This is a genomic window from Kamptonema sp. PCC 6506 (assembly GCF_000180455.1).
Taxonomy (GTDB): Bacteria; Cyanobacteriota; Cyanobacteriia; order Cyanobacteriales; family Microcoleaceae; genus Kamptonema; species Kamptonema formosum.
Genome location: NZ_CACA01000351.1, coordinates 1 through 55,000 on the forward strand (window position 1 = coordinate 1; position 55,000 = coordinate 55,000).

The window sequence follows — 55,000 nt, forward strand, 5'->3', positions numbered from 1 at the left end:
TAACAATACACTTTTAACAAACTCACTCAATCGGTCTATCGGCAATAGCCAGTCATATTCATTATTCCATTGTTTCAAATTAACACGGCTTGATAATTCTTCATTGAGTTTAAGTAAAATGCCATTATACCACTTATCGGGAGTACCTGACTGACTCCCACTGGGAGAAACATCAATGAAAATACAGTGAATTTGCTCTGCTTTTAACCGATTCATTACTTGCACTCGCAAACTCGATTTTCCAGTTTTACGAGAGTTAAAAACATGACAATATTTTCCCTCTTTCAAAGCAGCATAGATTTGGGAGTCTGCATCTCGCGTGACATAGGTTTCTGTATCTGGTAGTAAAGTTGCTTCGTAGATGTATTTGTAACTCATAGGAATTACCTTAATTACTTTCATTCATTAGATTTCAGCCAAACTGAGAAGTATTGACGGTACAAGCCACACCTCGGTAAACAATCATTCCCTTGTACTTGTACTAATCCCATACTTTCCAGTTTAAAGGTATAATTTTTTTCTGATCTCACGGGGTGCGGGTTAATAACAACTTCGTGGTAAGCTGCTGCTAGTTCAGAATTTTTATTAAGAGCAGCTAAGTATTCTCGCAAGTGATTTTTAAAAGGACTATTTTGATCTTCAGTTGGGGCAATTTCTAAAAGTTTTTCTAGGGAAACTTGATTATTTCTTAGATGGATTAGAGCCTTTTGCACTAAATAAGGATGTCCGCCAAACATAGCCATAAATTTCTCAATTTGTGGCTTTTGTAAAGTTAGTTGATAATGCTGTGCTAATTTTAGCACTTGATCGGGGGTAAAATCTGGTAATTTAACAGTTAAGCCTACACCCTCAAGAGGAGAGAAGTCAATATTTGAATTTGAAGAGCCGTAAATATCAGTCGAGTGAACAATGACTAATCGAAATTGCCGCCAAATTTCAGCCGCTTCATTACCTCCTGTATAAAGTTGGCTCCAGTACCGAAGCAACCCACAAAAATCCGTTCTAAAATCATCTATTTCAAAAACTAAATCGACATTTTTTAACGCAATCACTAGAGGTTTAGTGCGTTCTGCCAGCAAATATTTTTCAAAATAAATTGTGATGTTGTCGTGAGCTTCGTATAAATCATCATCCCAAAAATCAGCTAGTTTATTATCTAAGTTTAACTCTCTGCTAACATTGCTACATAGCCATTTTAAAAATCTGGAATATTCAGAAACTACGGCACTGTTCGCTAGTTTAAAATCTAAGATTACAGTTTGACAGTCATTTTCTCTGGCGTGTTCAAGAATGCGATTTAGCAGCCAACTTTTACCCGTGTACTGTGGTGCTGTGATGCGAATAACAGCACCAGTTTCCCGAATTTTATCATAACAATCAGATTCAATGGGGGGACGATCTAAATACAATTGTCCATCACCAAATAAATGAAGTTTATTTCTCTTCTTCCATTCCCTCTCAATAACACCGCGAACTTTTGTCTTACTAATATCTCCTTTATCTACTCCTAAAGCCTCTGACAGTTTTTTCCATAATTGGCTGGCAACTCCTTTGATGTAATCAATACTCCACATTGTGTTGACAATGGTATCATACCTCTCATTTGCGTAAGCTGTATAAAGCACCTTCTCTTCAAGAGGAGTCAGATAATCGCCCGTTTTTGCAAAGAGAACTGTATTAGCTAATTCTTTCGCCTCATTCCAGGTGATGTCTGTACTGGGATTCATAGCATTACCAGATATATAGATTACTCTGTGAGTTTAACTCCTAACCTTTACTCTGACAAGGGTAAGAGCATTTTCGCTACTTTTTCTTACTTTTTTGCTTTTAGCCAAAAAATCATTCTACTTTTTATTACATTTATAGATTTATGTGCCAAATTTCATCAATTAACAAAATACATTTTGACACCTATTAAAAATGGAAATCTTGGATGATGTGAACATACCAGGCTGCCAGTTTCTTCTATTTAGGTGGCTTTCCCGATACCCAAAAAATCGTACTTTCCGACCCCAAACTCTAACTAAATTAACCAGAGAGGTAAGCAATTACATCTCTACTACCCAAGGATAAAAAATCATGCAATCCCTACAACAAATCATAACAGAAATGGCTCAAACCAACTCCACCATCAAAACGGCCCTTCAACAATCACAACCAACACCCATGACTACCCTACTACAAACCCTTCCCCAACCCATTAAAGCAATAGTCGCAAACTACCCCGCCAAAATTAAAGTGGCAGATTACTATATCGCCACCTATTGGCCAGATTCCCACTTCGCCCAAGGCAAATCCTTAATGAGTGAAAAATCTCGCTTATTCGGCGGCGCAACCGCTGCCAATGGATTATTAAGAATGTGGGAAAATCCCGCTAATCAATTAGTAGAAGAAGACATTTTCTTAATTAAATCCTTCACCGACGCGCAAGGACTTAGCCAGAATTTAAGCAAATTTTTAGATCGCGTCCGCTACTGGGGAAATATCTGCAATGAACAAGTAATTGCCGTAGAAATTGGTAACTGGATGGGTAGCTTAATGTTACTAATTCCCACTCGTTCATTCCCTCTTTAAGTATAGGCGGGGCGGGTTTATGAAATCCCGGCGTGGAAATCAAAGATTTTGGCGAACCCGCCCCTACAAATTTGATTATTTAACAGGAAACACAACAATGAAATGCGATGAAACATTCTGTAACTGGGTGAGAAATTCACAAGATGCCGACCACTACATCTGCTTAAAATGCGATAAAGAAAAGTACATCAATCGTTCGGAACCGATGCTAAACTTCATCATCATATTTGTCATCGCACTCACCATTGTCCTAATCCTCAATTAAAAACGGACACAAATCAAAAACCCCCTTAAAAGGGGGTTGATACTCTTTCCTAATTCCTCACTAAATCACCCTGAAATCTTCCGCACCCAAAGTATTAGCCCCAACTCCATTAACAGTAGCCAACACTTGACCCGTGCTAGCAAAACTGATTGTAGTCACACTACTACCCGAAGAAATATTAAGCTGTTCAAAAGTCAAACCTCCCGCTAATCCTATAGTATCTTGACCTTTTTGAAAGTCAGTAATTACATCATTGCCCTGATCCGGTGAGAAAATAAAAACATCATTCCCACTCCCACCAATCAGAGTATCATTGCCCAAATCGCCGCTAAGGGTATCATTACCAGTGCAACCGTAGACGCTATCATTTCCCTTACCGCCATAGACAGTATCATCACCAGCAGAACCATCGACAGCATCATCATTATTGTTGCCAAAAAGTAGATCGCTACCCTCTCCGCCGCAAAGAGTGTCATTGTCTTTGCCTGCATAAACGGTATCGTTGTCACTGCCACCAAAGATTAAATCTGCACCTTCATTAGCAAACACTAAATCATTGCCATTGCCGCCATCTATGGTGTCATCTCCTAAGTTGCCATAGATCAGATCGTCGTCATCTTCTCCCAATAAAATGTCATTATCTTTGCCTCCAAAAATCGTTTGAGTACCTGCACCGCCGAAAACTGTGTCATTGCCTAAATCTCCCCGCAGGAAATCGTTACCTCCACCGCCGATCGCAACGTCATTGTCTTTACCTGCATAAACGGTGTCGTTACCTATCCCAGCGTCTAAGTAGTCAGTACCCTCATTTCCAAATAATACGTCGTTACCGTTACTCCCAGATAAGTTGTCATTGCTACTAAAACCGTAAACAACATCATTGCCACTACCAGCATTGATGGCATCGTTGGCAGTGGTTCCCGTCAAGGTTTCGTCGCCGACAGTACCCTCAATAGTGTTTTGAACTGGGTTGGGAACAAAGCTGCTAGTGCTGAGTGCGGGACTGCTGAAGCGATCGCAAAGGCAAGTCTCTGTGCCTGGATTTGGTGTAGGTGTAGGTGTGGGTGTACCTGTTGGCGTTGGCGTGGGTGTACCCGTTGGCGTTGGCGTGCCCGTTGGTGTGGGTGTGGGTGTCCCCGTTGGTGTAGGCGTAGGGGTTGGTGTAGGTGTTGGTGTAGGTGTTGGTGTAGGCGTTGGTGTAGGCGTTGGTGTAGGCGCTGGCGTTGGCGTTGGTGTAGGCGTTGGTGTTGCAGCAACAACAGTACCCGCGATCGCAAAATTAAACGGATTTTCGTTGCTATCGTTGTTAGTAAACGAAATCTCACCCGTAGGAGTGCCTGCAACGCCAGCATCAAGGCGAATTTGCAAAGTTGCCGAACCCAACGCCGCTACGCTAGTCGGGGGGGTTCCGACTACAGAAAAACCCGCAGGTAATTGGATCGTACCTAAATTGAGAGCAGCATTGCCCAGATTCTTGATAGTAAAAGATTTCGCGATCGGAGTACCCACAGGAGTGCTGCCAAAACTCAGGGGTACGGTTGTGTTGTCAACAATATCCGTTGAACTATCTAGTACCTGAATTTCCGGGATTGCACCAGGAAATTCATAAGCGCCGATATCTGCGATCGCACTCCCATTACTATCACCATCTTGGGGTCGAATGCCGCCAGTTTGGTCAGTCGTGGGTGCTCCGGCATTAATTCCGGCATCAATTGCCGCACTTCCTGTTAGTAATGCCACCGTTAGCAAACCACCACCATTATCTTGCAAAGGGCCAAGTTTGGGGTCAGCTTGTATGACACTAGCTGTAATATTGGCATTATTGAAATTATTGGTAATCGCAGGCCACTGTAAATTACCACCGCCATCAGTAAAGTAAGGTGCTGGATTCGCCACAAATCCTTGTCCATCTGCGGCATTTTGCTTATTGCCAAAGGCATTATTAGCCGTATTATTGGCAACAATCGTATTAGCAAGCGTGACATTAGTGCCACCTACAATCCCGCCGCCTTCACTTCCCGCTTGGTTAGCCGCAATCGTTGTATTTACAATCTTCTGAGCGCTGGTAGTAACGAATATTAATCCGCCGCCTGAACCACTAGCAGTATTGCCTGGATCTACCGCTTTATTGCCCACAAAGGTACTATTAGTAATCGTACCTGGAGATGTTTCGCCCACCCACAAACCGCCACCCTGAGACTCTGCAACATTATTAGCAAAGGTAGTATTGTTGATAGTGTAGGCAGTATTTCCAATTCGGATGCCGCCACCTAAAGCATCTCCAGTGGAGCCTTTTGTCACCTGATTATTTACGATTGTGCTGCCTTCGATCGCTAAATTATCAGGAGGATAGGCAAACAAAAACATTGCCCCGCCTTGTCCTTTTCCTTTATTGCCATCAAACCGGCTATTACGAATAGCAATAGTACCGCCGACAGATCCAGGAGTAAAACCAGGCCCAGAAGCATTAGCTCCATCGGTGTAAATTGCACCGCCATAACCATTTGTATTGCCACCAGTACCAGCGGTTGTATCGTTATTAGTGAAGGTTGAGTTATCTACGGTCAAACTACCCAAAAGAGTGTTGATTGCTCCACCGTTAGTACCTTTATTGTTAGTAAAAGTGGAGCCTTGTACTGTCAAAGAACCTGCACTTTTAGTTGCAATCGCACCACCACCACGCTCAGTATTAGCCGCTAAAGAGCCGTTATTGCCGGTGAAGCGAGAGTTAATTACAGTAGTAGTACCTTGAAAGCCTGCATAGATACCACCACCGAAACCAGCGACGTTATTGTTAACTTGGCAATTATCTAAAATTAAAGTGCTACTATTGCCAGTTAAGATGCCGCCGCCCGCGCTAGTTGCCTCATTGTTAGGGTCAGTGCCAGGAGTTTTACCATTAGCAATTATTAGGTTGCGGAGAGTAAGACTTGTGGTAGCTCCCGTTTGGATTACCCGCGAAGCGTTATTACCACTGATGGTTAAATTGGCAGCAGCAGCACCGTCTATAATCAGGGTTTTGTTGATGGCAAGTTCGCCCGTTGTGAGGGTAATCGTTTGATTAGCTAGAGTGGCAGCAAACTGAATTGTATCTCCCGCAGTAGCCGAGGCGATCGCAGCTCTTAAAGAACCAAGCCCGCTATCATTACTATTGGTAACGGTAATGGTTGCTAAAACATCTTTGTAAGCTGCCATTACTTGCGGTGTAAGGGCTAGAGAGGCTTCAATATCTCCCTTAATAAACTCTAAATTCCAGTCGCCATCTAAAGCTGCACTACCTGTTTTATCAGTAGATGCCGCAATATCAGCCCCAGTTAATTGACTGAATTGCTCAACAAAATTAGCGCCTTCTGCTGCGGCAACATCGCAACCGTAAAGCATGATATCTGCTCGATCGCTCAGTGCATATTTCCACTGTTTTAATTGCTCTTGATACTGTGATAAAGTGTTGGAGTTAAGAACAGCAGAACCTAGTTGCAGACTGCCGGGACTTCCGTGAGAAAAAATGTGAATTTGACCAATAGATTCTCCCGTAGTAGCAAATTTTTCCAATGCGGAAGTAATTTGTTCAATGCCGTTGCGATTCCGATCTAAAAAGATGACTTCTGCACCTGGAATTGCGCCAGCAGCGAGAGTTGAATAGTCATCTATACCAGAGTCAATGAAGACAAGAGATTTCGAGGGATTTTGTTGAAAGGCAGACAGTGAAGTTGCCGGAGTCAAAGTTGCAGTCATTTCGCATACTCCTGAAGGGTTTGTACTGGTAGATACGCCCCCGGAGTCGCTGTATTGTTAACTGTTAACGGTTAACTGTTAAGTAGCTGGACAAAAATAAACATTGCCATTGCGAGTAAACATTGTCATTGCAAGTAAACATTGTCATTGCAAGTAAACATTGTCATTGCAAGTAAATATTGTCATTGCGAGCGAAGCGAAGCAATCTCAACGCCTTGCGATTGCTTCGCTTCGCTTCGCTCGCAATGACATAGCTATGCTTGTTGATTTTCGACTACTTAGCAATTAGCCATTAGCAATTAGCAATTAGCCATTAGCAAACTGAAAACCGCTATATTCCTAATACTATAACAAATCAGGAAAAACTATCGCCTCAGTGAAATCCTCAGATTTGAGTGAACTTGATGATACACGCTGAAGAGTAGCTAATAATTGACCAGTGCTAGCAAGGCTAATTAAAGTTTCGCTGTTGCTAGCGGTGATGCTAAGCTGAGCAAAAGTAAGTCCGCCTGCTAACCCTATCAAATCTTGACCTTTTTCAAAATCAACAATTGTGTCATTTCCCTGACCAGATGCTAACACAAATGTATTCCTGCCAGTGCTGCCAATTAAAGTATCATCTCCCATATCTCCGCTCAGAAAATCATTACCGCCGCCGCCAGTCAAAAGATCGTTTCCTGCGCCGCCGTAGAGAGTATCATTATCCGTGCATCCATCCATAACATCATCGCCATCTCCGCCGTATAAAATGTCACTGCCACCGCCACCGCAGAGAGTGTCATCACCGCTATCGCCAGAGACGAAATCATTGCCATCTTCACCCTTGATAATGTCATTATCGTTGCCCCCAAAAATGGCATCATCCCCAAAACCTGCGTCTATAAAATCTGCGCCGTCATTGCCAGTCGCGCTATCGTTGCCAAACCCACCAATGAGCGTGTCATCTCCGCTATCACCTAATAGTTTGTCGTTGCCATTTTCACCTAAGATAATGTCATTATCTTTGCCTCCAAAAATTAAATCGTCGCCGTTGCCGCCTTCAATAAAATCATCGCCGAAATTTGCAGTTATCCAATCATTGCCGTCGCCGCCAAGGAGGGTATCTGTTCCCAAATCCCCCAAGAGAGTATCATTGCCGTTGCCGCCTAAAACAGCATCATTGTCTTTGCCTGCAAAAATGAGATCGTCGTTGTCGCCGCCGTCGATGAAGTCAGCACCCTCATTACCTAACAAGAAGTCGTTACCATTTTCGCCATAAATGTTGTCGTTATTACTCATGCCAATTAGGGTGTCGCTGCCACCAAATCCTGCGATCGCGTCGCTGTCAGATCCACCAACTAGAAAGTCATCAAAGTCAGTGCCGCTGAGGGTTTTGTCGGCGATTTTGGGGATAATATCGCCACTACTAAAATCAGGAGTGGGGAAGCGATCGCACAGGCAAGCGGTGTCTTCTTTTGGACTCGGCGCAGGCGCAGGTGCAAATACAGGTGTAGGTGCAGGTGTAGGCGTTGGCGTTGGTGTTGTTGTTGGTGTGGGTGTAGGCGTGGGTGTAGGCGTTGCTGTGGGTGTAGGTGTAGGTGTAGGCGTTGGCGTTGGCGTTGGCGTGGGTGTAGGCGTAGGAGTAGGCGTGGGGACTGGCGTAAGCGAAAACTCGTAAGCGCCGATATCTGCGATCGCACTCCCATTACTATCACCATCTTGAGGCCGAGTTGCACCACGCTGATCCGTTGCAGGCGCATCTGCATTTTTACCCGCATCAATTGCCACACTTCCTGTTAGCAATGCCACCGTCTGCAAACCGCCACCATTCTCTTGCAACGGGCCCAGTTTTGGGTCAGCTTGCAAGACATTAGCTGTAATATTGGCATTATTGAAATTGTTGGTAATTGCCGGCCACTGTAAATTCCCGCCACCATCAGTAAAATAAGGCGATGGATTCTCGGAGAACCCTTTTCCATCCGAGGCATTTTGCTTATTCTTAAACTCATTATTCGCCGTATTATTGGCAACTATTGTATTAGTCAGCGTGATATTCGTGCTGCCAACAATCCCTCCGCCTTCGCCGCCAGCTTTATTCCCAGCAATCGTTGTATTTACAATCTTCTGATTGCTAGTAGTCGCGAAAAATAATCCGCCACCTAAACCACTGGTATTACTAGATGAAGCTACGGCTTGATTTCCAAAAAAGGTACTATTAGTAATCGTACCTGGAGATTCTTCGCCTACCCATAAACCACCACCCTGAGCCTCAGCTATATTGTTAGCAAATGTAGTATTAGCGATCGTATAAGCACCATTGCCAATCCGTACTCCGCCACCAAAAGCATCGTTTCCAGAACCTTTGATCGCCTCGTTGTTGATAATTATGCTGCCTGCAATCGCCACCTTATCGGGGGGATAGGCAAACAGAAACATCGCCCCCCCTTGTCCTTTTCCTTTATTTCCTTCAAACCGACTGTTGCTAATAGTAATTGTCCCACCCACAGGCCCATGCTGAAAATCTGGCCCAGAAGCATTGGCTCCATCAGTGTAAATTGCACCGCCATAACCATTAGTATTTACACCACTGCCAGCGGTTGTATCGTTATTGATGAAAGTTGAGTTTTCTACTGTTAAAGTGCCTAAAAGACTATTAATTGCACCGCCATTACTACCTTTATTTTTAGTAAAAGTAGAGCCTTGTACTGTCAGAGAACCTGCACTTTTAGTTGCGATCGCACCTCCACCTCGTTCTTGTTTTCCTAGCGATCCATCATTGCCATCAAATTTACTGTTGATGATAGTAGTTGTACTGCGAAAACCAGTATAAATTCCACCACCGCCATACCCAGCAATGTTGTTATTAATTTGAGAATTTTCTACTCTTAAAGTGCTATTGCTTCCAGTTTGAATTCCCCCACCGGAACCAGTAGCTTCGTCATTAGAATTACTGCTGACATTCCCATTAGCAATAATTAGATTTTTGATGGTGACATTTGTGCTGCTTGCTGTTTGTATTACCCGCGAGGCATTATTACCACTGATGGTTAAATTGGCAGCAGCAGCACCATCAAGAATTAAGTTTTTATCAACTATAAGTTGACCTGTACTCAGGGTAATCGTTTGGTTGGCAAGGCTGGGATCGAAAGTAATCGTATCACCTGCGACAGCCGAGGCGATCGCAGCTCTTAAAGAACCAATCCCGCTATCATTGTTATTGCTAACCTCATTAGCTGCCAAAACGCCTTTATAACTGGCTGTTATCTCAGGATTTAAGCTTAAATTAGCTTCAATTTGACCTTGGGAAAACTCTAAGTTCCAGTTGCTCCCTTCCCCGGTTTTATCGGTGGATGCCGCAATATCAGCTCCAGTTAATTTGCTCAATTGCTCAATAAAATTAGCCCCTTCGCCTGCGGCAACATCGCAGCCGTAAAGCATAATATCTGCTTTTTCAGATAGTATGCTTTGCCATTTTTGCAATTGGTTTTTATACTGCTCTAAAGTATCTGAACTAAGAGAAGTATTTCCTAGTTGTAAACTACCGGAACTACCATGAGAAATAATATGAACTGCATCAATACTTCCATGAATAGCAGCATATTTTTGTAGTTCTGTGGTAATTTGTTCAATGCCATCTTTGTTGCTATCGATAATAATGTACTCAATCCCATTAGGAACTGCTGCTGCTAGAGATTCCCAGTTATCTAAGCTGGAATCAATGAAGATAATCGATTGAGATTGGAGATTTTGACTTGGAGATTGCGAATTGATTGATACAGATGAAATGGACATCCTGTTAACCCAGAAAAGTGTTTACTTGTAGATACACATCTGGAATAATATAGAAGAAGAAAAACGAAGAATTAAGAAGAATTTAGGTATCTTGGAGAGAATGTAGATGCAATAAAAGTAATGACTTCAACAATTATGACAACCGCTTTCAGCGGTTAGGGGCTAGGGACTAGGGAAAGAAGGGGAAGAAGGGATAGAGAATCAATTGTTTTATGAATTCAGAACGTCCTAACTGCCAAGAAGGTTGCTATATAGCAACCGCAAGATAATTAGGATAGGACTTACGCACCCAAGCAAAGAAACCGGGTTTTTTACGAAAATACTTCGTTATGACTCACAGATGCTCTCAAAAAACCCGGTTTCTGGGACTCCCTGCGTAAGTTCTAAAAACAATAAATTGTCAAGAGTTACCATAGCAGTTGCTATAATAACCTCCTAAATACTTTGGCGGTTGCTATAAAATCAGGTCGATAGCAGAGCACATTAACCATGACGGAAAATATAGTCTCTGAGTTCCGCATTTTGAGAAATTGTCCTTGAACTTACGATCGTCAGTTCGATTAAATTATGACAGTCTTAAAATCTCCAATGGTCAACGCACCCGCCGCCACTCCGTTGAGAGTAGCTAAAATTTGACCGCTACTGGCAATAGCGATCGAAGTCACATTATTGTTAGAGGCGATCGCGAGTTCTCCAAATGTTAACCCCCCAGATAACCCGATTGAATCTTGACCTTGTTGAAAATCTAAAATTGTGTCGCTTCCCTGACCTACTACTAACAGAAATACATCGTTACCAGAACCACCAATGAGAGTGTCATTACCTAGATCTCCACTGAGAAAGTCGTTGCCACTACCACCAGTCAAGCTGTCATTTTCCTTGCCGCCATAGATCGTATCATCTCCAATACAACCATCAACTAGATCGTCGTTATTATTACCCAATAATAGGTCGTTACCGTCACCGCCGCAGAGGGTATCATTCTCTTTTCCTCCATAGATTGTATCGTTGTCAATGTCGCCAAGGATTAAATCTGCATCTTCATTACCAAAGATTAAATCGTTGCCATCTCCGCCGAGAATGCTATCAGTTCCTAAGTTGCCGTAGATGGTATCGTTTCCATTTTCACCTAATAATAGATCGTTGTCTTTACCGCCGAAAATGCTATCGCTATCGCTGCCACCAAAAATAGTATCGTTGTCACTATCTCCCCGCAGCAAATCATTGCCATTGCCGCCAATGATAGCATCGCCATCTTTGCCTCCATAAATGGTATCCTGCTCTGTACCGCCGTCTATGTAATCATTTCCTGTGTTGCCAAATAGTTCGTCGCTGCCGCTGCTGCCACTGAGGTTGTCATCATTTTCCATGCCGTAAATTGTGTCGTTCCCACCCAGTCCATCGATCGCATCGTTAGCTGTACTACCCATCAGTAAATCATTAGAGTTAGTGGCACTAACGGCGTTATCGGGGGTGTTGGGAGTAACGATGCTGCTGGTACGGGGTAGAGGGAAGCGATCGCAAAGGCAACTGTCACTAACTGGTGTAGGCGTTGGCGTAGGTGTAGGTGTTGTTGTGGGTGTGGGTGTAGGTGTAGGCGTTGGCGTTGCTGTAGGCGTGGGTGTAGGTGTAGGTGTAGGCGTTGGTGTAGGTGTAGGCGTTGGCGTTGGCGTGGGGACTGGGGTGAGGGAAAACTCGTAAGCGCCGATATCTGCGATCGCACTCCCATTACTATCACCATCTTGAGGCCGAGTTGCACCACGCTGATCCGTAGCAGGCGCATCTGCATTTTTACCTGCATCAATTGCCGCACTTCCTGTTAGCAATGCCACCGTCTGCAAACCGCCACCATTTTCTTGCAATGGGCCCAGTTTTGGGTCAGCTTGCAAGACATTAGCTGTAATATTGCCATTATTGAAATTATTGGTAATTGCCGGCCACTGTAAGTTACCACCACCATCAGTAAAGTAAGGTGCTGGATTCTGAGAAAACCCTTTTCCATCCGAGGCATTTTGCTTGTTATTAAACTCATTATTTCCCGTATTGTTGGCAACTATTGTATTAGTTAACGTGACATTAGTGCTGCCAACAATTCCCCCGCCTTCGCTGCCCGCTTTGTTCCCAGCAATCGTTGTATTTATAATCTTCTGATTGCTAGTAGTCGCGAAAAATAACCCGCCGCCTAAACCACTAGCACTATTTCCTGCATCTACTGCTTGATTCCCAAAAAATGTAGTATTAGTAATCGTACCGGGAGATTCTTCTCCTACCCATAAACCACCGCCCTGAGCCTCAGCTACATTGTTAGCAAAAGTAGTTTTGCTGATAGTATAAGCACCGTTACCAATCCGTACTCCCCCACCCAAAGCATCATTTCCAGAGCCTTTTTGTACCTGATTATTTACAATAATACTGCCTTCAATTGCCACCTTATCGGGGGGATAGGCAAACAGAAACATTGCCCCCCCTTGCCCTTTTCCTTTATTCCCTTCAAAGCGACTGTTGCGAATAGTAATCGTGCCGCCCATAGAGTCATCGGTAATTTCACTCGCCCCATCGGTGTAAATTGCACCACCATAACCATTGGTATTTGTACCACTGCCAGCCGTCGTATCGTTATTGAGAAAAGTTGAGTTTTCTACTGTTAGATTACTTAAAAGATTATTGATTGCTCCGCCGTTAATTCCTTTATTGTTACTAAAAGTAGAGCCTTGTACTGTGAGAGAACTGCCGCTTTTAGTTGCGATCGCGCCTGCACCTTGTTCTTTATTAGCCGATGTGCCGTCGTTGCCCTCAAAAATACTGTTGGTCACAGTATTGGTACTTTTGAATCCAGTATAAATTCCTCCAGCAAAGCCCGCAATATTATTTTTAAATTGGCAATTATCTACTGTTAAATTGCTGCTGTTGCCGCCACGAATCCCTGCACCTGCACCTGTAGTTTCGTCACTACCCGTAAGCTTACCATTGGCAATAATTAGATTTTTAACAGTAAAAGTAACGCCGCCTACATCCATAACACGAGAGGCGTTATTGCCACTAATTGTTAAATTCGTAGCAGCAGCACCGTCAATAGTCAAGTTTTTGTCAATAACCAGTTGACCGCTGGTAAGCACAATTGTCTGATTAGCTAAACTGGGGGCAAATACAATCGTATCTCCAGAGGTAGCCGATGCAATTGCCGCCCTCAAGGAACCCGCACCGCTATCATTATTATTGCTAACAGTAAGAGTGGCTAAAGCACCTTTATAACCTGCCAATACCTCTGGTTTCACAGCTAAAGACGATTCAATTTCACCTTTAACAAACTCTAAATTCCAGTCGCCATTGCTACCTGTTGTATTAGTAGATGCGGCAACATCAGCACCAGTTAATTGACTTAATTTCTGTACGAAGTCAATGCCTTCACCTGCGGCAACATCGCAGCCATAAAGCATAACATCTGCTTGAGCGGATAGGGCGCTGTGCCACTTTTGGAATTGGCTAGTATATTGTTCTAAATTGTCACTAGCTAGAACAGTAGAACCTAGCTGCAACTTGCCAGGACTACCGTGAGAAATAATGTGAACTGCGTCAATACTTCCGCCAACAGAAGCATATTTTTGCAATTCTGAAGTGATTTGTTCAATACCATTTTTGTGGGGATCGATGCTGATACACTCTACACCGTCAGGTACGCCTGCGGCTAAAGTTTGCCAGTCATCTAAGCTGGAGTCAATGAAGACAATCGATCCCGATGGAGATTGTGAAATCGAGTATTGCAAATTGGTTGATGCAGAAGTAGACATCCTGTTAATTCCCAAAAAGTGGTTAGCTTTGTAGCTGGTCTAGGGCGTGTTTTTAAACCCCTTGTATCTTAACAATAGGTGAGCGTAAGTAGCGATCGCTAATGAACTCTTGGAGGCAGGAGAGAGGAGGCAGGAGGCAGGAGGCAGGAGGTAGGAGGCAGGAGGCAGGAGGCAGGAGGCATGAGGCAGAAGGCAGAAGGCAGGAGGCAGAAGGCAGATTTAGAACTTACGCATCCAACCAAAGAAACCGGGTTTTTTGACGAAAATACTTCGTTTTGACCCACAGGTCGTCTCAAAAACCCGGTTTCTGGGACGACCTGTGTAAATCCTAATAATATTGCTACCTGAGGGGAAAAGCTTGCAGCAAATTATACAGCCACGATCGCGATCGCCTGCATTCTCTTGATGGTTGTTTGAAAACACGCCCTAGCTTCTCTAAGCGATCGGACATAATTAAACGTAGGGTGGGCGATCGCTGCCAATCGCCTGTAACTCATAGCTAAATCCAATTAAAAATTAAAAGTTAAAAATCAAAAACGAAATTAATTAAATTTTTAATTTTTAATTTTACATTTTTAATTTTTGAGAGAGGCGATCGCCCACCTGACAATTGAACTAAGTTTATTCTTTTTTGGGAGGAGTTTTATGCAGAGAAAAAACTCGATAGCTATCTAGATCTACAACTTCTGGATTAGTTCGATCGTTTGCTGACATCTTAACTAAGTTATACTGAACGTTTTCCGCATAAATAGTTAGGGCGATTTTGCAGATTTCTAAGAACTTAATAAACCCCTGACATTTATCGGGTGCCTTCTTTTGATAATGACCAATTAACAGGGCAATACAAACTTCTAAATGTGTCCTAGAATTAGGGGAGATCAAAACCAGCTTGAGCAGCATAACTGCCAAAGTTAAAGGATTATTTTGAGATACTAACAATGTAAATACTGGGGAAGGGCTACCTACTTTTTCCAGCGTTAAAATCTTGATGACTTTGTTGCAAGTCATCAAAATTAGAGAGTTGTTAATTGTTTCAGCATCATAAGTTTCATAAAGATTATCTACTTTCTTAAGTATCAAAGTTTTCAGCGTTTTAACTAAGGGAGTCTCTTTTTCAGTGGAATGAAACAAATATATTAATAAACTTTTTTTGAACTCCTTATAGTTAATGTTTTTGATTTGGGCGAGAAAAGTTTTGGCTAAGCTGGCATAGCTCAACAAGCCCCGCCTAGCTACAATATTTTTAATTAAAAGTAGAACTTCATCTCCTAAAACTGTAGGATTTTCAAAAGCAGAATCTTTAAAATCACCAGCTTGAGCGTGGGCGGTATAAAGTGCCAGTTCAAACTTAAATTTCTCTTTGAGTTGCTTGGAGAATTTTTGAGCTGCTTGGCGCTGTTCTATGGGGTTTTTTTCATCTACATACTGAGGAGCGAGCAAAAAAGATGTGTAGCGCTCAGTCCAGTTAGTTTGAACGCAATTCTCGTCATATCTAGAAACAAATAGCTTGATTTCTTGGTAGTCTTGACTGTTGACAAAACTTGCCAGCCAAGCTCTCATTTGTTGGAAGTGATTGTCTGAGGGAAGGTGGTGGTTTTGCCAATTTGAAACCAGTTGAATTAAGTCTTGAGTTATTTGGTAATTGCGCCGTCCTACCCAGTTATTGAGGATAATATAGCAACAACGCTTGAATAAATTTTTGAACTCGGCCTCATTTTGCGATTCGATCACGATCTTGAGCGCCCAAATTGCCTCGGTATTAGCTGAGGGGACAGGCTCAATAAATAAATGCTTAAATTCTGCCAGCACCACATCTGGAGAACTGTCTCGAACCAGATCGATAAAAAACTGGTAGATGATTTCCTGCGCTTCTGAAACAGTAGGCTGCAAACTGTTTAATTTTATTCTGAATTCACTTTTAGTAGCCTCCGAAAAATCACTTGTGAACCTGGAAGTTGGCATCACTTTAGATTTTTTAGTTTTGCCTGAAGATAAAAAGCCGCGAGTTACCATAGCGTCTTAGCTCATTTTAATTTGATTGATCTAATAGTAGCTCTGTAGGGGTTAGCTGTGGCAGACTGCAAACAGCTTGCTTGAGGCTTCTCCTGGCAAGGCTCCTATTTTGTTATAACTTACTATTCCCTCATAGCAATAATTTTAAGTGAGTATAGACAGAAAAAGTTCAGTCTTACGAGCGAACATAGTCAAACTCAGCGGTTCAGAGCATTTCCCACAGCACCAGGCTGGATTTTTGCCTGGCGATCGCGTAGGCTGTAGATAGGAAAGCTCTTGTTCTTCAACTAAATTGAAACCATGAACGTAGCGGCGGTGAGCGAATCTTTCACCCATAGGCAGAAGACGTTAGCGCTCAACGATATCCCGATCGCGATCGAGGCGATGCACGAGGACGGTTATGTACCGATCCCCAACGTACTCAACGCTGAGGAAGTAACGGCAGCCCGCGCAGCGATCGATCGCCTCCAACCCTTCGGTTTAGATGGCAGTAGTTGGAGCGAACTTAACGATCGTTTCAAGTGCGTTTTCAATCGCGATCGCCTCTGGCTTTCCTACCTCGATCGACCCGGAATCGTAGACTTAGCAGAGGCATTGATGGGCGATCGATGTCACGCGATCGGCATGACTGCCTGGAAAAGTTTTCCCGGCTATGATGGTTGGCGCGTCCACACAGATCAGCTCTTAGTCCCAGTTCCCGAAACTGTGTTTTTCGATCCCAATTTTCAACTACCAGTGTGGATTTGTACCGCCCATTTCTACCTGAGCGACATCACAGTTAAATCAAGGAGAACTAAGAGGATTTAAAGCCTTTAGCACCTTTCTTTTTATCCCCTGACTTAGACTTGGACTTATTAACTTCAGCCATAGCCTCTTGAAATAAATTATGCAAGTGCAGGGGAACGCTGGCAATTTCTGGCAGTTCCGGCTCTAACGGTTTATTGTATGTTTGTAAAAGTTGCTCTAAATCGCGCTCCAAATTAAAATCTGGCCGCTCTAATACTGTTTGCAAAACTTTTTCTAGTTGAGTTGGGTAAGTTTGGGCTAAACGCTGCCAGATGAAAGCATTAATCGTCGCATCTTCCAAGTAATAGCGAACTAACTTATTAGCATTAGGTAAGCTTTGCCAGTCTTCGGTTTTTAACAGAGCTGTGACTTGAGTGTAGGTAGGTAAAAACATCTGACCCCAACGAGGATGAGAAATAGCCGTTACCTGTTCGGCTTTTTTAAGAGTATCAGGCAAGTCAATTTTGGGCATCACCATTTTCGAGTCTGGCTTGCCTAACATTCGATCGACTGTATCGGCATCAGCACCCATTTCTGTGGCTGCGGCCCTGAGTTCTGTAGCATCAACTCCCGATTCTGTTGCTATTTCGTCCAGAGATTTGGAATTGTCAATGCCAGCTTCAGCTAGGCGTTTTTTGGTAATTACTTCTTGAAATTCAGCAATCTTTTTATTGAGGTGATATCCCGAAAGATTGACTTCATCGCTACCAAAAAAATCCGTAAAATCTTGGTGATACTGTTCGACTGACTGCCACGCCTGTTCTAACAATTCTGGAGCATCGCTATAAAGAGCATTTTTATGATTCTGCTTGAAGTTACCAATAGCGACAGCTAGTTTAGGTTTACCCAATTTTCCCATTAAAATATGAGGGCCAGAAAACATCCAGTAACTATCGCTCACGGGGGCAATCCGAACCAGCAAAATTTCCCCTACTTTTAGTTTTGCCGTATCTTTGAGCGTTTCAGAACTATTGACTTTAACGGTGTAGTGTTTTGCCGTTAGCCAGTTAATTAACTCGAAGCCATCGGGTAAAATTTGGCTAATTTCAAATAAGCCGATAAAGCTGCGCCGCCAGTTGTCTAATAATTGGCGATCGCTCTCTTCTAACTCTGCCTGAGCGATAAATAGATCCAGAGGAGTTTGCTCTCCGACTCTACCTTCGACGAGAAAACTGTCCACTAACTGATTTTGCTGGGCGATGTCATAGCGATCGCGCGCCGAACCCGCCGCTATATAGGCTTCTAAAGCTACCGCTAACTCTCCCTCTGCGTCTAGCACAAAGTCTATTAAATTTTGCTTGAGTTCCCAAGCTCTTTCCAGAATAGCTTCCACAATTTACTCTCTTAATTTGAGCTGGATCTTAATACTAATTAGCTTAATTTTAGATCGATCCAAAGGAAGATATTTAGTCAGGACTTACGCAAGTTTTACCTAAAAAAGGTGAAAAACTTAAAGCCCCTCCCTTTTCTTCCCCTCTCTATGCGGTTGAGGGGTTGGGGGAGAGGTCAAACAATTTTTCGGGGGAGAATGAAACCGCCCTGTTTTTAAGGGGAATTGGGGAACTCAGCGCGATCGCATTTAGCGTCCGTCTCTGTCAATATCGCCTGGAACTTTGCGCTCTACCTTATTCCACGCATCGCGGGCTGCGTATTTCGCCTTTTCCCAGCCCAAATTTGACTTACCGCGATTTTTTTCGTAATCTCTCTGTAAATCCCCCTCCATCTCATCAAAGCTCTTGCCCGTACTCCTGTAGCGGCTGTATCCCTCATATCCCGTGCGATAAGCCGGTCTATAGTATTCATAGTCCGTGTCTACCTCTGCATAAGGCCGGGTGTTGTAATTCTGTTCCCAGTAAGCCTCTTCTTCCGTTGGATTAACCGATTCAGCCGCACCCTTACCGACCAAACCCCCAGCAACTGCGCCCACAGTAGCACCCACTACTGCTCCCACAGGCCCGCCGATCGCGCCACCGATCGCAGCACCAGCCGCTCCTGCACCCGCCGCACCAATACCCGTCCCCACTGGATGAGCTCCTGGCTCTCCAGAAATGGGATCTAAGTTTGCATCAGATTCATTAGTATTCTGTTTGATATCTGCCATGATATTTTTTCCTTTTTTCTCAGTAGAATTACTTTGTCTCTAATCTACTTTTTGAAAGGCGAGCGCATCATCTTCCTCAAGGATGAATTAGCTCTACGCTCTTAGGAATATAAATCAAAAACCAACCTTAAATTTTACTAATTTAAGGTTGGTTTAAGCTAGCGATTTAAACTCGATACTGCGACCGAAAGATATTTAATTTATTGCTTCTCTATCAGTTTATCAAACATTAAATTCTTCGGCTTTTTCTAGTAAGCTCGTGAAATTACCAGAAGCAGCAATCCTTACTAGCGCGGCTCAGCAGTCAGTTTATCAATTGCTTCTTCCGCTTTTTCTAGTATGTTTTCTGGAGGATTTTCTTCTTGGTAAGCGTGTAAATCCTGTTCGTAAACCTTCTCTATCCCTACTTTAGGTTTTTCGGTTGCTTTCACTGCTTCTTCGTAAGCTTGATCTCGATTTACAACCGCCTTATTATCTTTAGAAAAACCCTCGATTGTAGAACCTGTTTTCGTCTGGTTACTACTTATGTCTACTATGGCATAAGCAGGCTGACCCGGCAATATGATTATACCTGTTAAACTGATTAAACTCATCAAGCAAACCGCCAAAATGCTTTTGCCGAATACCTGTCCCAGTGTTGATAAAATTCTCTTCATGTAAATTCCTCCTCCTAGTTTTTTACCATTTGTATTAGTTAACATTTCCCTGTACCCAAGCACAGAAATCTAAGTTAAGAGCGCCCTATTTGAGCTAATACCATCCTCCCATCGGAGGGAAGCACTAGATTTATAGGACTATAAGTAGTCTATATGTAAATCCACCTTCACTGCTTCTATCTTTAGGTAGATTAAAGACTTTGAAAAACCGCACAAAAGAGTATTTCCAATTAGCCATTAGCCATTACCTAATTATGAACACGGATTTTACCGATTACATGGATTACACGGATTAGTTAGAGTCATGATTATTTAGTCTGTGAAATCAGAGGAATCTGTAAAATCTGTGTATCCCAATTACCAATTACCAATTACTCCTATGTAGGATATTGAAAATAAAATGACCTCACAGCAATTCTTGCTCAATTTTAAGACCCCGACTTTCCATAGATTGTTCAAACAAATCAGTCGGAAGGGCCTGTTCTACAGGCCAAACTCCTGGATAAGTCAGTTTGCCATCTAATATCAATTGGGCAATTGTACCCGTACCTATACCAGTAGCATCTGCGGCATTTTCATGTACTACCGTCGAGCAAACTTTAGCTTCCTTACCATTTTTAATGCCAGTTACTTCGGAACGCACTGCTACCCCAATACCGCTAAACTGATTGCTAAAACTGGTCATACCGTAGCTAACGTAGGACAAAAATTCGATGACCTTATGATTCTTCAGCCAGCTATCCGGCCAATAGTTAGCGACAAACCAGGTAAGATAATTGTAAAGATCAGGATTAGTACCAAATTTGGTAATTACAGTTTTAACTGGGAAAGATTCAGGTAAAGTAATAGATTCGGGCATATCAAACCAGTAAACACCTGTTTTGCTGTAGGGTTGGGGAAATTCAACTGTTTCGCGATCGCTATAGGGTTTAACAGTTTGCCACTTGCCATCTAACCACACCTCAAAAGGCGTTTGCAACCCTAAAAATGTAGTTCGCATTACTGTCACCCCAGCCCCGCCCGAACCTCCGACAACATAACTCAAGTGAATGCGTTCTGCCTTATCCAACTGTTCTACATCTCGGCGTACCATGCTATTAGAAACTCCGGGAAAAATCCCCGTATTAATAATAGCTGTAATCCCAGCATTTTTAGCAGCATCGCGGCATTCTAAAGCCCTGCGAGTGAAGCTGCGACTGTCGCTGACATCGAGATAGTTAACGCCTTCATCAATACAAGTTTTGAGTACCGAAGCATCGCGGTGGTGAAAAGGCCCCGCCGTGTGGATGACGAGGTTGGAAGCAGCAACAGCTTTTCGTAAAGCTTGCTTATCCGCTAAATTTAATGGCAAATACTCCGCCTGCTTCGGCGTGGATGTATTAGCAGCTATTCCCCCTGTATCGCGTCCAGTCAGGGTAATTTGCGCCTGAGTATGGGCGACTAAATCTTTAGCCACGCTGGTGCCAATTCGCCCCCGGCCTCCAATAATCAAAACCCGGTCTGTCATTGCTCAAAAATGGGTAACGGCAAGCTTAAGTTTCTCAAATTTTGGTCAGCTTTTTCATCCCTACAAAGACTGAGTATTTTAATATGGTAGAGGTTAAAAGATGAAAATCAAAAAAGGGATCTCCCCTAACCTCTAGACTGCAAGGAGAGGGGAGCAGGATTGTTACTATTAAATCTCTGTGAGTTTAATAGTATTAATTACTCCCCCGAACTATAGCAAATTTATTCCTTTTCCCTCTCCTCTCAGGAGAGGGTTAGGGAGAGGTAGTTCGGGGGCTAGGGGTGAGGTCTTTTACAAATCGGAGGCTCCCCCAAATACAGACTTTGCCGTAGATTTCAGGGAGTTAGCTGCATCTGCCAAAGTCTGCGCGATTGGTTGCTGCGCGTGCATAAAAATACGAGCGCAATTGCGTCCCGGCATCCCCGAAATCGAGCCGCCTGGATGCGTACCAGCACCCGTTAAATACAAACCTTCAATCGGTGTTTTGTAATTCGCTAACTCCGGTAAAGGGCGGAAAAAGATCATTTGATCCAGAGTCATATCTACATGGTAATAATTACCCTTCAATGCCCCCAAACGTTCTCCCAATTCTGCCGGACTTTCCACGCGGCGACCGATAATTGCATTCTTGATATTGGGCGCATATTCTGCTAATTTATCAATGCAGCGATCGGCTACTTTGTGTTTTAATTCATCCGTCCAACCAGTTCCGTGCAAACCAGTGCCTTCAGCATTTTCGATCTGATAAGGAGCAAAAAACTCAATCCAGACAGTATGTTTACCGGGGGGAGCCATCGACGGGTCTAGCATGGTCGGCACTACCACATACATAGAGGGGTCAGAGTCAGGAATTCTGCCAATACTAGGCTCGCTGTGAGCAATTTCGACGTGCTTCACGGAATCAGCAATTAATACTGAACCGATCATATATTCATCTTGATGGTTGTACTTTTCAAACCGGGGCGCTTCGCTGAGAGCTAAATCTATCTTAAGAATAGTCTCATTGTTGTTAACAATTTTGCGCTCTAGGCGTTCCCGCAAGTTGCGATCGGCACTATCAACATCCCTGTCATCTATTAAGTGCAAAAACAAGCGTTTAGCATCTATATTAGAAATAACACCTTTTGTAGCTCGATATTCTACGCCTCCGGCAACTCGAACTCCTACAGCGCGGCCATCATCAACCAAGATTTTTTCAACGTGCTGGTCAGTGAGGATTTTACCTGCATAACTGTGTACTAAATTAACCAATGCTTTTACTAATGAACCCGTGCCTCCTCGCGGTCTGGCCATACCAGGATTGTGCCGCATTGCCATCATAATTGCACCGACAGCAATGGTTTTTTGAGAGGGAGGTGCACCGAGTTCTGAGGCGAGTCTTGCTAGGGGCGCTTTGAGGAATTCCGAATCAAACCACTCGTTGAGAATGTCCTCAGCGCTGTTGAGCATGGTACGGATAAAATCAAAGGTTTTGTCTGGGGAACCGATGACTGAAAACAAGTCTTTAAGTTTTTTAATGTTGTAGTTCCCGGCGATATCAATGATGGATTTGGGTGGTGCATTGAACATCGGAATCATTGCACCGAGGGCCCGCTGCCAAAAGTCGGTATATTCGGCGTATTTCTGAGCATCGCGAGGGCTATAGCGAGCTATTTCTGCACAGGTTCTTTCAACTGATTTATGGGCTAAGAAGTATTTTCCGTCTGGGTTTGGGCAAAAGACAACTGGATCGCAAAATAGATATTCTAATCCATATTTCCCCAGTTCTAATTCTTCGATAACAGGCCCTAAATGGATAAATTCATGGTCGATTGCACAGAGGTTAAATTTAAAATCTGGCAGTTCTGGAATTGCGGCCTCGGTGGTGGCGGCCCCTCCAGGGACAGAGCGTTTTTCGAGTAGGAGGACGCTATATCCTGCTTTGAGGAGGTAAGCTGCACAGGTTAGCCCGTTGTGACCTGCTCCGATGATAATGACATCATACGTTTCCATAGTTGACGCTCTGAGGGTAGGAAATTAAGTTGATTTTACAAAATTTAATAACTTTATAAACTCTACCACGCGACAGAGATCGATTTTGGTGAATATTACCTGAGAAGGAGAAGGACGTTCCCAAAGAGCGATCGCACATTTTCAAGTAAAGTTTAGATCGAGCGCGATCGTCCATTTGTCCGCAATGCCGAATTAAAGAAACTGGGTTTTTCCCCATCTATAAGCCTCGGAGAAGTATATCGTAAAAACCCGGTTTCTAGCCACCCGCCGAATCAAAGAAACCGGGTTTTTCCCATCTTTTGGCCTCTAGGGAAATTATTGCCATTACAATTAGTTGCTGGCTGGAATGCGATCGCCTACTTCGGGCAACTGCGAACATAACTCAGCCTTAAACAAGCGATCGCCTAAAACTCCAGACTAACATCCGGCATCCGCTAAAATTAGACGGACACAAACGAGCGATCGTCCCCGTCAACGCCACAGACGGACTGCAAGTGCGATTTTACTCAAAAAATCCCCTTACCAAACACAAAAACTGAAGCTGTAACAGAGTCCAAAGGCGAAATTTGCCTCAAGCCCGTTACAATCATTCTGGGCTATAGAACAACAACAAAATTCCCAACGGATTTAAAGGATGAGTTATCGGTTTCTTTGCAGCCCTCACCCCCCCATGCCACAAGCCCGATATTGAGTTGTGATAAAGATCGTGAAACCAGTTTACTCAGATAAAAAACTAAAATCCCTGGCAACAGCCAAACAAGAAAAAATGACCCCTATTAGCGATCGCGCTCGATTGCGGCTATTATCTCAACGTTCCCTACTCTTAGGCATCGGTTGTATTGCTAGTCTAGGAATGCTCAGTAAAGGTATGGTTTGGGCCCAAACCGAGGCTCCGCAAGTAGAAATAGCTGCCCCAGAAGCCTCCGAAGCCCCTCCTAGCCTCCCGGAACCAGCCGCAGTTGAACCAGAAACTTACGCACCAGAACCCTCTGCGGCCGCCCCCGAATACGCCCCAGAACCAGAGTACATTCCAGAAACCCCCGAATACGCCCCAGAACCAGAGTACATTCCAGAAGCCCCCGCAGCGGCCGCCCCAGAGCCGTATTTGCCAGAACCAGAAATTGCTCCGCCAACCGTAGAAGCGCCGAGCACTCCAGAATATAATGCTGAGGCCCCAGCCAGCCCCAATAATGCCTACATCGATCCCACTGACTACAGTGTGGGTGCGACTAACACCTACGAAGCACCGACAGCAGTTCAATTTTCCGAACGCTCAACTGGTTGCGACGCTGTTGTAGGAACGGGACAAGAAATTGCGGGAGCCTTGTGCGCTCCCCCTGCGCCACAGCAGCAGACGGCAGATGCGAACGCGGGGAACCCCTACGCTGAAAATATCGCCGCCCCTACAGGTCGTAAAGCCTGGGAAAATGGCCAGCAACAGGCAGGAACATCTTACGCCCAGGGAGGTTCCTCTGGGGCTGGATATGCCCCCAGGTCGGAATATGCCTCTGAGTCGGGATACTCCTCAAACGGAGGGGCGACAGTTGCCAGCATTGGGTCTATCCAAGTCGGCCCGATTACTGTCAGCAGTATGAGCGATTCTGGTTTTGCTTATTACAATCAGACACCTCGGCCGCCTGCATTGCCTGGAAATGGCAATCTGCGGATGATGTTTCCCCTGTCTATCCCCGCTGAAATTACCTCGATTTTTGGCTGGAGGACTCATCCAGTCCTCGGTTCAGGCAGGTTTCACACGGGTACAGACTTGGGTGCGCCGATGGGAACCCCAGTTTTGGCGGCTTATGCGGGTCAAGTTGCGATCGCAGATTGGTTAGGAGGTTACGGCCTGGCCGTCGTTCTCGACCATAATAAACAGTCCCAAGAAACTCTCTACGCTCACCTTTCCGAACTATTTGTTAAACCGGGTGAATGGGTGCAGCAAGGAGAAGTAATTGGTCGAGTTGGCAGTACGGGGATGTCTACAGGCCCTCACTTACACTTTGAACTACGGGCGATGACAAATCAAGGTTGGGTAGCGATCGATCCAGGCCAGCAATTAGAGTTTGCTTTGGCTCAAATGGTGAAAACTTTGGAAACAGCAGAAAAAGTGCCGGCAATGCCTAAAATTCTCACATCTCGCTTAGCAAGTGGAACAGGGGATTTAGAAATTAGTACGCCAAAACTTCCACCACTACCTTTAGGTTTAGACATTGAAATTGTCAATCTCCAACCCCCAGTAGAGTTGTTAGAAAAGCCAATTTCTAAGCCTAAGAATTGATTGATAGAACTGCCAATTCGATTAGGATTGTAGATACTGTCTTGACAAGTCAATACAGTATCTACAGATTGATATTTATTGAAGGCGATCGCGTTTTATGAGATAATAGAAAAACAGAGCCAAAAAAATCTATGGCAACAGAACGCTGGGATGATGACAGACTAGATAGACTCGCTAATCAGGTAGAGGAAACAGCGAATATAGCCAATAGCAATGCTCGCGTGATTCAAGCATTAGCAAATACGGCAGCAGAGGCCAGAGAAGAACGGCAGCAAATATTACAACTGATCGCTCAACAGCAAGTGACGATCGCTCAACAGCAAGAAAGGATGATTCAAATAGAGGAAAGAATAGACCGACAACAAACTAATATTGATGGTTTGAGAAGGGAGACAATGCGGATGCTCGATATCCTGTTAAATCAAAGGAATCAGCAAGATAATTCTGGTGAATAAAATTTGCAGAAGTGGGGAAAGTGGTAGATTTAAGTAGGTAGACGCAAATAAACCTTGCTGCATAACAAAATGTAAAGTTATCATCACCCCTGCGATTGCTTCGTTTCACTCCCAATGACATACATAGATATTTTCTTACTCATCTAATGAGCTTTCGGGATTTTGAAATCCCAAAAGCCTTTTAACCCTAATTATGCGATCGCCACCCCTTACAATTCAAGACATTATCTACCTGAGATATCCTCGCTTAAGAACACTTCAAAGTAGTTAGAACTAGAGCAACTTGTTGAGCTGCCAAGTGAAGCGTCATCAGTTCGTCAGGGCGAAGGGTGCTGGGTTGCTTCCACTGGAGGGACATTAAAGCGATCGTTTCCCCGCGATAGGCGATGGGAACAGCGAGATGTGCTTGAATTCCTGATGCCTGGTAGTGGGCAATATCAGTCATTGTTGCATCCGCTGAGACATTAAGCGAACATTGAATCGTCTGAGTAGCGATCGCTTCCTTCACCAAAGGGTCACTTGCCAGCCAATTGTCCACCTTTCCGCCTGCGCTGTGAGTGCCGACTGCCCCTGTTAAAGTATTTCCCTCCACGAGTTGTAAAATGCAGGCATCGGCTAAAAAATTATCGCTGAAGGCCGCAGCAATTGGCTCTAAACTGGCTTCCAAACTAGGAGAGTCCTGAGCAGTCTGCATGACAGTTGCCAGTAATTGCGTTTGGATTTGGGCCCGGCGCAGTTCTTCCGTCCGTTGCTTCAGCAATTCATAAGTCTCTGCGGCCCGCTGCACTACAACTTTGAGTTCGTTCGGGTCCCAGGGCTTAGTAATATATTTATATACCTGTCCAGAGTTAATTGCGTCTACCAGGTCTTCAATATCCGTAAAACCAGTGAGGATAATCCGTACTGTGTTTGGGAACTGAGGTACAGTTTTGCTCAAAAACTCCGTTCCCTTCATCTCCGGCATACGTTGATCGGAGATGATGACGGCTACTTCACCTTCATCGCCAAGGACTTCCAAGGCGCGAATTCCGCTCTCAGCTTTTAGTACGTTAAAATCTCGCCGGAAAGTTCGGTAGAGGAGATCGAGATTATCTGGTTCATCGTCTACCACCAGCATCTTAGGCTTTTTGGGTCGATTTAGGCTCATGAGCTGGCGTTTAATGCTATCTAGCTCTGGAAGGGCATTATCCATAAGAATACAATCAACTCGCCTCAGCGGATTTGGGTGAGCATTTATTTTGCAACAATAGTGACATGGTATCAAACCTAAGCTCTACTGCAACTGAGAAGTCAGCTTTCAGCTTTTGTCCTCTGAGCGTCCCTAACAGAATTTGGGTATAAACTTGATTGTCTGGTTGACGCGATCGCCTGCCAACTAAAGCAGGGAGTGCAACTTCTGAATTGTTGTTTCCCAGTCATTAAGGGAGGCTTTCTCAGATTGTACGTTTGCACAATAACAACTACTTATCGCTGAATTTGTAATTCGATTATGACTCAAACACCTCAAGACTTACCGAATTCGGGCCCTCAATCTTCTAGCAATGCTGTGGATGTGGAAAATTTAGTGCGATCGCTCCGCCGCAAGGAGGGCAGTTGGGTAGAATGGGGACAGGCTTGCGCGACATTGCTCAAAGCGGGCTACAGTTCTAATCAGATTTTTGAACAGACGGGTTTTGAGCCGGTGCAGCAAAATCAGGTCAGCGTTGCCGCTCAAGTTTATACCAGTTTAGTAAATGCAGATGCCACTGAGGAAGTGCGATCGCACTTTTGGCGCAAGGGTAGCGATGTTTTGTACGAGTTTCGGATTCTCACCCAAAACGAACGAGTTGCTGCTGCTACCTTGGTACTATCTCACAACCTGGATGCTGACGACGCGCACGAAATCGCCAAAGCTGTCAAGGAATTTTCGCGCATTCGGCAGCCAGCGGGATTTACCCATGCTGCGGGAGACGCAGTTGCTTACCAGTGTTGGAAATTGGCGAGGGAGAAGAGCGATCTGCAAGAGCGATCGCGCCTGATCGCACGCGGTTTAAAATTAGCAGCAAGTCCCACTGCGCGTCAACAAATCGAACAACTACTCACTGATTTTACCGTAGTTCCGAAGCGTACCGCCCCCCGATTGCCAGTGTATCGCGTCGAAGAAGAGGAAGATTTACCTCGGATCGTACCTGTTGCAGGTCAAATGCCGATCGCCACTACAGACTGGCAAGCAGTTCCCCTAACGGAGGAAACAGGGCCCTTTCAACTGATCAAATTTTCCGGTACTGGCGCTTGGATAACCGTCCCTGGTTGGCAAGTGATTAGGAAAGCAGAAGATCCCGTCGCTCTTTTGGCAAATAGCGATCGCTTTCCCACACCCTTACAAGGCCAACCTGAAGAAGTATTAATTATCGCCGACCGCGCTCAAAGGCAGTGGGATGCTGATAGTTATTTTCTCACAGATAGCAACGGCAATTTAGAATTACAGTGGTTTGAAGAATCTCCCGATATCAAGCTTTTAGCAAAAGTTATTCTAGTGATGCGTCCGAAAAGAATTATTGAGGAAGATTCCGTTAAGGATGGATGGTCTATTGATGAATAAATTGTTAATTGTTAACTGTTAACTGTTAACTGTTAACTGCTCATGGCTCCAGAAACCGGGTTTTTGAGATCGTCTGTGGTATAAATGAAGTATCTTCGTCAAAAACCCCGGTTTCTTTGGTTGGGTGTGTAATACCAAATCCGGCTTTACTACCCCCTTTATTGTCATTGCGAGCGAAGCGAAGCAATGACGGATTATTGGTAATAAAGGGGATGACTAACCCGGATTTGGTATAAGTCCTGAATTAGCCATTAGCAATTAGCCATTAGCCATTAGCAATTAGCCATTAGCCATTAGCAATTAGCCATTAGCCATTAGCAATTAGCCATTAGCCATTAGCAAAATGACCGACAAAAATACGCTTGATAAAATTAAAAAACTATTGTCTCTCGCAACTTCTTCTAACGAGAACGAAGCGACAGCCGCAGCAGAAAAAGCCTCTCTACTATTAGCACAATACAATCTCAGCTTAGCTGACTTAGGTACTTCAGAGCAAGAAAAAATCATTCAAAACTCTGTCGAAACAACGCCTCGTTATGTCACTTGGAAAATGACATTACTCTCCGGGATTGCTGAAGCCAATAGCTGCGAAGCAATGCGAAATAGTTATACCGGCTATATGTTTTTAGTAGGAACACCTACTAATATCGCAGCGTGTCAATACCTTTATGAATACTTAGCTCAAGCCATTGAACGGCGTGCTAAATATCGCAAAGGAAATGGTCGGGGATTGGCTTATCTAAATGCTTTTCGAGTGGGGTGTGCGACGCGGTTAAGCCAAAGACTATTAATCCAAAAAGAAGAAATAGAAAATTCAGGAATTCCTGGTTCAGGAGATGCACCAGCGACTCCAGCTATTGTAGTCAGATCGATGTTTGAGAAAAATCAGCAAGATATTACCAACTATTTAGAACAACAGGGTGTAAAAGTTAAAGTTCGTTCTGGTTCTCAAATTAGCAGCGAATCTGGCTTTTATTCAGGCTATCAAGTCGGCGACCAAATTAGTTTGCACAAACAAGTTAAGTCTGAAGGTTCTTTTAAGCAATTAAATGAAGGATAAAAATCCAGAAAGAAGGAAAAACAATCATAAAGAATTAGTAAGTTACCCCTTCCTTCTTCCTTCTTCCTTCTTCCTTCTACTTAAAACCAGCCATTTCTACCAACTCAACGCAAACTTCGTTAAGAAATTCTTTATCCACATTTTCTGGTAGAGAAGATTTGATGGTTTTGATTTCTTCAAAAAGTGAGCTAGCGATTTCTTTCACTTCTTCATAAGTAACATCTCCATTTCTGATAGAAAGCAAATATCCGCTATCTCCTACTTTTTTGCGATTAACATTCAGTTCGCCATCTCTCAGGATTTCTATCCCCATCCGCAACAAACGAATGCAATGAGAGGTATGTTTTGAATCATAACCACATTTACTCTCTAAAGCTTTTCTATCTACATTTCTTTCCACATTCCACTTTTTATAAGCTTCCCATTCACCGAGAGCCTGACGATAAGCTTGAGAGATGTGCAGTAACCTAATAAAATCATTTGTAGCTCTCGTATATTGTTGAACTTGTGGCAGTAATTCCTCTGGAATTGGTCGCTGTTTGAGGATACCTTTATAGTCAATTTTTTCAAGCAGCAAATTTCTCAATTCTTCTGACGGTTCTAGAAATTCGATGCAGTCGCGAACTAGCATATACAGAAATTCCAGAAAAGCGTTAATTTCTGTCTTATTTAATGGCTTATAATTCTCGTCATCTAGTCCAAAATCTTGAGGGACAGGTTTTCTCGGCGGAGGATTTAGCAACCATTTTCGATGATTTTCCACCCGTTTGATTTGAGCGTAAGCGTAGCCAGCAAAAGATGTTCTAACTTTTTGAGACAAGAAAGCGGAGCGATAAGAAATTAACTTTTCACCCGCCGGAGACAGATAGGCGTAAAATTCTCTATCCATCCAAATGGTTTCTAAAATGTTAGGATTGTTGTTACCAACTAAGGATAAAAACTTTCTGAGTTCGTAGATTGTACAGTCTTTGACGGTATCGAGCATGGGATACAAACCCGTTCCTGGTTCTACATCCCAGCCTGTATCTTTCTGCTCGAAAGTTTTAAATCCCAGGTAGTATTCTTTGGGAGCGATAAATACGCCTTTGTAGTCAAAATCAGACTGTGGTGTAGAAGTCCCATAGGCTTGACTTCCTACTAAAGCTAGTAATATTAATCTGGATTCTACGGTAATTCTATCCATTGGTTGCTCTGTGCGATCGCGCTAAGTAGGTTTATCTGTTAAGTTCGCTTATAAACAGACGCAGGTGTTCTGCTATACTACGATTGTAGTATATGATGGTGCGATCGCGTGGCGAGTTATTTGACAATTTCCTAATATTGCTAGCACCGTAAGTACGGAAGAGCCAGATTTTTTAGAGAGAACAGAATTCGTCCTGTCATAGATAGATATTTAACTACGCTCTCAACTACAAACATGAGCTTAAAAATTACAAATTAGCAGCTTTAATGTCTGGGGGAAAAAATTTTTGATTTGTAGAAAGTTGAGCAACCATTTGAGCACGAGACGAAACTTCAAGCTTACGAAACATCCGCTTTAAAGCTTGCTTCACGGAATTTTCGGTAATCCAAAGTCGTTCGCCAATTTCTGCATTCGTTAACCCTTGGGCAACCAGTTCAGCAATTTGTAGTTCACGAGATGTTAGGCGATTTGTGTGCAAGAGTTGGTGTGGCGATCGCACCCTTGCCACCCAAGTTGAAAGGTGGAGACAAAGCGCACTCAAATCCATCAAATTTTGCGTATCGAATGAACCCATACTGCGATCGCGAGTAAAGCCAACCGCACCCACTAATTGTCCTTGGTTCACGATTGGGCCCGTCATAACGTGCCAGTGATCGGCGCGTGGGCAAATCAATTGCCATGCTTTAGGGGATACCACCAAAGCTTCGTGAACGGGGGTGTGTCGCTCCACCAAGTAGCGCAAAACGGGATTGTGCTCGGTCGATAACGCCAATTCCATCAGGTTTTGAAGATTGCGATCGCGAATTCTCCTCTTTGGCGCGTCGAAGAAAAATAATCCCGAACGTTTAGCAGTAAAATACTCGCTCACTTCTGCACAAATGCGCGATCGTAATTCCTGTTCGTCTTTCGCTTGAGTGAGAATTTGAAATAAAGATTGCAAGTCAGCCATAAAAGAGCAAAGTGTACCCGATCGAGGTCTAGGCACAGTTATATCGCACATTCTATCTTAACTTTAGTCGAGACAAATTCTCTACTAATTCACTTTAAAGGATACTTTTGGCATGATTATAAACTCTAGCTCTGATAGCCTACAAGCATCTCAACGCCAGAATCAAATATTTTTTTACATCTTCGCAGTATTATTCAACATCTGCTTGATTGCTCAAGTGCTGACGGTTGGACTGGCATATTTTTATAACTCTGAGTGGTGGAATATCCATGTTTGGCTGGTACGAGGGTACAGTGGGCTGTCACTAATTCTGTTGGTAGGGGCATACTGGATTCCATTTCCTCCTAAAGTTCGCAGCCTCGCGGTAAGTCTGCCAGTGTTACTAGGGTTGCAATTTCTCACAATTCACCTGAAATTTACCCTGCCTTTAGGAATACTTCACCCCCTAATTGGATTCGCATTGTTTTCTGCTTCTACGAGTTTAGTTCATCGCGTGTGGCAAATCATAAAACCCAGCGTTGACGAAGAATAAGCACACTTTGAATATAACTCGATCTTTAATTTGATTCTTGGAGAAAAGTCATGTCCCAGTATGCTCATCCTGAAGTTTTAGTCGATACCCAGTGGTTGTCAAATCATCTCAACGATCCGAATCTTCGTATAATCGAAGTAGATATGAGTCCAGAGCCATATAAAAATGCTCACATTCCTGGGGCTGTGTTCTGGAATATTTTTACAGACTTACTTCTTCCAGATGGGAGAATAAATTTAGATGCGAAATCCTTCGAGAAATTGATGTCGCGATCGGGCATTACTAACGATACAACGGTAATAGCTTATGGTAGCTATCCCGGTACAGGTGGTTGGTTATTCTGGCTGTTGAAAGTATTTGGACATGAGAATGTGGGAGTTCTCAATGGTGGATATCAAAAGTGGAAGTCAGAAAATCGTTCACTGGCAACAGAATTATCGGCGTTTCCAGCAGTTAAATATTTGGCAAAAACACCTGATGCTAGCTTACGAGTGTTATATGAGGAAGTTCAGGCATCGATTGGGCGATCGGATCGCGTTTTGTTAGATGTTCGTACCTCTCAAGAGTACAGTGGCGAATGGTTCTTCAATCAACCACCCAAAGAAACCGAACGTGCTGGACATATTCCAAGTGCGGTGCATATCGAACATATCCTCACTCTAAATCGGGATGGAACTTTCAAATCGTTTAACGAGTTGCAGGCTCTTTACAGCAGCAAGGGAATCGAGTCTGAGAAAGAAGTGTTTCCCTATTGTGCGATCGGCGGGCGTTCGGGGTATACATGGTTTGTTTTGAAGTATTTATTAGGCTATCCGAAGGTTCGGAATTACGACGGATCTTGGAATGAGTGGAGTCGTCTTCCTAATACAAATGACTAAAAAGCTACTTTATAAGTCTTGTTCCTTTTCGTTCTTCCTTCGGCTATAGGAATTGTCAGCAATGACATTACCTTCTCAGCAATTCTCATTTTAAAACACTTGTACCGTTGGGGATATATCAAAGGTCAAAGTAAGAGCGATCGTCTGCGTTCCCAGCCGCAACTGGGAACTAGGACAAAAGCTACTGACACAAAACCCAAGTATCCTTACTCCCACCACCCTGAGAAGAGTTTACCACAAGCGATCCGCGCTTCAAAGCCACACGAGTTAAGCCACCTGGATGCACATAAATATCTTGACCATAGAGAATATAAGGCCGCAAATCTACGTGACACCCTTCAAAATCCTCGCCAATAATAGTAGGAACTCGCGATAAACAAAGAGTCGGTTGTGCAATATAATTGCGGGGATTTTCCCGAATCCTATGAGCAAAATCTTCCCTTTGTTCAGCAGTAGAATGCGTCCCTACTAACATCCCATAGCCGCCAGATTCATTTGCTGCTTTCACTACAAGCTTATCGAGATTAGCCACCACATATTCTAATTGCTCCTCTTCCCAACAAACATAAGTTGGGACATTTGACAACATTTGTTCCTCTCCCAAGTAATACTTAATTATTTGCGGAACATAAGCATAGATCACCTTATCATCTGCAACTCCCGTACCCAAAGCATTAGCAAGAGCAACGCGGCCGTTACGATAAACTTCCATTAATCCCGGCACTCCCAACCTCGAATCTGAACGAAAAGTTAGAGGGTCAATAAAGTCATCATCAATGCGGCGATAAATCACATCTACTCGCTGCAAACCTTTAGTAGTTCGCATTTGCACGTAACCGTCAGCTACTACTAAATCTCGACCTTCAACTAACTCAACTCCCATCTGTTGCGCTAGAAATGAATGCTCAAAATAAGCAGAGTTGTAAATGCCGGGAGTTAGCACTACAACTGTAGGATTTTGCAGATTTGACGGTGCTAAATTTAGGAGAGTTTCTAACAAATGACTGGGATAATCATCAACAGGTTGAATGCCCAATCTGGCGAACACTTGGGGAAAAGTGCTTTTCATGACGCGGCGGTTTTCCAAAACGTAGGAAATGCCGGAAGGACAGCGCATATTATCTTCAAGGACGTACCATTTCCCATCTTTATCGCGCACTAAATCTGTGCCTGTAATATGACACCAAATTCCGCCTGGTGGCTTTAATCCGATGCAAGGTTTGAGATAACCTGTAGCCGACTCGATTAAATCGGCGGGAATGATGCCATCTTTGATAATTTTCTGTTCGCCGTAAATATCTGTTAGAAATAGATTTAGGGCGTGAATTCTCTGCTTAAGTCCTTGTTCTATCGAACTCCATTCGGAGGCTGAAACAATGCGGGGAATTACATCAAACGGGAAAATTTGCTCTGTCCCTTTATTGTTACCATAAACATTGAAAGTTGCTCCCAACTTCACTAAGGCATTTTGTGCGGCCTGCTGTCGCCGTTGGAGTTCCCCTTCAGTTAGAGAGTGAATTCTTTCTATTAAAAGAGTAGCTTCCGGGCGGGGTTGTCCAATAGCTGCAAAGAGTTCATCATAGAAGTCACCCGGATCGTAAGAATCAAAGCGCATGGTATTTATCCTAATTACTTTTCTGTTGTACTAGCGATCCCACTTTTGGGGTTTTGCAGGTTTTTGTAGCATAAACTACTGATATCTGCAAACCCTAATTTGAAGTAATTAATCGCTTTTCTCTAAATTGATAATATACATAAATGGGCTTCGCAGGTAATGCGCGATCGCCTACAATATTAATTAAACAATCAGACCTTAAAATCATGGCTTATTTATGCGACCTGGGTAGAGGTCAAAAGCTTTACATTGAAAATCCGGGAATGCAGACTGTCATTACCTTATCGAGTAGCGGCCCCAGCCAACAGCAACAAGCAAGCAGTAGTTTTCAGACTGGTAGGTGGGTGATACCGCCAACGGCATTTAGCACTGCATCGGGGATAGTTTTGCGGCTAGAATCGCAGTCAGGGCCGCAATTTGTGATGGTACAAGGTAATGGGATGAGTGTTTTAAGTGCGATGCCAGAGTTGAGTGAGGCGGAAGCGATCGCACTTGTGCAGGTGACTATGGAAGCGGGGCCTAATGATAATACTATGCGGCCGATGACACCGATGAAACCAATGGAACCCATGAAGCCGATGACACCGATGAAGATGAACCCCATGCAGATGCAGATGGGTAATATGTCAATGCAGATGGGGACGCAGGGAGTTTCTGGGAAGCGTTTTTGTCCGCAATGCGGCGCGGGTGTGGGAGAAAGCGATCGCTTTTGTTCGAGTTGCGGTCATAATTTGTGATTATTAGATTTTAAATTGGAGTTATTTATATGCCATCACCTTTACAGATTCCCACGAATCAAAACTCCGGCAAAACATCAATTGAAGTGCCACCTTTAGAAAATGGCGATCGCTTGACTCGGCCTGAATTTGAGCGGCGTTATCATGCTATGCCAGAACTAAAAAAAGCTGAATTAATTGAGGGAGTAGTTTACATGAGTTCGCCAGTTCGTTTTGAGCCACACGCAGAACCACACAGCAATATAATCGGCTGGCTATGGGTTTATCGTAGTGCTACTCCCGGAGTGAGGCTAGGTGATAATGCCACTACTCGCCTAGATTTGGAGAATGAACCACAGCCAGATGCACTATTACGAATAGCATCAGGTGGCAATTCATCTATTAGTGAGGATGGCTATGTAGAGGGTGCTCCTGAATTAGTTGTGGAAATATCGGCTAGCACTGCATCTTATGATTCCCATGATAAGTTAAGAATGTATCGCCGTAATGGAGTACAGGAGTATTTGGTCTGGAAGATTTATAATAATAGAATTGATTGGTTTCAACTAAATGAAGGTGAGTATATACTTTTAGAACCGGATGCCACCGGAATAATTAGGAGTCAGGTTTTTCCTGGTTTGTGGTTAGCAGTATCAGCAATGTTAGAGGGGAATTTAGCTGAGGTTTTGGCTGTATTGCAGCAGGGTTTAGCGAGTACAGAACATGGAGATTTTGTTGAGCAATTAAGAGGTGGTTAATATTTTCAGGACTTACGCGCGTTGAGGTCAGAAACCGGGTTTCTTCATAGATATCTAGTCGAATCTTTGATTTTTCAGAGAAACCCGGTTTCTTTGCATAAGTCCTAATTTTTTTACCGCAAATGTACGCAAATCAATCTAAGGTTAATTATGAAAGAATCAGAAAAAAAGTCTGTTAGTGCTTGGGACTATAAGCCTTGGTGGTGTCAGCCTTGGTCAATTTTGTTAACAGGTATTACTCTAATTTCTGGGAGTTGGTTTGTGTTCAAAACCGTCTGGATAACAGTTATTGTCTCTATACCTCTATTAATATGGATGGGATTTTTCCTATTAATTTGGCCAAGACTCATGCTATCCAGCGGTCTTTTAGATTCTCATCAGGAATAGTTAGTTGTTCGTTGTTAGTGGTTAGTTGTTGTACCAAATCCTGGTTTACTACCACCTTGATTAATTGGCATTAATTGGCGGTTGAAACCGCTACTACACAAACGAAGTCCGCCTGCGCGGACTAAGAAATCAAGAGATATTTAAGCCAGATTTGGTATTAGTTGTTCGTTAGACTTTTTACAAAAATCTGTCAACCTAATTAGTCCGCGTAGGCGGACTTTGTTTGTGTAGCCGCGATTTCAATCGCCGGGATATTTTGGCTAACAACGAACAAACAACAACTAACAACTAACAACTAACCACGAACCACTAACAACTTAAAACGAATAATCCTGAATTGCTTTCACATCTAGCGAGTGAGACTTCAGCGAACGAATGGCGGCCGCAGTCGCTTTTGCACCAGCAATTGTGGTAATGATCGGGATTTTATAAGCCAAAGCAGTACGGCGAATGAAAATCCCATCGGCCCGCGATTCTTCACCGGAAGGAGTAGTAATAATTAGTTGGATTTTCTCATTTTTAATTGAATCCAACAAATTTGGCCGGCCTTCGTGAAGTTTCAACTCTAAACCTACCTTTACACCCTGTTCTCGCAAAACTTTGCGGGTTCCTTCCGTTGCTACTACATTGAAACCCAATTCTAAGAACTCTTTGACAACTGGAACCACTGCAATTTTATCGCGATCGCGCATCGATACAAATACTGTTCCCGATAGTGGCAAAACCTGTCCTGCGCCTAATTGAGCTTTTGCAAAGGCTTTGCCAAAATCTGTGTCAATACCCATTACTTCGCCTGTAGAGCGCATTTCGGGCCCTAACAGAGTATCAGTTCCGGGGAACTTAGCAAAGGGTAAAACCGCCTCTTTTACTGCAACGTGAACTGGGATAATTTCTTTAGTAAATCCTAAATCTACCAAAGTTTTACCAGACATCACTCGCGAGGCAATTTTGGCTAGCGGTACTCCAATTGCTTTCGATACAAAGGGTACTGTCCGAGAAGCGCGGGGATTAGCTTCGATGATGTAAACTTGTTCGCCTTGAACAGCAAATTGGATATTCATTAATCCGATCACTTTCAGAGCTTTTGCGAGTTCAACAGTCCAACCGCGAATTGTTGCTAAAGCTGCTAGTGAAAGTGTTTGCGTAGGAATCGAACAAGCGGAGTCCCCTGAGTGAATACCCGCTTCTTCAATATGTTCCATAATCCCGCCAATGACGACATTACCAGAAGTATCTGCGATCGCGTCTACATCTACCTCGATCGCATTCTCTAAAAACTTGTCAATCAAAATCGGGTGATCTGGTTCGACATGGACGGCAAACATCATATACCGTTCTAATTCTACATCAGAATAGACGATTTCCATTGCCCGTCCGCCTAATACATAACTCGGTCGCACTACCACCGGATAGCCAATGCGTTGAGCTACTATTAAAGCATCCTCAAAACTGCGGGCCATACCGTTAGCCGCCTGTTGAATGTTCAACTCCCGCAGAATTTTCTCAAATCGTTCTCTGTCTTCCGCAGTGTCGATAGAATCAGGGGAAGTCCCCCAAATTTTTGTCTTGACTGAAGGATGGTTAGTGAGAGCTTTTTGCAGAGGAACTGCTAGTTTTAGCGGTGTTTGTCCGCCAAACTGAATAATAACTCCCTCTGGATCTTCGGCTTCGATGATGTTGAGAACATCTTCTTTAGTCAAAGGTTCAAAATAAAGGCGATCGCTAGTATCGTAGTCCGTCGAAACTGTCTCTGGGTTGGAGTTAACCATGATGGTTTCAAACCCATCATCACCCAAAGAAAAGGAAGCATGACAACAACAATAGTCAAACTCAATCCCCTGTCCGATCCGGTTTGGCCCGCCGCCTAAAATCATCACCTTTCGCTTCTCAGAAGGCAAAACTTCTGACTCTGGAGTTAAACTTTGAGCAGCAGCAGAAATTTGCTTTTGTTCGTCGCCTAATTCCCAGATTGCCGCGCCTAATTCGTAGGTAGAATAGTAATAAGGAGTGAAGGCTTCAAACTCAGCCGCGCAGGTATCAACTGTTTTGTAAATCGGAATTACGCCTAACTTTTTGCGGTAAGTTCGGACTTCATCTTCTGTGGTTTTTTGGGCGTAGGCAATTTGGCGATCGCTAAATCCTAATTGCTTGATTTCAAACATTAAGTCTTTAGTCAACTGCTGTAGTGGCGTGCGTTTCAGGAACTTCTCTGTTTCGAGTAACTGCACAAATTTATCCAGAAACCAATGGTCAATTCCTGTAAGTTCGTAGATTTCTTCTACTGTCATCCCCATCATCATTGCGTGGCGGACGGTAAAGATTCTTTCTGGGTTTGGTGTCCGCAATCCGGCGCGAATTTGTTCTAGGGAAGGTAACTTTTCTTGTTTGTCGCAACCCCAACCAGCGCGACCAGTTTCTAATCCCCGTAATGCCTTTTGGAAAGATTCGCAAAACGTCCGCCCAATTGCCATTACTTCCCCGACTGACTTCATTTGTGTAGTCAATGTTGGTTCAGAACCGGGGAACTTTTCAAAGGCAAAGCGGGGGATTTTTGTCACCACATAATCAATTGTCGGTTCAAAGGATGCGGGTGTTTTCTTGGTGATGTCGTTCGGGATTTCATCTAGACTGTAACCTACTGCTAATTTAGCGGCCATTTTAGCAATAGGAAAGCCCGTTGCTTTTGAGGCTAAAGCAGAGGAACGGCTAACGCGGGGGTTCATTTCAATCACAATAAATTCGCCGTTAACGGGATTAACAGCAAATTGAATGTTAGACCCGCCAGTTTCTACGCCAATTTCGCGGATAATTTTAATTGAGGCATCGCGAAGGCGTTGATATTCTTTGTCCGTGAGGGTTTGGGCCGGGGCGACGGTAATCGAATCTCCGGTGTGAATGCCCATCGGATCGAGGTTTTCGATGGAACAGATAATGACTACATTATCTGCTAAATCTCGCATTACTTCTAGTTCGTATTCCTTCCAGCCAATTAAAGATTGTTCGATCAAAATTTGCGAAACGGGGCTAGCATCGATGCCGCCTTGGGCCATTTCTTCAAATTCTTCTTGATTATAAGAAATGCCGCCACCTGTGCCGCCCATTGTGAAAGCCGGACGGATAATTAAGGGGAAACTGCCGATTTCGTGACCGATCGCCCTGGCTTCATCGAGATTACAAGCAATTCCCGAAGGACAAACGGGAACGCCAATTCGCGCCATTGCTTCTTTAAATAGCAACCGATCTTCTGCCATTTCAATTGCTGGCAATTTCGCACCAATTAATTCAACGCCGTATTTTTCCAAAACGCCATTTTTAGCAACGGCAACTGCTAAATTGAGTGCTGTTTGACCGCCCATTGTTGGTAAAATGGCTTGAGGTCGTTCTTTAGCGATGATTTTCTCAAGGATTTCTGGGGTTAAGGGTTCGATGTAGGTGCGTTCGGCGGTTTCTGGATCGGTCATAATGGTCGCAGGATTGGAGTTCACTAGCACCACTTGAAACCCTTCTTCTCGCAAGGCTTTGCAAGCTTGCGTGCCCGAATAGTCGAACTCGCACGCTTGGCCTATGACGATAGGGCCAGAACCAATCAGCAGTATTTTTTTTAAGTCTTGGCGGCGGGGCATAGGTTAGTATCGTTAGTTGGACAGGATTCACGCTAAGTCCAAACTATTTTAAGCCCTAGTGTCAAAACCGTGTTATGTAATACAAACTTGCACCATTGTGGAAGAAGGGGCTAGGGGCTAGGGGCTAGGGACTAGGGGGGAAGAAGGGGCTAGGGGCTAGGGGCTAGGGACTAGGGGAAGAAGGGAAGAAGGGAAGGGGACAGGGCGAATAGAATTCGCCCCGCCTATTCGCTTTATTTTTGTCGGACTACTTATGTTATCTTTTGCTGCTGAAACAGATAAGGATGTACCTGCGATTCGCGCTTTGCTGATAGCGGCTTTCGGCGGGATCGGTGAGGCGGAGCTCGTCGAGGTCATCCGCAAGTACCCCAATTTTATCCCCGAATTGTCGCTGGTGGCGCGGGAGGATGGGGAAGCGATCGCGCATATTCTGTTTACCAGTCTCGCTATTGAAGGGCGCGATCGCACGTTTGGGGCCCTCGCCCTCGCCCCCCTAGCAGTCGCCCCACAACGCCAAAGACAAGGCATTGGTAGCCAGTTAGTAGAATTTGGTTTATCAAAATGTCGCGAGTTGGGTCACGGTATTGTTGTGGTTGTAGGTGAACCCGAATATTATCAGCCTTTTGGGTTTCAGAGGGCGAGTCAATTTGGTTTGACTCCTTCCTTGGAATTACCCGATGAGGTGTTTATGGTGGCGGAACTTTATCCCGGCGCTTTGACAGATGTTAGCGGCTTAGTAAGCTATCCAGCATATTTTGATGGAGTTTGAGGGTTAAGATGTAAAATCATTCTAAATTCTAAATCTAAAATCTGTATGCCCAGAACTCCTAATGAATTTGTCGTACACCTGATGCTAGAAGGCGGCCACCAGCAAGAGGTGCGTTTCGGTACGCTGCAAGATTTTCAGAAGTGGTACAGCGGGGTGATTGTACCCAAATTTGACTCTAAAGAATTTGTTAATGTCCCGATGAAAAATCGGGAAAATGAGTATATGGTGGTTCGCCCCGGTAGCGTGATGGCTATTCGTGTGGAACCTGTTTATAGTTCTAGGCCTGATTTTTCAGACGTAGACGAATAAGGCAAAACCTCTCTAACTTAGGTCGAATACTACAGCAACCGCTTTCGTCGGTTAATACATTCTGAGTTCCTGAAACTCGCTTATTCTATTCCCTTCTTTCCCTTCTTTCCCTAGCCCTGAGCATCGTAGCCCCTAGCCCCTAACCGCTGAAAGCGGTTGCTATACTTATGCCTTATTCTATATTCTCTCTGGGCCGCCTGTTCGCTTGTGGCTGTCTGTTTCCTATTGCTTTATCTTTGGCGGTTGTTGCTAATGTCCCGCCGCTACAACGGATGACTCCCGATCGCTTGGATGTTGTTAGCGGGTCGGATATTTTAGGTTTAGATGGTCAAATTTGGGGCGAGGCGGGTAAACCGGGAGATAAGCGATCGCTTCTAACTGCGATTGATTACAGTTTAGCCTATTTGCAATCGCCCAAGGCTGCTGCTGCTTATCAGAAGTATGCGATCGCAGGTATTACGCGCGATCGCGTTCGCCTTTCTTTGCAACGTTTTCGCCAATTAGTTGTTAGTTCTAATTCTCCAGCACAATTGCAAGCATCTGTCAAGCGAGAATTTGTATTTTATCAAGCTGTCGGCAAAGATGGTAAGGGAACTGTAGGTTTTACGGGCTATTTTGAGCCAATTTACCGCGCTTCGCGGGAACCGACGGCGGAATATCGCTATCCCCTTTATCGCTTACCTCCTAATTTAGCCTCTTGGCCGAAACCGCACCCGACGCGGTTGCAGTTAGAAGGGGCGGATGGTTTGGGCGCAACGCAATTGCGGGGGTTAGAATTAGTTTGGTTGCGCGATCGCTTTCAAGCTTTTTTAGTTCACGTTCAAGGTTCTGCCAGGTTGCAATTAACTGATGGTAATGTGATGACTGTTGGTTATGCTAGCAAAACCGATCGCCCTTATACTGGCGTGGGCAGAGAATTAGTTAAAGATGGAAAATTTACTTTAGAAGAGTTGACTTTAATTAGGCTTACTCAATATTTTCAACAATTTCCTGCGGATATGAATAAGTATTTGCCCCGAAATGAAAGTTTTGTATTTTTTAGGGAAACAAACGGTGCGCCGGCGACGGGTAGTTTAGGCGTGCCAGTGACTCCTGAACGTTCGATTGCTACGGATAAATCTTTGATGCCTCATGGTGCTTTAGCCTTGATTAATACTCGGATTCCCTATCAAAATCAAGAGGGTAAATTAGAACAAGTTGATGTTAGTAGATATGTGTTAGATCAGGATACTGGAGGAGCGATTAAAGGGCCTGGGAGAGTGGATGTTTTTATGGGGACTGGAGATTTAGCGGGGGATAGGGCGGGGTTAATTAATGCTACTGGGGAGTTATATTATTTGATTTTGAAGTAGTATTAAGAGTATAAGGATCTGAGCTGATGCAAAGAAACCGGGTTTCTCAGAAAAATCTTCATTTGGAAACTAGAAATCTACAAAGAAACCCGGTTTCTGGCGAGACGTGCGTAGTTATGAAATATAATGGGAAGAGTGGAAATTAGGAAAAAAGAAATAAACTGTCATTAGCAGATATACCTCTACCTTTCTCCATTTTCTGTTAAGAGTCTTACTGCCTGTTGCAGTCCTACTTCATCTATTGTTAGCATGGATATTTCCAGTAACAGCCGAGTAAATTCCGCCACAGGTATAGTAGATACTGGAGAGAGAAGTGCTGCTATTTCCGGGGGCAATTCTCCAAATCTTTCTCGCAGAAAATTTGCTAAAATTAAGCGTTGTTGTTCTTGTCTACCTTGTTCGATCCCTTGTTCGATACCTTGTTCAATACCTTGTTCGATACCTTGCTGTTTGGCAAGTTGCAATTGTTCTTGAAAAAGTGGTGCGATCGCCATAATTAACTCCCGATCTTCTGTGTCTAATTGCTGTTCGCTATCGGTTACTAAGTTCGATTGTAACCGATATAATAATTCTAGCGCATTAATTCGCATCGGGTCATCCAATGCGAGGCTGCTCAACTGTGCGATCGCTCGCTGTTGTACTCCATCTCTACCCAAAATTCTCAACCATAGCGTCTGGGGAGTTTCTGGCAAGGCGTGGATCGCGACTATGGCGGTTCGCAAATATTCCCCTAAAAAATAAATTCCCTGCATCCAATTCTCGTTGTCGGGTGTGGCATTAAACCCATCTAACAATACTTTTGATGCTGTGGGGGTGAGTATCCACAGTTTGGGCATTTCTGCTTCTTCGCAGCGGGTATTTTGTCTTCTAGCTTGTCTTTCTAATTCTCCTCGGACATCCCATAATTTGCTGAGGCAACTGTTAACTTCGCTGACACTTACTGGGTTGCGAAATGGCTCAAAAATTGCCGTTGCTGTTGCCATTTTTCCCAAGATTCCCAATGTTTCTACATATTCTGGTGTGACAGTGGTGGGAGTAAAGTAAACATCTATTTCTCGGACTTCGGAAGTGACATCACGACCAATATTAACAGTGCCTATTGGTGACAGCATTTCTGCCAAGTATTCTTTGGCAAAGCGATCGTGAATAAATCGCGTCATGGCATCAATATCTTTGATTGTTACTCTCGGAGTTTACCATATTCTTTGATGCAATCTTAAGGTACGTAGTCGATGCTCTAACCCTCCCCTAAGCGCTGAAGCGCAACTATGTACCTAAAATAGGGATGGTTTTGATCTAATATTATAGTATAATCAAAGTTATTACACGGTCAGAGTGCGACAAATGCTAAACAAAATTTGGCAATATATCAAGCGATTATTTCAACAACTACTGATTATTTTTCCCTTATTTCCCCAGGATAATAGCAGCCGTCGCACTCCTGTAGCGCCACCGCGTCTCACCCGGACTGATGCCGAATATGAGGCGATTTTTATGCAACTATTAGAAGAGGTAGATCGAGGCACTAGCAGCGGGAATGTGGCCGGGTTTTTGATGGTGAAAGGTGTTAAGGAGACGGAGTTAGCGGCTTGGTTGCGGCAGTTTGGTGAGAGGTTATTAGCAATTGATAACCCATCTATTACATCGCATCAGGAATTAGCGCGGCGGTTGGTATTGTTGAGTGAAATTCGCGGTGGGGAATTGGGAGGAGTTGCGGGGGAATTTGGTAAGAGGATTTTAGCTAAGTTTCCGCTGCCAATTGTTGAGGAAGATTGGCGGGGGAAGGTGATTGAGGCGGTGTTTGTTGGGGATGGTTTGGGAAGAGAAATTAACGGCAAAGGTGCAGAGGACGCAGAGGGAAATTAAGATGGTTAATCAAAAGGCTGAGGAGTGGTTTAGTCGGGGATATTTGCAATATGAAAAAGGGGATTTTGAAGGTGCGATCGCCTTTTACAAGAAAGCCATTGGCATCCAACCTGACTTCTACAAAGTTTGGTATAATTGGGGTGAGGCGCTGTATGAATTAGGGCAATATAAGGAAGCGATCGCTGCTTACGACAAAGGGATTGAATTTAAGCCTGACTTGTACCAAGCTTGGTATAGCCGAGGTAATGTGCTGTATCGCTTACGGCGATTGGGAGAAGCGATCGCTTCTTTTGACAAATCTTTAGCCATTCAACCAGACTACCATGAAGCTTGGTATAACCGGGGCGTTGCACTGGGAAAATTCGGAGATTTTGAAGACGCGATCGCATCTTTTGACAAAGCTTTAGCGATTCAACCAGACTACCACGAAGCTTGGTATAACCGGGGCGTGGCACTGGGAAAATTAGGGCGATTTGAAGGCGCGATCGCTTCTTACGACAAAGCTTTAGTTATTAAACCAGACTACCACGAAGCTTGGTATAACCGGGGCATGGCACTGGGAAAATTAGGGCAATTTGAAGGCGCGATCGCTGCTTACGACAAAGCTATTGAATTGAAAATCGACAAGCACGAAGCTTGGAATAATCGGGGGATTGCGCTGAAAAACTTAGGGCGATTTGAAGACGCGATCGCCTCTTACGATCGAGCGATTGAATTGAAAATCGACAAGCACGAAGCTTGGATAAATAGGGGGATTGCGTTGAATAGCTTAGAGCGATTTGAGGACGCGATCGCCTCTTTTGACAAGGCTTTAGCTATTAAACCAGACTACCACGAAGCTTGGAATAACCGGGGCGTTGCCCTGAGACAGTTAGGAGACTTAGAAGGTGCGATCGCGTCTTTTGACAAAGCCTTAGTTATTAAACCGGATTACCAAGAAGCTTGGCATAACCGGAGTATGGCAATTAGTGAATTATCCGATCGATAAAACACTTATTTTCCGAGTAAAATCTCGGAGGTTGGATGAACAAACTCAGTCTTTATGAAAAATGGGATTATAGTATAATCAAATTCATTAGACTGCCAGAGTGCGACAAATACTAAACAAAATAGACGGCGCAAAGGGAAAAGGAGATGATTAATGAAGATGCTGATGCGTGGTTTAATCGGGGATATTTGCAATATGAGAGAGGGGATTTAGAAGGTGCGATCGCCTCTTACAACAAAGCGATTGAATTCAAACCTGACGACGACGTAGCTTGGTATAACCGGGGTGGGGCGCTGAAAAAATTAGGGCGAAATGAAGAAGCGATCGCCTGTTTTGACCAAGCTATTAAATTCCAACCTGGCTGCCACCAAGCTTGGAATAACCGAGGTTTGGTGCTGTATGAATTAGGGCGAATTGAAGAAGCGATTGCATCTTATAAGCAAGCCATTAAATTCAAACCTAACTTCCACGAAGCTTGGAATAACCGAGGTTTTGCGCTGTTCAAATTAGAGCGATTTGAAGAAGCGATCGCCTGTTTTGACGAAGCGTTAGTTATTAAACGTGACGACCACAAAGTTTGGAATAACCGAGGTATTGCACTGGCACACTTCGGAAACTTGGAAGCTGCGCTCGCCTCTTTTGACCAAGCTTTAGCCATTAAATCTGACTTCTACCAAGCTTGGAATAACCGGGGTATTCTACTTTGCGATCAATTAGGGCAATATGAAGAAGCGCTCGCCTCTTTTGACCAAGCTATTAAATTTAAACCCGACTACCACGATGCGTGGTATAACCGAGGTATTGCACTAGGACATTTAGAAGATTTTGAAGGTGCGATCAACTCTTTTGACAAAGCTTTAGCCATTAAGCCAGACTACTACAGCTCCCTAAGTTTAGAGAAAACTGCAACAGTGAAACAATTACAACGAGATCATACAGATTCATTTCGTCGCTTTATTGCTAAAACCCAAAAGCCAATTCAGAAAAAAATACTTCAATATCAATTAGAAAAATTTCAACAGTTAACAGTAGATATACTCCTTCAATCTGGGGAATTAATAAAAGCTATAAACACCGCAGAAGAGGGGAAAAATGCTTTCTTATCTTGGCTATTCAGCGATGAGTATTCACCCAAATATACCGAAATTCAGCAACTTTTAAACCCTGCAATAGCCTCCGTTTACTGGCATCTCAGCCCTTACGCCCTCCACACCTTTATCATTAAATCTGGGGAATCTACACCTATCGTTATCGAGTCAGAAATAGATTCTTTAACTCGCCTAGATGAATTTGAAAAATGGGTGAAAAAGTGGAATCAAGAATATGCCAAAGGCAAAGGAGAGAAACAGGAAGGCGGGGCGCAAACTTGGCGCGATAACTTGGAAGAAACCCTCAAAGAGTTGGGCAATATTCTCAATATTGCGACCATAGAAGAGGCAGTAAAGGGGATTAAGAACTTAATTTTAATTCCCCATCGGGACTTACTTCGGTTTCCCATTCATGCTTTATTTGGTGATGAGTTCATCATCAGCTATTTGCCTAGTGCGAAACTTGGTTTAGGGTTAGCTGAAAAGCAAAAAGATGGGCTGGCTAATAAAGTTAAGTTACTGAGTATTGAACACCCAAAAAGCGAAAGCGAATATGAAGAGAAAAACTTACTAGATTTGCCATTTGCGAATGTTGAGTCCGAGTACATTTGCCGATTCTTCCCCAACAATCAACGCCTCGCCAGAGGAGCCGTAACCCTAGCGGAAGTCGAAAAACACCTATTAGACAACTACTCAATTATTCACTTTACTGGGCACGCTTCTTACAACTTCCACACCCCCAGCAAATCGGCTTTCTGCCTCACCGGGAAACAACGGCTGAGAGTTGAGAATATCCTCGAAATGGATCTCAGCCAATGCGAATTAGTCAGCCTTTCCGCCTGCGAAACCGCCATCACTGGCAACCAAACTATTACCACTGAATATGTCGGTTTAGTCAGCGCCTTTTTGAGTCGTGGAGTCTCCCGCGTCGCCAGTACCCTGTGGACAGTACAATCAGATGCAGCAGGCTTAGTAATGATGAAATTCTATCAACTACGGCAAGACAAATCAGACGTAGAAGCCTTGAATGAAGCTGCTCGCTGGCTGCGCGACTTAACCGCTGGTAAATTAGTAGAATGGTATCAAGCTATAATGGAAGAGTTGCCCAAAGATTCCTCTATCCGCCCCGATATTCGGGCTGCACTCTTTAGAGCGAGAAAGCAAACACCCGATCTGAAACTTTATGCACACCCTTACTACTGGGCACCGTTTATAATAACAGGTATCACCCGATAAATCTTGCCAAATATGGAAGCCTTACAGATTACACAAATAGCCTTGATAACTGCTCTCAGCCAATTAAAAGAGCCGCTATCTGACGAGCAGCAAACTGACCTCGCTAGTATTAATCTCAATCAGATTAATGAACTAGATCAATTTGCCGAAAAGTATCCCGCCTTTGATCAAATTTACCAAGATGCTCGTGCTATCTTAGAAGTGCCAGCCGTTGAGCGAAGCAAATCAGATTTTCCAATTATAGATAATGAAAGCGAAGGGATGACAACAGAAATTAGCAATATTGTCGAGCAATTAGAAAAAAAAGATAGTGGAGATTTCAGTAAAATGCTCGATACAATCTTAAAGGCTGGCGATCCCAGAAAAACAGCTCAAGAGGAACTACAATCAAGAAATATTTTAATTTCCCATGACGGGACAGTAGCATGACCGAGTTAATTTATCCCACTGTCAATCTATTCCTCTATGACTTGCGCGATGGTTTAGGGCAAAATCAAGAAATTGCCCTAAACTGCCGCCAGTTTTGGCGGAAAATTGACCCCGAAATAGATCGGCAGATTCAGGAGTTAGTTGCTGTAAATCCCGATCGAGAAAAAGTTCAATTAGTTAAATATGAAATCGCCTATTCTCTCGATAAAAAACTAAAAGAATTAGGGGAAAAAGAAAACTCGGAAGCCGAATTTGTGCAACTTTATGCCAAGAGATTTGATGAAGACGAACCAGGTTTAGATGGCTATTACTTTGCAACTCAGTTAGGTGATACTTATGCTCTGCAAGTCGATAGCTCTGGAACTTACGCCGATTATAATAGTAAACGAAAAAATAATATTGAGCAGCCTATAGCTCAATTGCAAGAGAATAAAAAAATCATCATTTCTCATCTCAATCATCACCCAAATAGTACCGAACTCGATAGCGATAAGCGCGGAACTATGGGGCAAACTTGGCTAGTATGGGGGCAATTAGCAAATAATCATGATGCTCTCAGCGTCGCTCAAGAATGCTATCAAAAACTAAGTCCTAATTCTAGCTGGAAGCTACCCGAATTTAAAGATCCTGGGCAACTTCTAGGAGCAAATATATATGAATATTGGCACGTTCCTACTAATTGGGGGCAAAAGTGGGAGGAGTTCAGCCAAGAGAATTATCATCTAATTATTTGCTTATTTCCTGCTAGTCAAACTCCTGACGAAATTGTTAAAAATAGAGCTGAAATTCAAAAGATTTATTTTGACTTGACACGCCTGTTGTCTTATCGGCATAAGGTCGTATGGGCTTACTGTCAAAGTCGCTACCTGAAAGCACACCTTAAGCAAAAATCTGCTGAAGTTAAGTTGATGATCGATTCCGTAAAGCAACTGCCAAATCAAATTAAATCTCAAGGCTTGGATTTGCAAGAATTAGAAGAAAATTTGACAAAAGCCTTACCATTGTTGTCAGAATATGCTATTCAATTAAAGAGCCTAGAAATTCAATTGCGGACAATCAAAAGCAATCTAGGAAATTATAAAAAGCGGCTAAAAAAGTTAGAGGAAAAACCCAATACTAAGCTAGATTTGTTGGAAAAATTTGCAGCCTTTGCAGAGGAGAAGTACCAGGAACAAATAGAGAGCGATTTGGCAAGTCTTAATCCAGATTTAACCTTAATTGAAAATTTAATTAGCACCTTGAGAGGTATTATTGATATTGAGCAAACAAAGAGCGATCGCGCTTTAAATACTACAATCTTTATTGCCAGTACAGGCCTCGCCGCCAGTGGGATAACTGCTACCTTAGTTTCAACTCAGGTATATTCTCCCCAAAACAAAGATAATACTATGACCCTATCTAGTGCTATTTGGTGGTCTATTGGGATAACCTTCTGGGTCATAGTATCCGCCATCATATTTTTTAGCATTCCCCGCTTCTTCCGTCCCCGTTCGTAATAATTTTGCCACCTCATACTTAACCCGCCGGGGGTTAAAACCCCCGTCTAATAGCGAAAGTCGGTTAAAACCGACTGAAGATCAGAAAGTTTTTAGTCCTCTTCAGAGGACTTTCTCTATGAGACAGGGGTTTCAACCCCTGGCCGTCATTGCGAAGCGAAGCAATTCTCTTGCGCCTTGCAATTGCATCGCTTCCCAATGACATGATTACATTTATTTCAGGACTTACGCACCCAACCAAAGAAACCGGGTTTTTTTACGAAAATACTTCGTTATGACCCACAGATTCTCTCAAAAACCCGGTTTCTGGGACTCCCTGCGTAAGTCTTATATTTATATCCGACTACTGAGCAGTCTGTAAGTGGAGAGTAGGATAATCAGTGTAACCCTTCTCATCACCCCCATAGAAAGTAGAGCGATCGTAAGGATTTAAAGGCACATTCAAAGCAAACCGTTCCGCTAAATCAGGATTAGAAATATACCATCTGCCAAAAGCAATCAAATCCGCATCTCCCCTCGCGATCGCAGCATCAGCCAATTCCCGATTATAGCCCCCCGCCGAAACGATCGTTCCCTGGAAAATAGAACGGAAATAGGCCGTGTTTAAGTTCGCCTTCTCCTCAGCCACACCCTCATAAGCTCTCGGTTCCACCAAGTGCAAATAAGCCAGCCCAAAACGGTTCAAAGCGTTAACAACGTAAGTAAACAAAGCTTTAGGATTAGAATCGTTCATACCGTTAAAAGTACCGCCAGGTGACAAGCGCACACCCACTCGATCGGCACCCCAAACACTCGTCACTGCTTCCACTACTTCCAACAGTAAACGGCTACGATTCTCGATCGAGCCGCCGTAAGCATCTTGACGATGGTTAGCATTATCTTGAAGGAACTGATCGAGCAAATAGCCATTAGCGCTGTGGATTTCTACCCCATCAAAACCCGCCGCGATCGCATTTTGGGCAGCACTGCGATATAGCTCCACAATCCCAGGAATTTCATCAATTTCCAAAGCGCGAGGCGTAACATAAGGCTTAGGCCCAGAATAAGTAGATGCTTCACCTTCAGGCGCGATCGCGCTTGGCGCTACCGGCAAAGCTCCCTCCGGCTGTAGATCGGGATGCGAAATCCGCCCAACGTGCCACAATTGTATGAAAATGCGACCCCCGTGACTATGCACAGCCTCCGTCACCAGTCGCCAACCTTCCACCTGCTCAGACGAATAAATCCCCGGTGTTTGAGGATAACCCAAGCCTTCAGGAGCAATTTGCGAAGCTTCCGTAATTATTAATCCCGCACCCGCCCGCTGAGTATAATAAGTTACATTCATCTTACCGGGTACATTACCCGCTTCAGCCCGGTTGCGAGTTAAGGGAGCCATAACCAGTCGGTTAGGCAAAGAATAAGGGCCAACTTGAACAGGCGAAAGAACGTTTTTCTCAGTAGCAGCCATAGTATCCTCTGTGAAAGAGCAATATCGATCGAGTAATTACAGACAGACAGGCAATCTCAAATCCGGCTTTACTACCCCCTTTATTGTCATTGCGAGCAAAGCGAAGCAATCGCAGAGACTAGACTAGGCGATTGCTTCGCTTCGCTCGCAATGACGGATTGTTGCTAATAAAGGGGGTGACTAACCTAGATTTGGTATTACCCATTGATTCTTTGAGTCCGCGCAGGCGGACTTCGTTTGTGTAGTAGCGGTTTCAACCGCCGACTGCTGCAATGAAGTAGTCAAACAACCATTTAACTAAAAAGTTTAATCACTTTGCCACCAATAGTCAAGTAGTTATTTAACTATTTCATAAAAGCCTCTAGCAGCGTAAGATAGAGATAACCACCAACTTAAATTCCCCACACCAACTCCTGATGACGGATAGTTGCGACGACTTCCAAGCGATACCTCTCCCAGTGCCCGCCAAAAGTGACGCTGAGCTCCGAGTGAGGATTTTTGCTGCACTTTCCGACCCCACACGCTTGCGAATTGTTGAGCTTCTAGCCAAGCAGGGGGAAATGAGCAGTTCAGAAATTGCTGCTGCTGTCGGAATTAGCCTCGCCTTATTTTGCCATCACTCTAAAACTTTGGCCGGGGCCGGTCTAATCCAAATTCGCAAAGAAGGTCAGACTAAGTACAATTCCTTAAATCGCGAATTGCTGATCTGTTGTTTTGGTAGCTTCTTTCAATAATTGAGTTTCACCTCTCCCCTACAAGGAGTTAGGTCTTTATCAAAAATAGGATAATCTCTAAATTGCTTACTGTCAATCACAGAAATTTAATGTGACCAGTATCACAAAAAAACCAAAGATCGATCGCTCGATCGCGCCGACTTCGCTCACAAATTCCATTGAGAAGTATCACCTATCTTTAAGTAGTTGAATCACTAGAGTGCTTGGGAAAATGCGACATATTAGAATTGTCGAGTTCCAATCAACACTATGCAAGCTCAAGCTCTCCAAGCTGACCGCGCGATCGCCGAACTGTTCTACCACGTCTGTCAATCCGGGAAACTGACTCGCACTGACCGCTACGGTCTAATGTTTGCACTCTTAGAGTGTGGCCTCAGCGAAGAGGATCGAGCCGCGATCGATCGCCTCATTCACGCCACCCGCCGAGGTTGGGTAACAATTTTAGATTAATTTCCTAGCTAGCAAATAGAGTTAATTATTTCTTATCTCTATCATCTTCTGACCTTATCAATTGCTGTAAATAATTCACTCAATTAACTATGTGGGAAAAAATAATCTTTCAATCCGGTCATAACCCGGTTGCTCGCAGCAACCGGGTTTTTTAACGTTCATTAGAAGCCACAATCCTATCCAGTCTTAAGCAAAACTGTGTACCTTTGATATCGATCACAAACTTAGATTGATATGAATCACTAGCTCAGCCATAAATTATCACTTTGGTAGAGGCGTTCAATCACATTATTTGATATAGAAACCAGTCAAACTATAAAAAGTGAGTTACAAGAAAATCTAATGATGGCTCAAGCGCTTTTACCTCAATTTACTATTGCCGAGCTAGTTTTTCAGGTGTATCACTCTGGTCTATTGACTCGAAATCACCGGCAACAGCTCAGGACTGCACTCCTAGAACAAGCTCTCACAGAAGAAGATCAAACCGCCATTAACCGATTACTCCACGCTGTTCGCCGGGGTTGGCTGAAAGTAGTTGATTAAATTTAACCAGAAATCTAGTCCCTTCTTACCAAGATCGAACCAACAATCGGAACTGAGACACTCCTAAATTTTATTTACTCCGCATCGCGAGCGGTAAGAGGCAGACTTAAAGGTTTTTACCGGAAAGTCTGCCTCATCAGTCCATATATATGCTTAAAATATATTTCTACCTTCTCAATAACACCAGGGATGAGCGACCTTTACGTTTCTTGGTCAGAGTACCATCAGAAAATTGAGTGCCTAGCAGCAAACATTTATCAATCTCAATGGGAATTTAATCAAATTGTCTGCCTTGCTAGGGGCGGGATGCGGATTGGCGATATTCTATCGCGGATTTATAATTTACCTCTAGCAATTTTAGCTACTTCGTCTTACGGTGGATCGGGGGGTCAAGTGCGCGGTGAGATCAAATTTTCACGCGATTTAACTATGACGACCGCTAATTTAGGGACTCATGTTTTGTTGGTAGATGATTTAGTAGATTCAGGTATCAGTTTAGAGCAGAGTCTGATTTGGCTAAACACTCACTATGGTTCGGATATCAAAGAAATCCGTACTGCTGTCCTTTGGTACAAAGCTTGTTCGGTGGCAAAGCCTGACTACTATGTAGATTATTTAGCGGATAATCCCTGGATTCATCAACCTTTTGAACCCTATGAGAAAATGAATCCGGCTGATTTAGCAGTAGCCTTTGTGGGCTAATTAGCAATCTAAAGACTCGTTCGTTTCCCACTTACCGAACTTTTTTATGACTATTTCTCAAGTTGCATCCTGTTCTCTGGTTGAAATCGCCATCCAAACCCGCCAAGCTGCGCGATCGCTGGCAGTATTATCGACCGAGGCAAAAAATCAAGCCATCGAAGCGATCGCGCAAGCCTTAGAAACAGCAGCCCCAGAAATCTTAGCAGCGAATGCGGCTGATTGCCAAGCGGCAGAGGCTGACGGCATTGCCAAGCCGCTATACAATCGGCTGAAGTTAGACGCAGTGAAATTGCAAGGCGCGATCGCTGGTGTTCGAGATGTTGGCAAACTCGCCGATCCTGTTGGTGTCGTACAAATTAATCGCGAATTAGACCAAGGCTTAATTCTGAAGCGCATCACTTGTCCTTTAGGCGTTTTAGGAATCATTTTTGAAGCCCGCCCAGAGGCATTAATTCAAATAGTATCTCTCGCCATTAAATCAGGAAATGGCGTAATTCTCAAAGGTGGTAAAGAGGCGATTCGTTCTTGCGAAATCTTAGTAAAAATCATTCATAAAGCATTAGTTAAAACTGCCGTCAATCCCGAAGCAGTTCAGTTACTAACCACGCGGGAAGAAACTTTAGAAATGTTGCGTTTAGATGGTTATGTTGATTTAATTATTCCCAGAGGTTCTAACTCGTTTGTACGATTTGTCCAAGAAAATACTCGTATTCCCGTATTAGGTCATGCTGAGGGAATTTGTCATTTATATGTGGACAAAGCCGCAGACTTTAACAAAGCCGTAGTAATTACAATTGACGCTAAAACTCAATATCCAGCCGCTTGTAATGCCATTGAAACCTTATTAGTTCACAGTGCAATAGCCGCTGAGTTTTTGCCGATAGTTGCCCAGGCTTTACAAGCTGTGAAAGTAGAATTATTGGGCGATCCAAAAACCTGTGAAATTTTACTGATTGCAGCCGCAACCGAGGCAGATTGGTCAACAGAGTACAGCGATTCGATCCTATCTATTAAAATTGTCGATAGCTTAGAAGCGGCAATTAATCACATAAATACCTACGGTTCTAGGCACACAGATGCGATCGTTACTGAAGATATAGAAGCCGCTGAGACATTTTTAAATCAAGTCGATGCAGCCGGAGTTTATCACAATTGTTCGACTCGTTTTGCTGACGGTTTCCGCTATGGATTTGGTGCAGAAGTGGGGATTAGCACTCAGCAAATGCCACCTCGCGGGCCCGTTGGTTTAGAGGGGTTGGTGACATATAAATATCGAGTTGTTGGGGATGGTCAGATTGCGGCGAGTTATGTTGGTAAAGATGCGAAAGAGTTTACTCATAGGGATTTGTAAAATAATCACTTTGATGTCAGGGACTAGGGAAAGA

At 43.7% G+C, this 55,000-nt stretch carries 44 protein-coding genes and 1 pseudogene; 25 read left to right on the forward strand and 20 right to left on the reverse strand.

Annotation, left to right across the window (positions count from 1 at the left end; all coding sequences use genetic code 11):
* Together OSCI_RS24645 and OSCI_RS24650 are read right to left on the reverse strand one after the other, a co-directional pair.
* Positions 1 to 378 (reverse strand): annotated as a pseudogene (locus OSCI_RS24645) (ATP-binding protein); the annotation flags it as partial.
* Positions 379 to 398: 20 nt separating this feature from the next.
* The gene (locus OSCI_RS24650) at positions 399 to 1,727 is read right to left on the reverse strand and encodes an AAA-like domain-containing protein (RefSeq protein ID WP_007357918.1); all 1,329 of its coding nucleotides are present in this window, start codon (positions 1,725 to 1,727) and stop codon (positions 399 to 401) included.
* A gap of 352 nt (positions 1,728 to 2,079) precedes the next feature.
* Between OSCI_RS24650 and OSCI_RS24655 the strand changes: the two genes are divergently transcribed.
* Both OSCI_RS24655 and OSCI_RS30400 read left to right on the forward strand, forming a co-directional pair.
* Positions 2,080 to 2,574 (forward strand): hypothetical protein, encoded by a 495-nt coding sequence (locus OSCI_RS24655; RefSeq protein ID WP_007357920.1) that lies wholly within the window; start codon positions 2,080 to 2,082, stop codon positions 2,572 to 2,574.
* Between the two features lie 97 nt (positions 2,575 to 2,671).
* A complete protein-coding gene (locus tag OSCI_RS30400; protein ID WP_007357921.1) occupies positions 2,672 to 2,839 on the forward strand; it encodes a hypothetical protein in 168 nt (55 codons plus the stop codon).
* A gap of 60 nt (positions 2,840 to 2,899) precedes the next feature.
* Here OSCI_RS30400 and OSCI_RS24660 read toward each other — a convergent pair whose 3' ends face one another.
* From OSCI_RS24660 to OSCI_RS24675, 5 genes are all read right to left on the reverse strand, one after another.
* A complete protein-coding gene (locus OSCI_RS24660) occupies positions 2,900 to 6,574 on the reverse strand; it encodes a DUF4347 domain-containing protein (RefSeq protein WP_007357922.1) in 3,675 nt (1,224 codons plus the stop codon).
* Between the two features lie 345 nt (positions 6,575 to 6,919).
* On the reverse strand, positions 6,920 to 10,345 hold the full coding sequence (locus tag OSCI_RS24665) for a DUF4347 domain-containing protein (protein WP_007357923.1): 3,426 nt from the start codon (positions 10,343 to 10,345) through the stop codon (positions 6,920 to 6,922).
* A gap of 560 nt (positions 10,346 to 10,905) precedes the next feature.
* On the reverse strand, positions 10,906 to 14,133 hold the full coding sequence (locus OSCI_RS24670; protein ID WP_007357924.1) for a DUF4347 domain-containing protein: 3,228 nt from the start codon (positions 14,131 to 14,133) through the stop codon (positions 10,906 to 10,908).
* A 368-nt stretch (positions 14,134 to 14,501) separates the two neighbouring features.
* A complete protein-coding gene (locus tag OSCI_RS32130; protein ID WP_267879564.1) occupies positions 14,502 to 14,630 on the reverse strand; it encodes a hypothetical protein in 129 nt (42 codons plus the stop codon).
* A gap of 124 nt (positions 14,631 to 14,754) precedes the next feature.
* Positions 14,755 to 16,146, reverse strand: coding sequence for a hypothetical protein (locus tag OSCI_RS24675; protein ID WP_007357925.1), 1,392 nt, complete (start codon positions 16,144 to 16,146; stop codon positions 14,755 to 14,757).
* Between the two features lie 300 nt (positions 16,147 to 16,446).
* Between OSCI_RS24675 and OSCI_RS24680 the strand changes: the two genes are divergently transcribed.
* Entirely contained in the window at positions 16,447 to 16,953 is a 507-nt protein-coding gene (locus tag OSCI_RS24680) for a phytanoyl-CoA dioxygenase family protein (protein ID WP_007357926.1), read from the forward strand.
* Here OSCI_RS24680 and OSCI_RS24685 read toward each other — a convergent pair.
* The 6 genes from OSCI_RS24685 to OSCI_RS32135 all read right to left on the reverse strand — a co-directional run bounded on the left by OSCI_RS24685 (position 16,940) and on the right by OSCI_RS32135 (position 23,567).
* On the reverse strand, positions 16,940 to 18,265 hold the full coding sequence (locus OSCI_RS24685; RefSeq protein ID WP_007357927.1) for a hypothetical protein: 1,326 nt from the start codon (positions 18,263 to 18,265) through the stop codon (positions 16,940 to 16,942). The two genes, OSCI_RS24680 and OSCI_RS24685, sit on opposite strands and share 14 nt — an antisense overlap.
* A 246-nt stretch (positions 18,266 to 18,511) precedes the next feature.
* Positions 18,512 to 19,033 (reverse strand): hypothetical protein, encoded by a 522-nt coding sequence (locus tag OSCI_RS24690; protein WP_007357928.1) that lies wholly within the window; start codon positions 19,031 to 19,033, stop codon positions 18,512 to 18,514.
* Positions 19,034 to 19,320: 287 nt separating this feature from the next.
* Complete coding sequence (locus tag OSCI_RS24695; protein ID WP_007357929.1) at positions 19,321 to 19,689, reverse strand: hypothetical protein; 369 nt, start codon at positions 19,687 to 19,689, stop codon at positions 19,321 to 19,323.
* A gap of 406 nt (positions 19,690 to 20,095) precedes the next feature.
* Positions 20,096 to 21,196, reverse strand: a complete 1,101-nt coding sequence (locus OSCI_RS24700; RefSeq protein ID WP_007357930.1) for a saccharopine dehydrogenase family protein — start codon at positions 21,194 to 21,196, stop codon at positions 20,096 to 20,098.
* A 291-nt stretch (positions 21,197 to 21,487) separates the two neighbouring features.
* Positions 21,488 to 23,188 carry a beta-carotene ketolase CrtO gene (gene crtO / locus OSCI_RS24705; RefSeq protein WP_007357931.1) on the reverse strand — a complete coding sequence of 567 codons (1,701 nt, stop codon included), beginning with the start codon at positions 23,186 to 23,188 and terminating at the stop codon, positions 21,488 to 21,490.
* Positions 23,189 to 23,444: 256 nt separating this feature from the next.
* A complete protein-coding gene (locus OSCI_RS32135) occupies positions 23,445 to 23,567 on the reverse strand; it encodes a hypothetical protein (protein WP_267879563.1) in 123 nt (40 codons plus the stop codon).
* 327 nt (positions 23,568 to 23,894) lie between these two features.
* Here OSCI_RS32135 and OSCI_RS24710 point away from each other — a divergent pair, with 327 nt between their 5' ends.
* Both OSCI_RS24710 and OSCI_RS24715 read left to right on the forward strand, forming a co-directional pair.
* A complete protein-coding gene (locus tag OSCI_RS24710) occupies positions 23,895 to 25,466 on the forward strand; it encodes a M23 family metallopeptidase (RefSeq protein WP_007357932.1) in 1,572 nt (523 codons plus the stop codon).
* Positions 25,467 to 25,597: 131 nt separating this feature from the next.
* Positions 25,598 to 25,921 (forward strand): hypothetical protein, encoded by a 324-nt coding sequence (locus OSCI_RS24715; RefSeq protein ID WP_007357933.1) that lies wholly within the window; start codon positions 25,598 to 25,600, stop codon positions 25,919 to 25,921.
* A 247-nt stretch (positions 25,922 to 26,168) separates the two neighbouring features.
* Here OSCI_RS24715 and OSCI_RS24720 read toward each other — a convergent pair whose 3' ends face one another.
* Positions 26,169 to 27,113: a response regulator gene (locus tag OSCI_RS24720; protein ID WP_007357934.1), complete on the reverse strand. Its 945-nt coding sequence runs from the start codon at positions 27,111 to 27,113 to the stop codon at positions 26,169 to 26,171.
* Positions 27,114 to 27,410: 297 nt separating this feature from the next.
* On the opposite strand from OSCI_RS24720, the gene OSCI_RS24725 reads away from it, so the two are divergent.
* A complete protein-coding gene (locus OSCI_RS24725; protein ID WP_007357935.1) occupies positions 27,411 to 28,502 on the forward strand; it encodes a RuBisCO accumulation factor 1 in 1,092 nt (363 codons plus the stop codon).
* Positions 28,503 to 28,845: 343 nt separating this feature from the next.
* Positions 28,846 to 29,562 carry a DUF2786 domain-containing protein gene (locus OSCI_RS24730; protein WP_007357937.1) on the forward strand — a complete coding sequence of 239 codons (717 nt, stop codon included), beginning with the start codon at positions 28,846 to 28,848 and terminating at the stop codon, positions 29,560 to 29,562.
* A gap of 76 nt (positions 29,563 to 29,638) precedes the next feature.
* Here OSCI_RS24730 and OSCI_RS24735 read toward each other — a convergent pair whose 3' ends face one another.
* The gene (locus OSCI_RS24735) at positions 29,639 to 30,745 is read right to left on the reverse strand and encodes a DNA polymerase beta superfamily protein (RefSeq protein WP_007357938.1); all 1,107 of its coding nucleotides are present in this window, start codon (positions 30,743 to 30,745) and stop codon (positions 29,639 to 29,641) included.
* Between the two features lie 247 nt (positions 30,746 to 30,992).
* Positions 30,993 to 31,694: a LuxR C-terminal-related transcriptional regulator gene (locus OSCI_RS24740; RefSeq protein WP_007357939.1), complete on the reverse strand. Its 702-nt coding sequence runs from the start codon at positions 31,692 to 31,694 to the stop codon at positions 30,993 to 30,995.
* Between the two features lie 112 nt (positions 31,695 to 31,806).
* Here OSCI_RS24740 and OSCI_RS24745 point away from each other — a divergent pair, with 112 nt between their 5' ends.
* Together OSCI_RS24745 and OSCI_RS24750 are read left to right on the forward strand one after the other, a co-directional pair.
* On the forward strand, positions 31,807 to 32,226 hold the full coding sequence (locus tag OSCI_RS24745; RefSeq protein ID WP_007357940.1) for a DUF6220 domain-containing protein: 420 nt from the start codon (positions 31,807 to 31,809) through the stop codon (positions 32,224 to 32,226).
* 50 nt (positions 32,227 to 32,276) lie between these two features.
* Positions 32,277 to 33,104: a sulfurtransferase gene (locus OSCI_RS24750; protein ID WP_007357941.1), complete on the forward strand. Its 828-nt coding sequence runs from the start codon at positions 32,277 to 32,279 to the stop codon at positions 33,102 to 33,104.
* Between the two features lie 181 nt (positions 33,105 to 33,285).
* On the opposite strand, the gene OSCI_RS24755 is transcribed toward OSCI_RS24750, so the two are convergent.
* Complete coding sequence (locus OSCI_RS24755) at positions 33,286 to 34,719, reverse strand: circularly permuted type 2 ATP-grasp protein (RefSeq protein ID WP_007357942.1); 1,434 nt, start codon at positions 34,717 to 34,719, stop codon at positions 33,286 to 33,288.
* 206 nt (positions 34,720 to 34,925) lie between these two features.
* Here OSCI_RS24755 and OSCI_RS24760 point away from each other — a divergent pair, with 206 nt between their 5' ends.
* The 3 genes from OSCI_RS24760 (at position 34,926) to OSCI_RS28840 (ending at position 36,580) form a co-directional block, all read left to right on the forward strand.
* The gene (locus OSCI_RS24760) at positions 34,926 to 35,456 is read left to right on the forward strand and encodes a zinc ribbon domain-containing protein (protein ID WP_007357943.1); all 531 of its coding nucleotides are present in this window, start codon (positions 34,926 to 34,928) and stop codon (positions 35,454 to 35,456) included.
* A 29-nt stretch (positions 35,457 to 35,485) separates the two neighbouring features.
* Positions 35,486 to 36,193, forward strand: coding sequence for a Uma2 family endonuclease (locus OSCI_RS24765; RefSeq protein ID WP_007357944.1), 708 nt, complete (start codon positions 35,486 to 35,488; stop codon positions 36,191 to 36,193).
* 150 nt (positions 36,194 to 36,343) lie between these two features.
* Positions 36,344 to 36,580: a DUF6737 family protein gene (locus OSCI_RS28840; protein WP_007357945.1), complete on the forward strand. Its 237-nt coding sequence runs from the start codon at positions 36,344 to 36,346 to the stop codon at positions 36,578 to 36,580.
* Between the two features lie 317 nt (positions 36,581 to 36,897).
* Here OSCI_RS28840 and carB read toward each other — a convergent pair whose 3' ends face one another.
* Entirely contained in the window at positions 36,898 to 40,203 is a 3,306-nt protein-coding gene (carB, locus tag OSCI_RS24770; RefSeq protein WP_007357946.1) for a carbamoyl-phosphate synthase large subunit, read from the reverse strand.
* A 253-nt stretch (positions 40,204 to 40,456) separates the two neighbouring features.
* On the opposite strand from carB, the gene OSCI_RS24775 reads away from it, so the two are divergent.
* From OSCI_RS24775 to OSCI_RS24785, 3 genes are all read left to right on the forward strand, one after another.
* The gene (locus OSCI_RS24775; RefSeq protein ID WP_007357947.1) at positions 40,457 to 40,972 is read left to right on the forward strand and encodes a GNAT family N-acetyltransferase; all 516 of its coding nucleotides are present in this window, start codon (positions 40,457 to 40,459) and stop codon (positions 40,970 to 40,972) included.
* Positions 40,973 to 41,017: 45 nt separating this feature from the next.
* On the forward strand, positions 41,018 to 41,281 hold the full coding sequence (locus OSCI_RS24780; protein ID WP_007357948.1) for a hypothetical protein: 264 nt from the start codon (positions 41,018 to 41,020) through the stop codon (positions 41,279 to 41,281).
* A gap of 167 nt (positions 41,282 to 41,448) precedes the next feature.
* Positions 41,449 to 42,633 (forward strand): murein transglycosylase A, encoded by a 1,185-nt coding sequence (locus OSCI_RS24785; protein ID WP_007357949.1) that lies wholly within the window; start codon positions 41,449 to 41,451, stop codon positions 42,631 to 42,633.
* Positions 42,634 to 42,815: 182 nt separating this feature from the next.
* Here the strand turns inward: OSCI_RS24785 and OSCI_RS24790 are convergent, their stop codons facing one another.
* Positions 42,816 to 43,793, reverse strand: coding sequence for a hypothetical protein (locus OSCI_RS24790; RefSeq protein ID WP_007357950.1), 978 nt, complete (start codon positions 43,791 to 43,793; stop codon positions 42,816 to 42,818).
* Positions 43,794 to 43,977: 184 nt separating this feature from the next.
* Here OSCI_RS24790 and OSCI_RS24795 point away from each other — a divergent pair, with 184 nt between their 5' ends.
* The 5 genes from OSCI_RS24795 to OSCI_RS24815 all read left to right on the forward strand — a co-directional run bounded on the left by OSCI_RS24795 (position 43,978) and on the right by OSCI_RS24815 (position 49,736).
* A complete protein-coding gene (locus OSCI_RS24795) occupies positions 43,978 to 44,499 on the forward strand; it encodes a hypothetical protein (RefSeq protein ID WP_007357951.1) in 522 nt (173 codons plus the stop codon).
* Between the two features lies 1 nt (position 44,500).
* The gene (locus tag OSCI_RS24800; protein ID WP_007357952.1) at positions 44,501 to 45,487 is read left to right on the forward strand and encodes a tetratricopeptide repeat protein; all 987 of its coding nucleotides are present in this window, start codon (positions 44,501 to 44,503) and stop codon (positions 45,485 to 45,487) included.
* A gap of 146 nt (positions 45,488 to 45,633) precedes the next feature.
* A complete protein-coding gene (locus tag OSCI_RS24805; RefSeq protein ID WP_007357953.1) occupies positions 45,634 to 47,811 on the forward strand; it encodes a CHAT domain-containing protein in 2,178 nt (725 codons plus the stop codon).
* Between the two features lie 12 nt (positions 47,812 to 47,823).
* The gene (locus OSCI_RS24810) at positions 47,824 to 48,240 is read left to right on the forward strand and encodes a hypothetical protein (RefSeq protein ID WP_007357954.1); all 417 of its coding nucleotides are present in this window, start codon (positions 47,824 to 47,826) and stop codon (positions 48,238 to 48,240) included.
* Positions 48,237 to 49,736 carry a hypothetical protein gene (locus OSCI_RS24815; RefSeq protein WP_007357955.1) on the forward strand — a complete coding sequence of 500 codons (1,500 nt, stop codon included), beginning with the start codon at positions 48,237 to 48,239 and terminating at the stop codon, positions 49,734 to 49,736. The genes OSCI_RS24810 and OSCI_RS24815 overlap by 4 nt, the downstream gene beginning before the upstream one ends.
* Before the next feature lie 343 nt (positions 49,737 to 50,079).
* Here OSCI_RS24815 and OSCI_RS24820 read toward each other — a convergent pair whose 3' ends face one another.
* On the reverse strand, positions 50,080 to 51,186 hold the full coding sequence (locus tag OSCI_RS24820; RefSeq protein WP_007357957.1) for an alkene reductase: 1,107 nt from the start codon (positions 51,184 to 51,186) through the stop codon (positions 50,080 to 50,082).
* Between the two features lie 416 nt (positions 51,187 to 51,602).
* On the opposite strand from OSCI_RS24820, the gene OSCI_RS24825 reads away from it, so the two are divergent.
* The 5 genes from OSCI_RS24825 (at position 51,603) to OSCI_RS24845 (ending at position 54,966) form a co-directional block, all read left to right on the forward strand.
* Entirely contained in the window at positions 51,603 to 51,920 is a 318-nt protein-coding gene (locus OSCI_RS24825; RefSeq protein WP_007357958.1) for an ArsR/SmtB family transcription factor, read from the forward strand.
* A 249-nt stretch (positions 51,921 to 52,169) separates the two neighbouring features.
* Positions 52,170 to 52,370, forward strand: coding sequence for a hypothetical protein (locus OSCI_RS24830; protein WP_007357959.1), 201 nt, complete (start codon positions 52,170 to 52,172; stop codon positions 52,368 to 52,370).
* A 342-nt stretch (positions 52,371 to 52,712) separates the two neighbouring features.
* The gene (locus OSCI_RS24835; protein ID WP_007357960.1) at positions 52,713 to 52,913 is read left to right on the forward strand and encodes a hypothetical protein; all 201 of its coding nucleotides are present in this window, start codon (positions 52,713 to 52,715) and stop codon (positions 52,911 to 52,913) included.
* A gap of 189 nt (positions 52,914 to 53,102) precedes the next feature.
* The gene (locus OSCI_RS24840; protein WP_007357961.1) at positions 53,103 to 53,615 is read left to right on the forward strand and encodes a phosphoribosyltransferase; all 513 of its coding nucleotides are present in this window, start codon (positions 53,103 to 53,105) and stop codon (positions 53,613 to 53,615) included.
* 46 nt (positions 53,616 to 53,661) lie between these two features.
* Positions 53,662 to 54,966, forward strand: coding sequence for a glutamate-5-semialdehyde dehydrogenase (locus tag OSCI_RS24845; RefSeq protein ID WP_007357962.1), 1,305 nt, complete (start codon positions 53,662 to 53,664; stop codon positions 54,964 to 54,966).
* Positions 54,967 to 55,000: the final 34 nt, after the last annotated feature.

What these genes read in the sequence shown, in the direction of transcription:
- OSCI_RS24790 (WP_007357950.1), bottom strand. Translation starts at nt 43,793, where the DNA reads ATGACGCGATTTATTCACGATCGCTTTGCCAAAGAATACTTGGCAGAA.
- OSCI_RS24690 (WP_007357928.1), bottom strand. Translation starts at nt 19,033, where the DNA reads ATGGCAGATATCAAACAGAATACTAATGAATCTGATGCAAACTTAGAT.
- OSCI_RS24740 (WP_007357939.1), bottom strand. Translation starts at nt 31,694, where the DNA reads ATGGCTGACTTGCAATCTTTATTTCAAATTCTCACTCAAGCGAAAGAC.
- OSCI_RS24805 (WP_007357953.1), top strand. Translation starts at nt 45,634, where the DNA reads ATGATTAATGAAGATGCTGATGCGTGGTTTAATCGGGGATATTTGCAA.
- OSCI_RS24700 (WP_007357930.1), bottom strand. Translation starts at nt 21,196, where the DNA reads ATGACAGACCGGGTTTTGATTATTGGAGGCCGGGGGCGAATTGGCACC.
- OSCI_RS24745 (WP_007357940.1), top strand. Translation starts at nt 31,807, where the DNA reads ATGATTATAAACTCTAGCTCTGATAGCCTACAAGCATCTCAACGCCAG.
- OSCI_RS24760 (WP_007357943.1), top strand. Translation starts at nt 34,926, where the DNA reads ATGGCTTATTTATGCGACCTGGGTAGAGGTCAAAAGCTTTACATTGAA.
- OSCI_RS24755 (WP_007357942.1), bottom strand. Translation starts at nt 34,719, where the DNA reads ATGCGCTTTGATTCTTACGATCCGGGTGACTTCTATGATGAACTCTTT.
- OSCI_RS24795 (WP_007357951.1), top strand. Translation starts at nt 43,978, where the DNA reads ATGCTAAACAAAATTTGGCAATATATCAAGCGATTATTTCAACAACTA.
- OSCI_RS24810 (WP_007357954.1), top strand. Translation starts at nt 47,824, where the DNA reads ATGGAAGCCTTACAGATTACACAAATAGCCTTGATAACTGCTCTCAGC.
- OSCI_RS24785 (WP_007357949.1), top strand. Translation starts at nt 41,449, where the DNA reads ATGCCTTATTCTATATTCTCTCTGGGCCGCCTGTTCGCTTGTGGCTGT.
- OSCI_RS24820 (WP_007357957.1), bottom strand. Translation starts at nt 51,186, where the DNA reads ATGGCTGCTACTGAGAAAAACGTTCTTTCGCCTGTTCAAGTTGGCCCT.
- OSCI_RS24845 (WP_007357962.1), top strand. Translation starts at nt 53,662, where the DNA reads ATGACTATTTCTCAAGTTGCATCCTGTTCTCTGGTTGAAATCGCCATC.
- OSCI_RS24720 (WP_007357934.1), bottom strand. Translation starts at nt 27,113, where the DNA reads ATGGATAATGCCCTTCCAGAGCTAGATAGCATTAAACGCCAGCTCATG.
- OSCI_RS24835 (WP_007357960.1), top strand. Translation starts at nt 52,713, where the DNA reads ATGATGGCTCAAGCGCTTTTACCTCAATTTACTATTGCCGAGCTAGTT.
- OSCI_RS24765 (WP_007357944.1), top strand. Translation starts at nt 35,486, where the DNA reads ATGCCATCACCTTTACAGATTCCCACGAATCAAAACTCCGGCAAAACA.
- OSCI_RS24665 (WP_007357923.1), bottom strand. Translation starts at nt 10,345, where the DNA reads ATGTCCATTTCATCTGTATCAATCAATTCGCAATCTCCAAGTCAAAAT.
- OSCI_RS24655 (WP_007357920.1), top strand. Translation starts at nt 2,080, where the DNA reads ATGCAATCCCTACAACAAATCATAACAGAAATGGCTCAAACCAACTCC.
- OSCI_RS24680 (WP_007357926.1), top strand. Translation starts at nt 16,447, where the DNA reads ATGAACGTAGCGGCGGTGAGCGAATCTTTCACCCATAGGCAGAAGACG.
- OSCI_RS32135 (WP_267879563.1), bottom strand. Translation starts at nt 23,567, where the DNA reads ATGTTCGCAGTTGCCCGAAGTAGGCGATCGCATTCCAGCCAGCAACTA.
- OSCI_RS24800 (WP_007357952.1), top strand. Translation starts at nt 44,501, where the DNA reads ATGGTTAATCAAAAGGCTGAGGAGTGGTTTAGTCGGGGATATTTGCAA.
- OSCI_RS24675 (WP_007357925.1), bottom strand. Translation starts at nt 16,146, where the DNA reads ATGGTAACTCGCGGCTTTTTATCTTCAGGCAAAACTAAAAAATCTAAA.
- OSCI_RS24715 (WP_007357933.1), top strand. Translation starts at nt 25,598, where the DNA reads ATGGCAACAGAACGCTGGGATGATGACAGACTAGATAGACTCGCTAAT.
- OSCI_RS24780 (WP_007357948.1), top strand. Translation starts at nt 41,018, where the DNA reads ATGCCCAGAACTCCTAATGAATTTGTCGTACACCTGATGCTAGAAGGC.
- OSCI_RS24660 (WP_007357922.1), bottom strand. Translation starts at nt 6,574, where the DNA reads ATGACTGCAACTTTGACTCCGGCAACTTCACTGTCTGCCTTTCAACAA.
- OSCI_RS24670 (WP_007357924.1), bottom strand. Translation starts at nt 14,133, where the DNA reads ATGTCTACTTCTGCATCAACCAATTTGCAATACTCGATTTCACAATCT.
- OSCI_RS30400 (WP_007357921.1), top strand. Translation starts at nt 2,672, where the DNA reads ATGAAATGCGATGAAACATTCTGTAACTGGGTGAGAAATTCACAAGAT.
- OSCI_RS24725 (WP_007357935.1), top strand. Translation starts at nt 27,411, where the DNA reads ATGACTCAAACACCTCAAGACTTACCGAATTCGGGCCCTCAATCTTCT.
- carB (WP_007357946.1), bottom strand. Translation starts at nt 40,203, where the DNA reads ATGCCCCGCCGCCAAGACTTAAAAAAAATACTGCTGATTGGTTCTGGC.
- OSCI_RS24830 (WP_007357959.1), top strand. Translation starts at nt 52,170, where the DNA reads ATGCAAGCTCAAGCTCTCCAAGCTGACCGCGCGATCGCCGAACTGTTC.
- OSCI_RS24730 (WP_007357937.1), top strand. Translation starts at nt 28,846, where the DNA reads ATGACCGACAAAAATACGCTTGATAAAATTAAAAAACTATTGTCTCTC.
- OSCI_RS24650 (WP_007357918.1), bottom strand. Translation starts at nt 1,727, where the DNA reads ATGAATCCCAGTACAGACATCACCTGGAATGAGGCGAAAGAATTAGCT.
- OSCI_RS24695 (WP_007357929.1), bottom strand. Translation starts at nt 19,689, where the DNA reads ATGAAGAGAATTTTATCAACACTGGGACAGGTATTCGGCAAAAGCATT.
- OSCI_RS28840 (WP_007357945.1), top strand. Translation starts at nt 36,344, where the DNA reads ATGAAAGAATCAGAAAAAAAGTCTGTTAGTGCTTGGGACTATAAGCCT.
- crtO (WP_007357931.1), bottom strand. Translation starts at nt 23,188, where the DNA reads ATGGAAACGTATGATGTCATTATCATCGGAGCAGGTCACAACGGGCTA.
- OSCI_RS24735 (WP_007357938.1), bottom strand. Translation starts at nt 30,745, where the DNA reads ATGGATAGAATTACCGTAGAATCCAGATTAATATTACTAGCTTTAGTA.
- OSCI_RS32130 (WP_267879564.1), bottom strand. Translation starts at nt 14,630, where the DNA reads ATGAGTTACAGGCGATTGGCAGCGATCGCCCACCCTACGTTTAATTAT.
- OSCI_RS24815 (WP_007357955.1), top strand. Translation starts at nt 48,237, where the DNA reads ATGACCGAGTTAATTTATCCCACTGTCAATCTATTCCTCTATGACTTG.
- OSCI_RS24775 (WP_007357947.1), top strand. Translation starts at nt 40,457, where the DNA reads ATGTTATCTTTTGCTGCTGAAACAGATAAGGATGTACCTGCGATTCGC.
- OSCI_RS24825 (WP_007357958.1), top strand. Translation starts at nt 51,603, where the DNA reads ATGACGGATAGTTGCGACGACTTCCAAGCGATACCTCTCCCAGTGCCC.
- OSCI_RS24840 (WP_007357961.1), top strand. Translation starts at nt 53,103, where the DNA reads ATGAGCGACCTTTACGTTTCTTGGTCAGAGTACCATCAGAAAATTGAG.
- OSCI_RS24750 (WP_007357941.1), top strand. Translation starts at nt 32,277, where the DNA reads ATGTCCCAGTATGCTCATCCTGAAGTTTTAGTCGATACCCAGTGGTTG.